The 53,898-nt window shown below is 70.2% G+C and carries 34 protein-coding genes, 1 tRNA gene and 1 pseudogene; 29 read left to right on the forward strand and 7 right to left on the reverse strand.

Translation table 11 applies throughout. From position 1 onward, the window contains the following. Positions 1 to 104 precede the first annotated feature (104 nt). The 3 genes and pseudogenes from ACIGJO_RS25745 to ACIGJO_RS25755 form a co-directional block, all read left to right on the forward strand. Positions 105 to 371, forward strand: coding sequence for a DUF4244 domain-containing protein (locus ACIGJO_RS25745; protein ID WP_399961829.1), 267 nt, complete (start codon positions 105 to 107; stop codon positions 369 to 371). Then, complete coding sequence (locus ACIGJO_RS25750; RefSeq protein ID WP_399961831.1) at positions 358 to 762, forward strand: TadE family type IV pilus minor pilin; 405 nt, start codon at positions 358 to 360, stop codon at positions 760 to 762. Before ACIGJO_RS25745 ends, ACIGJO_RS25750 begins: the two co-directional genes overlap by 14 nt. A 110-nt stretch (positions 763 to 872) precedes the next feature. Then, a pseudogene (locus ACIGJO_RS25755) lies at positions 873 to 1,154 on the forward strand (Rv3654c family TadE-like protein); the annotation flags it as partial. 496 nt (positions 1,155 to 1,650) lie between these two features. Here ACIGJO_RS25755 and ACIGJO_RS25760 read toward each other — a convergent pair. Continuing rightward, positions 1,651 to 4,152: a DEAD/DEAH box helicase gene (locus tag ACIGJO_RS25760; protein ID WP_399961833.1), complete on the reverse strand. Its 2,502-nt coding sequence runs from the start codon at positions 4,150 to 4,152 to the stop codon at positions 1,651 to 1,653. Positions 4,153 to 4,230: 78 nt separating this feature from the next. On the opposite strand from ACIGJO_RS25760, the gene ACIGJO_RS25765 reads away from it, so the two are divergent. From ACIGJO_RS25765 to ACIGJO_RS25815, 11 genes are all read left to right on the forward strand, one after another. Beyond that, entirely contained in the window at positions 4,231 to 4,584 is a 354-nt protein-coding gene (locus ACIGJO_RS25765) for an STAS domain-containing protein (protein WP_003967428.1), read from the forward strand. A 197-nt stretch (positions 4,585 to 4,781) separates the two neighbouring features. Continuing rightward, positions 4,782 to 5,240: an ATP-binding protein gene (locus tag ACIGJO_RS25770; RefSeq protein ID WP_399961835.1), complete on the forward strand. Its 459-nt coding sequence runs from the start codon at positions 4,782 to 4,784 to the stop codon at positions 5,238 to 5,240. A gap of 554 nt (positions 5,241 to 5,794) precedes the next feature. Beyond that, positions 5,795 to 8,227, forward strand: coding sequence for a sodium-translocating pyrophosphatase (locus ACIGJO_RS25775; RefSeq protein WP_399961838.1), 2,433 nt, complete (start codon positions 5,795 to 5,797; stop codon positions 8,225 to 8,227). Between the two features lie 525 nt (positions 8,228 to 8,752). After that, positions 8,753 to 9,373, forward strand: a complete 621-nt coding sequence (locus ACIGJO_RS25780; protein ID WP_399961840.1) for a small secreted protein — start codon at positions 8,753 to 8,755, stop codon at positions 9,371 to 9,373. Between the two features lie 85 nt (positions 9,374 to 9,458). Further along, positions 9,459 to 10,985: a methyltransferase gene (locus ACIGJO_RS25785; protein ID WP_399961842.1), complete on the forward strand. Its 1,527-nt coding sequence runs from the start codon at positions 9,459 to 9,461 to the stop codon at positions 10,983 to 10,985. Between the two features lie 540 nt (positions 10,986 to 11,525). Beyond that, positions 11,526 to 11,723 carry a hypothetical protein gene (locus ACIGJO_RS25790; RefSeq protein ID WP_399961844.1) on the forward strand — a complete coding sequence of 66 codons (198 nt, stop codon included), beginning with the start codon at positions 11,526 to 11,528 and terminating at the stop codon, positions 11,721 to 11,723. A gap of 280 nt (positions 11,724 to 12,003) precedes the next feature. Beyond that, the gene (gene topA / locus ACIGJO_RS25795; RefSeq protein ID WP_399961846.1) at positions 12,004 to 14,913 is read left to right on the forward strand and encodes a type I DNA topoisomerase; all 2,910 of its coding nucleotides are present in this window, start codon (positions 12,004 to 12,006) and stop codon (positions 14,911 to 14,913) included. A gap of 230 nt (positions 14,914 to 15,143) precedes the next feature. Then, complete coding sequence (gene tmk / locus ACIGJO_RS25800; protein WP_399961848.1) at positions 15,144 to 18,413, forward strand: dTMP kinase; 3,270 nt, start codon at positions 15,144 to 15,146, stop codon at positions 18,411 to 18,413. A 133-nt stretch (positions 18,414 to 18,546) separates the two neighbouring features. Then, a complete protein-coding gene (locus ACIGJO_RS25805; protein ID WP_399961850.1) occupies positions 18,547 to 19,752 on the forward strand; it encodes a DNA polymerase III subunit delta' in 1,206 nt (401 codons plus the stop codon). Between the two features lie 161 nt (positions 19,753 to 19,913). Then, complete coding sequence (locus ACIGJO_RS25810; RefSeq protein WP_399961852.1) at positions 19,914 to 21,443, forward strand: alpha/beta hydrolase; 1,530 nt, start codon at positions 19,914 to 19,916, stop codon at positions 21,441 to 21,443. Between the two features lie 118 nt (positions 21,444 to 21,561). Further along, a tRNA-Thr gene (locus ACIGJO_RS25815) sits at positions 21,562 to 21,635 on the forward strand. Between the two features lie 553 nt (positions 21,636 to 22,188). Here ACIGJO_RS25815 and ACIGJO_RS25820 read toward each other — a convergent pair. Together ACIGJO_RS25820 and ACIGJO_RS25825 are read right to left on the reverse strand one after the other, a co-directional pair. After that, on the reverse strand, positions 22,189 to 22,602 hold the full coding sequence (locus ACIGJO_RS25820; protein ID WP_399961854.1) for an NUDIX hydrolase: 414 nt from the start codon (positions 22,600 to 22,602) through the stop codon (positions 22,189 to 22,191). Beyond that, positions 22,599 to 23,258, reverse strand: a complete 660-nt coding sequence (locus ACIGJO_RS25825; protein WP_399961856.1) for an NUDIX hydrolase — start codon at positions 23,256 to 23,258, stop codon at positions 22,599 to 22,601. The genes ACIGJO_RS25820 and ACIGJO_RS25825 overlap by 4 nt, the downstream gene beginning before the upstream one ends. A 408-nt stretch (positions 23,259 to 23,666) precedes the next feature. On the opposite strand from ACIGJO_RS25825, the gene ACIGJO_RS25830 reads away from it, so the two are divergent. From ACIGJO_RS25830 to ACIGJO_RS25860, 7 genes are all read left to right on the forward strand, one after another. After that, positions 23,667 to 24,176 carry a nucleoside-diphosphate kinase gene (locus ACIGJO_RS25830; RefSeq protein WP_361446398.1) on the forward strand — a complete coding sequence of 170 codons (510 nt, stop codon included), beginning with the start codon at positions 23,667 to 23,669 and terminating at the stop codon, positions 24,174 to 24,176. 80 nt (positions 24,177 to 24,256) lie between these two features. Beyond that, positions 24,257 to 24,556 carry a hypothetical protein gene (locus ACIGJO_RS25835; protein ID WP_399961858.1) on the forward strand — a complete coding sequence of 100 codons (300 nt, stop codon included), beginning with the start codon at positions 24,257 to 24,259 and terminating at the stop codon, positions 24,554 to 24,556. A gap of 152 nt (positions 24,557 to 24,708) precedes the next feature. Further along, positions 24,709 to 25,293, forward strand: coding sequence for a hypothetical protein (locus ACIGJO_RS25840; RefSeq protein ID WP_399961860.1), 585 nt, complete (start codon positions 24,709 to 24,711; stop codon positions 25,291 to 25,293). 39 nt (positions 25,294 to 25,332) lie between these two features. Further along, positions 25,333 to 26,097, forward strand: a complete 765-nt coding sequence (locus tag ACIGJO_RS25845) for a hypothetical protein (protein ID WP_399961862.1) — start codon at positions 25,333 to 25,335, stop codon at positions 26,095 to 26,097. A 2-nt stretch (positions 26,098 to 26,099) separates the two neighbouring features. Continuing rightward, on the forward strand, positions 26,100 to 27,494 hold the full coding sequence (locus ACIGJO_RS25850) for a hypothetical protein (RefSeq protein WP_399961864.1): 1,395 nt from the start codon (positions 26,100 to 26,102) through the stop codon (positions 27,492 to 27,494). 61 nt (positions 27,495 to 27,555) lie between these two features. Beyond that, complete coding sequence (locus tag ACIGJO_RS25855; protein WP_399961866.1) at positions 27,556 to 28,293, forward strand: class I SAM-dependent methyltransferase; 738 nt, start codon at positions 27,556 to 27,558, stop codon at positions 28,291 to 28,293. A 118-nt stretch (positions 28,294 to 28,411) separates the two neighbouring features. Next, a complete protein-coding gene (locus ACIGJO_RS25860) occupies positions 28,412 to 28,942 on the forward strand; it encodes an ATP-binding protein (protein ID WP_399961868.1) in 531 nt (176 codons plus the stop codon). A gap of 39 nt (positions 28,943 to 28,981) precedes the next feature. Here ACIGJO_RS25860 and ACIGJO_RS25865 read toward each other — a convergent pair whose 3' ends face one another. Continuing rightward, positions 28,982 to 30,403 (reverse strand): hypothetical protein, encoded by a 1,422-nt coding sequence (locus tag ACIGJO_RS25865; protein WP_399961870.1) that lies wholly within the window; start codon positions 30,401 to 30,403, stop codon positions 28,982 to 28,984. 284 nt (positions 30,404 to 30,687) lie between these two features. On the opposite strand from ACIGJO_RS25865, the gene ACIGJO_RS25870 reads away from it, so the two are divergent. Continuing rightward, entirely contained in the window at positions 30,688 to 31,902 is a 1,215-nt protein-coding gene (locus ACIGJO_RS25870) for an IS110 family transposase (RefSeq protein ID WP_399961872.1), read from the forward strand. A 296-nt stretch (positions 31,903 to 32,198) separates the two neighbouring features. On the opposite strand, the gene ACIGJO_RS25875 is transcribed toward ACIGJO_RS25870, so the two are convergent. Next, on the reverse strand, positions 32,199 to 32,486 hold the full coding sequence (locus ACIGJO_RS25875) for a helix-turn-helix domain-containing protein (protein ID WP_399961874.1): 288 nt from the start codon (positions 32,484 to 32,486) through the stop codon (positions 32,199 to 32,201). Between the two features lie 462 nt (positions 32,487 to 32,948). On the opposite strand from ACIGJO_RS25875, the gene ACIGJO_RS25880 reads away from it, so the two are divergent. Both ACIGJO_RS25880 and ACIGJO_RS25885 read left to right on the forward strand, forming a co-directional pair. Then, positions 32,949 to 33,716, forward strand: coding sequence for a hypothetical protein (locus ACIGJO_RS25880; RefSeq protein WP_399961876.1), 768 nt, complete (start codon positions 32,949 to 32,951; stop codon positions 33,714 to 33,716). A gap of 519 nt (positions 33,717 to 34,235) precedes the next feature. Then, complete coding sequence (locus ACIGJO_RS25885) at positions 34,236 to 34,451, forward strand: hypothetical protein (RefSeq protein ID WP_266360401.1); 216 nt, start codon at positions 34,236 to 34,238, stop codon at positions 34,449 to 34,451. Between the two features lie 7 nt (positions 34,452 to 34,458). Here ACIGJO_RS25885 and ACIGJO_RS25890 read toward each other — a convergent pair whose 3' ends face one another. Beyond that, positions 34,459 to 35,628: a hypothetical protein gene (locus ACIGJO_RS25890; protein ID WP_399961878.1), complete on the reverse strand. Its 1,170-nt coding sequence runs from the start codon at positions 35,626 to 35,628 to the stop codon at positions 34,459 to 34,461. Positions 35,629 to 36,062: 434 nt separating this feature from the next. Then, positions 36,063 to 38,942, reverse strand: a complete 2,880-nt coding sequence (locus ACIGJO_RS25895; protein ID WP_399961880.1) for an AfsR/SARP family transcriptional regulator — start codon at positions 38,940 to 38,942, stop codon at positions 36,063 to 36,065. A 421-nt stretch (positions 38,943 to 39,363) separates the two neighbouring features. Between ACIGJO_RS25895 and ACIGJO_RS25900 the strand changes: the two genes are divergently transcribed. From ACIGJO_RS25900 to ACIGJO_RS25920, 5 genes are all read left to right on the forward strand, one after another. Then, positions 39,364 to 40,254 carry a hypothetical protein gene (locus ACIGJO_RS25900; RefSeq protein WP_399961882.1) on the forward strand — a complete coding sequence of 297 codons (891 nt, stop codon included), beginning with the start codon at positions 39,364 to 39,366 and terminating at the stop codon, positions 40,252 to 40,254. 56 nt (positions 40,255 to 40,310) lie between these two features. After that, on the forward strand, positions 40,311 to 42,554 hold the full coding sequence (locus ACIGJO_RS25905; protein ID WP_399961884.1) for a PQQ-binding-like beta-propeller repeat protein: 2,244 nt from the start codon (positions 40,311 to 40,313) through the stop codon (positions 42,552 to 42,554). A gap of 2 nt (positions 42,555 to 42,556) precedes the next feature. Continuing rightward, entirely contained in the window at positions 42,557 to 44,722 is a 2,166-nt protein-coding gene (locus ACIGJO_RS25910; RefSeq protein ID WP_399962089.1) for a PQQ-binding-like beta-propeller repeat protein, read from the forward strand. 1,125 nt (positions 44,723 to 45,847) lie between these two features. Beyond that, a complete protein-coding gene (locus ACIGJO_RS25915) occupies positions 45,848 to 46,039 on the forward strand; it encodes a hypothetical protein (RefSeq protein WP_399961886.1) in 192 nt (63 codons plus the stop codon). Positions 46,040 to 47,475: 1,436 nt separating this feature from the next. After that, a partial coding sequence (locus tag ACIGJO_RS25920) for an Ig-like domain repeat protein (RefSeq protein WP_399961888.1) occupies positions 47,476 to 53,898 on the forward strand: 6,423 nt, incomplete at its 3' end.

A 53,898-nucleotide genomic window follows, 5' to 3' on the forward strand; every position in this document is an offset into this window, starting at 1 on the left:
CTCCTTCCCGTGATCAGGAAGGAGCGGAAAGCGTGAACTTTTCCTCTCTTCGCGGGTGTTGCGTTCGGGCGCCCGCTCCACAGCGATATCGACCGGGGGTCGAAATGGGCAATAAAGTCAAGGAATGGGCCTGGACCGCACTGTGCCGCACGCGTTCGGCGAAGTGGCCACCGGAGTGGCCCGCGGGGTGGTCGGCAAGGTGGTCGGACAGGCTCGGCCGGTCCGACCGGGGGATGACGACGTCCGAGTACGCGGTGGGGACCATCGCGGCCTGTGCCTTCGCGGCGGTGCTTTACAAGGTGGTCAACAGTGGGCCGGTGCTGTCGGCGATGCAGTCGTTGATCAAGGACGCGCTCGATGCGAAGTTCTGAGGCCGGGCCGGCCGGACAGTGCGGCGGGCGGGGACGTCCGCCGCACCGGGACCGGGGTGCGGTGACAGCGGAGGCGGCCGTGGCCATTCCGGTGCTGGTGGCGTTCGCCATGGCGCTGGTCTGGGCGTTGGCGGCGTCGTCCGCGCAGATCCGGTGCGTGGACGCGGCGCGGGCGGGGGCGCGGGCCGCGGCCCGTTCGGAGCCGGAGGCGGCGGTGCTGGCGGCCGCCCGTGACACGGCGCCCGACGGGGCCCGGGTCGGGGTGGAGAGGGCCGGGGAGTTGTGGCGGGTACGGGTGGAGGCGCCGACTCCCGGGCCGGGTGCGCTGGCCCTGACCCTGACCGCCGAGGCGGCGGCGCTGGCCGAGGACACGGTGGGGGGCGCGCCGTGACGGGGCCGGGGGAGTGGCGCGCCGGTCGGAGGGAGGGGCGAAGGCGGAGATGCCGAAAGGGGGAGGGATACGGGGACCGGGGGGTTGCGACGGTGTGGGTGGCGGTCTGCATGGTCACCCTGTGCTCGGTGTTCGCGGTGGTGCTCGCCCTGGGGCAGGCCGTCGCCGCTCGGCACAGGGCGGGGGGAGCGGCGGACCTGGCGGCTCTCGCGGCGGCCGATCACGCACTCCGGGGGACCGCTGCGGCGTGCGGAACCGCGCGCCGGGTGGCCGGGGCGCAAGACACGGAGGTGGTCCGGTGCGCGGTGCGGGGGGAGATCGCGGATGTGACGGTGCGGGCGGGGTTCGGCCCGTACCGACCCGCGGTCAGGTCCCGCGCGGGCCCTGCTGGGCCGATGGGAGAGTCTGCGGGGACCGGGGGCGCTCCTGTGGGGCCTGTGGGGCTCACTCCGGGGCCGGTGGGAGCCCTTGTGGGGTTTATGGGGCTGGGAGGGCTCCACGCGCGCCGGGGCGGCGGTCAGGGAGCCGCCTGTCGCCCCTCAGGCGCCTCCGTAGCTGCCGGTCCGACCCAGTGGCCCCCTATGGGTCGGAAACGGCTGAGAGGGCGTCCTGTGGCTTCCAGCGGACTCCGTGGCTTCTGTGCAGGCTGTGCCGACCGGCCGGGCCGGCTGGTTGCGTCAGCGGGCTGGGCCACTCGGCGGTGGCGGCGGGCTCGTCCGGGGACGCGTGGACATGGTCCTGAAGCGCGCCCGCATCTCCGCCCCCATCTCCGCCCCCCATCTCCGCCCCCACCTCCGCCCTCCATCTCCGAGCCCACCTCCGCCCTCCATCTCCGAGCCCGATCTCCGTGCCCGCCCCGCTGCTCAGCCCGCCCGCGCCTGCCTGCTCCTACGCCTGGTCCCGGTCCGTCGGTTCGCCGGTGTCCTTCGACGTTTCCGGGGCGGGTGGTGCGCATCTGAGGAGCTCGGTGAGGAGACGTACGGCGCCACGCTTGTGGAGCGGTTCGTTGCCGTTGCCGCACTTGGGGGACTGGATGCAGGAAGGGCAGCCGGCCTCGCACTCGCAGGACGCGATGGCCTGGCGGGTCGCGGTCAGCCACGTACGGGCAGTGTGAAAGGCCCGCTCGGCGAATCCGGCGCCGCCGGGGTGCCCGTCGTACACGAAGACCGTCGGCAGCAGGGTGTCCGGGTGGAGCGGGACGGAGACACCGCCGATGTCCCAGCGGTCGCAGGTGGCGAAGAGCGGCAGCATGCCGATGGACGCGTGTTCGGCGGCATGCAGGGCACCCCCGAGGATCTCCGGATTGATCCGGGCGGCGTCGAGCTGGTCCTCGGTGACCGTCCACCAGACGGCGCGGGTGCGCAGGGTGCGCGGTGGCAGGTCGAGCTTGGTCTCGCCCAGGACCTCCCCGGTGATCAGTTTGCGGCGCAGGAAGGAGACGACCTGGTTGGTGACCTCCACGGAGCCGAAGCAGAGCCGCCCGTCCCCCCAGGGAATCTCGGTGTCGGTCTCCAGAACGGCGATGGCGGTGGTGTCGCGGGCGGTGGTGGAGTACGGCGGACCGGCTTCTTCGACGAGTGCGACGGAGTCCTCCAGGTCCAGTTTCCGGACCAGGTAGGTGCGGCCCTGGTGGAGGTGGACGGCGCCTTCGTGGACGGCGGTGTGCGCGGCCGACGCGTCGACGGTGCCCAGGAGACGGCCGGTGCCCTCCTCGACGATCTGGACGGGCCGGCCGCCCTCGCCCCGGATGTCGGTGAGGTCGGCGGCCCGCTCGCGGCGGGTCCAGTGCCAGCCCGATGTCCGTCTGCGGAGCAGCTTCGCGGCCTCCAGCTGCGGCAGCAGATCGGGAACGGCGGGCCCGAAGAGCGCGATGTCGGGTTCGGTGAGGGGGAGCTCGGCCGCCGCGGCACACAGGTGGGGGGCGAGGACGTACGGGTTGTCGGGGTCCAGGACGGTCGACTCCACGGGCTGCTGGAACAGGGCTTCGGGGTGGTGGACCAGGAAGGTGTCCAGCGGGTCGTCCCGGGCGACCAGGACGGCCAGGGCGCCCTGGCCGGAGCGTCCGGCGCGGCCCGCCTGCTGCCAGAGGGAGGCCCGGGTGCCCGGGTATCCGGCGATGACGACGGCGTCGAGGCCGGAGACGTCGATACCGAGTTCGAGGGCGGTGGTGGCGGCCAGGCCGAGCAGTTCGCCGGAGTGCAGGGCGCGCTCCAGGGCACGGCGTTCCTCGGGGAGGTAGCCGCCCCGGTAGGCGGCGACCCGTTTCGGCAGGGAGCTGTCCACCTCGGCCAGGCGTTCCTTGGCGATCACCGAGATGAGCTCGGCGCCGCGCCGGGAGCGTACGAAGGCGACCGAGCGGACGCCCTGAAGGGTCAGGTCGGTGAGGAGGTCGGCCGTCTCGGCGGTGGCGGTGCGGCGCACGGGAGCGCCCTTCTCGCCGTGCAGATCGGTCAGTGGAGGTTCCCAGAGGGCGAAGACCAGTTCGCCGCGCGGCGAGGCGTCGTCGGAGACCTCCTTGACCGGCAGGCCGGTGAGCCGTCCGGCGGCGACCGAGGGCTCCGCCGCGGTGGCGGAGGCGAGGAGGAAGACCGGGTCCGCGCCGTAGCGGGCGCACAGGCGCCGCAGGCGGCGCAGGACCTGGGCGACATGGGAGCCGAAGACTCCGCGGTAGGTGTGGCACTCGTCGATGACGACGAAGCGCAGGGCGCGCAGGAAGGAGGACCAGCGCGGGTGGGACGGGAGGATTCCGCGGTGCAGCATGTCCGGGTTGGTCAGGACGTAGTTGGCGTACTGGCGTACCCACTCGCGTTCCTCGACGGGGGTGTCCCCGTCGTAGACAGCGGGCCTGATCGCGTTGCCGAGCGGCGCCGCGAGTGCCTTCACCGAGCGGCGCTGGTCGGCGGCGAGGGCCTTGGTGGGGGCGAGGTAGAGGCCGGTCGCGCCCCGGCCGTTCGGCGCCTCGGAGCCGTCGAGCAGGGTGCTCAGGACCGGAGCCAGGTAGGCGAGCGACTTGCCGGAGGCCGTGCCGGTGGCGATCACGACGGATTCGCCGTCCAGGGCGTGCTCGGCGGCGGCGGCCTGATGTGCCCACGGATGGTCGATTCCGGCTTTCTGAATCGCCGCGATCACTTCTGGCCGGATGCGATCCGGCCAGATGGCATGGGTTCCCGTACGCGGGGGCAAGTGCTCCGTATGAGTGATGCGCGCGGCCCGGCCCGCCCCTGCGGCGAGCCGGTCGAGGATCATGGCGGGAGGGGGGCGGTGGTCCCCGCTCTCGGGTGGTTGACTGGGGCGGTGATTCCTGGCCATCGGCACCGAGTGTGTCACTGGCGTGACGGACAATGGTCCCAAGGCGTCGTGCATGGCTGCTGGTAAGTGATTGAATGCCATCGCGGCTGGCGATCCGTCCCCTGGCTCCGTCGGGGAGACCGAGGGGCGACCGCTCGATAGCAAGGTGCTGGAGGATCCGTGGACCTGTCCCTGTCGACTCGCAATGTGTCCGGGCCTGGTGGCGACCGTACGGTCGTCGAGGTCGGTGGCGAGATTGATGTGTATACCGCGCCCAAGCTGCGCGAGCAGTTGGTCGAGTTGGTGAATGACGGCAGCTACCACCTGGTTGTCGACATGGAAGGTGTCGACTTCCTCGACTCCACCGGCCTCGGCGTGCTCGTGGGTGGCTTGAAGCGTGTCCGGGCCCATGAGGGCTCGCTGCGCCTGGTCTGCAACCAGGAGCGCATTCTCAAGATCTTCCGGATCACAGGTCTGACCAAGGTGTTCCCGATTCACACCACGGTCGACGAGGCTGTCGCGGCCACCGACTGACGTCGGCGCAGGCCGGCCCTTGGCCGGCAGGCAGGCAGTGGACAGACCGGCAGCGGCAGCAGGCAGGCCGTGGCGGGGCAGGCGGTCGGCCTTTGGCCGGCTGTCGGCTTTGTCGGCTTCCGGAGGAGGAGAGCAGGGGTACCGGGCGGCACGCCCGGACCCCTGAGACGCACGCCCGAACGTTCGAGGGGGATCACATGGCCACCGTTGAACTCCGCTTCAGCGCTCAGCCTGAACATGTCAGGACGGCTCGCCTTGTGGCAGCTGCCGTGGCGCGCCGGGCCGGAGTGGACGAGGCGGTGCTCGACGAGGTCAGACTCGCCGTCGGCGAGGCGTGCAGCCGCGCCGTCGGGCTGCATCGCAGCCATGGCATCACCGCTCCGGTCAGCGTCGTGCTGACGGACGAGGACAAGACGTTCTCGATCGAGGTCGGTGACGAGGTTCCCGGTCCGGGGAGCGCCGCCGCCGGGGCGGGAGGACGTGGTGCCGCCCGCGAGGTGGGCCTCGACGACCCCGAAACCGAGGGTGAGGGCGAGGACGAAATGGGACTCGCGGTCATCAGCGGGCTGGTCGACGACGTGGAAGTCCGGTCGGGTGCGGACGGCGGAGTGATCCGGATGAGCTGGCCGACCGCCCACGCGACGGCGCTTTCCTGAGCTTCCGACTTCCCGAGCTTCCGACTTCCCGAGCTTCCGAATTTTCTGAGCTTCCGGGCTTCCTGGACTTCCCGAGCTTCCGGGACGCGGCCTGGGGCCAACCTGGGCGTGGCCTGGCGCGTACATGTCCTAGGGTCGTAGGCGTACCGTGCCGTGGGCGCTGACCGATGCCGCGTACCGATGCCCCGTACCGGTGTCCGGCTGGTCCGGATGTCCGGATGCCCGGATGTCCGGCTCCCCCGGTGTCCGGCCGGTTCAGCGCCCGGTCTTTTCCGGCACCCTGCTGTTCGCCCGGGGTGCCTCTCCGTGGTCGTACGCGTTCTCGATGTTTCGATTTTCGGGGCCCTGCTGAGCAGGGCCCTTTTCCTTTGTGTGCGAACACTGATCTCCGGGCAATGCGCCTGCCCCATTACTGCATTCGGGAAGATGTGATGGCCTGATCTTTTGGCGTTGGGGGGGAGAGAAGTCAATTCCGTTCCCCGCCCACTGTTTTGATCAGGTTTCGCTCCCTACAATCCGTCCACGTCTTGAGCGCTGAGCGTCAAGGAGGACGTATGGCGGAGTTCTTCACCACACCAATGGCAGCACCGACGCAAGAATCCGCACTTTCCGACCGTCCGGCCGCACTCGCGGCGGCGGTACTCACCGACGAGAACCGGCTGATCGTCATCGTCACCGCGGTCGTCGCCGTCGCCGCACTGGTCGTCGCCCGGCTGCTGGTACGCCAGGTGCTGGCGGCCGGTGAGGGCACCGAGCGGATGAAGGAGATCGCGGCGGCCGTACAGGAAGGCGCCAACGCCTATCTGGCCAGGCAACTGCGTACGGTCGGCATCTTTGCCGTCGTTGTGTTCTTCCTGCTTCTGTTGCTGCCCGCCGACAACTGGTCGCAACGCGCCGGGCGCTCGCTGTTCTTCCTCGTGGGTGCGCTTTTCTCGGCGGCCACCGGATACATCGGGATGCGACTCGCGGTGCGCAGTAATGTGCGCGTGGCCGCTGCTGCGCGTGAGGCGACTCCGGCAGAAGGCGAACCGGAGAAAGATCTCACCACGGTTTCGCACAAAGCGATGAAGATCGCTTTTCGTACCGGTGGTGTGGTCGGAATGATCACGGTGGGTCTCGGGCTGCTCGGTGCCTCCTGCGTGGTCCTCGTCTATGCCGCCGACGCGCCCAAGGTGCTGGAGGGATTCGGCCTCGGGGCCGCGCTCATCGCCATGTTCATGAGGGTCGGCGGCGGCATCTTCACGAAAGCCGCCGATGTGGGCGCCGACCTCGTCGGCAAGGTGGAGCAGGGCATCCCGGAGGACGACCCGCGCAACGCCGCCACCATCGCCGACAACGTGGGCGACAACGTCGGTGACTGCGCCGGCATGGCCGCCGACCTCTTCGAGTCGTACGCCGTGACGCTGGTGGCCGCGCTCATCCTCGGCAAGGCCGCCTTCGGGGACTCCGGGCTGGCCTTTCCGCTGATCGTTCCGGCGATCGGCGTGGTCACCGCGATGATCGGGATCTTCGCGGTCGCTCCGCGGCGCACCGACCGCAGCGGGATGACCGCGATCAACCGGGGCTTCTTCATCTCCGCGCTGATCTCCCTCGTCCTGGTGGCGGTCGCGGTGTTCGTGTACCTCCCGTCCTCGTACGCCGGACTGGACGGCGTCACCGATGCCGCCATCACCTCGCACGGCGGCGATCCGCGGATCTTCGCCCTGGTCGCCGTCGCCATCGGTATCGTCCTGGCCGCGCTGATCCAGCAGCTCACCGGCTACTTCACCGAAACCAACCGCCGCCCCGTCCAGGACATCGGGAAGTCCTCGCTGACGGGCCCGGCGACGGTGGTGCTCGCGGGCATCTCCATCGGCCTGGAGTCGGCCGTGTACACCGCGCTGCTGATCGGCCTCGGCGTCTACGGGGCGTTCCTGCTCGGCGGGACGTCGATCATGCTGGCGCTCTTCGCGGTGGCCCTCGCGGGGACCGGGCTGCTGACCACCGTGGGGGTGATCGTGGCCATGGACACCTTCGGCCCGGTCTCCGACAACGCGCAGGGCATCGCGGAGATGTCCGGCGATGTCACCGGCGCCGGTGCCCAGGTCCTGACCGATCTGGACGCCGTCGGCAACACCACCAAGGCCATCACCAAGGGCATCGCCATCGCCACCGCCGTACTGGCGGCGGCGGCGCTCTTCGGCTCGTACCGCGACGCCATCGCCACGGCGGTCGACGACGTGGGGGCCGGGGCCGGGGAGCTGGGGCTGAGCCTCGACATCTCGCAGCCCAACAACCTCGTCGGCCTCATCCTCGGTGCGGCCGTCGTGTTCCTCTTCTCCGGGCTCGCCATCAACGCGGTCTCCCGGTCCGCCGGGGCCGTGGTCTACGAGGTGCGGCGGCAGTTCCGCGAGCATCCCGGGATCATGGACTACACGGAGAAGCCGGAGTACGGGCGCGTCGTCGACATCTGCACCAAGGACGCCCTGCGTGAGCTGGCCACTCCCGGGCTGCTCGCCGTCCTGGCACCGATCGCGGTCGGCTTCACCCTCGGAGTCGGCGCGCTCGGCTCCTATCTCGCCGGTGCCATCGCCACGGGCACCCTGATGGCGGTCTTCCTGGCCAACTCCGGTGGAGCGTGGGACAACGCCAAGAAGCTCGTCGAGGACGGGCATCACGGCGGCAAGGGCAGTGACGCCCACGCGGCCACGGTCATCGGCGACACGGTCGGCGATCCGTTCAAGGACACGGCAGGCCCGGCGATCAACCCGCTGCTCAAGGTGATGAACCTCGTGGCGCTGCTCATCGCCCCCGCGGTGGTGCAGTTCAGCTATGGGCAGGACGCGAGTGCCGGGGTACGGGCCGTGGTCGCGGCCTTCGCCGTCCTGGTCATCGTCGGCGCCGTCTACGTCTCCAAACGGCGCGGGATCGCCGTGGGTGACGACGACGGATCCGGGGGAGAGGGCGACCGGCCGGACAAGTCGCCGGAACCCACGGTGGCTTCGTGAACGGGCGGGACGGGCCCCGGGAGGAGCCTGACCCGGTCCTTGCCTGATCGAGAGGCGGGCGGACGGCACATCGCGATGTGCGGTCCGCCCTGCTGCGGTGCCGGGCGGTCCGCCTGCCGCGCCGCGGTGTTCGGGTCCCGCTGCGGCGCCTGACGCTCCGTCCCCGCCCTGGCGTCTGACGCTCCGTCCGGCCGCGTTGCCCGATGCTCAGGCCGCGTTACCCGACGCTCCGGCCACGTTGCCCGACGCCCCAACCGCCTTGCCCGGCGCCCCTGCCGCGTCACCGGCATCCGTCCGCACACCGGGTCTGATGTTCCGTCCGGAGGGTGATCGACCGGGACGGACAGGGTCGCCCGATCGGATGGGGATGCGCACGAGTGCCCGAGCACGTAGGTGAGTTGTATCTCCCTCATTTCCCTTGGTGCAAATGGCTTCAAATGCACGTACATCGGATGCCCGGCACCCGGATGTCGCCCACTTGGCGTGTAAGTTCCGGGGCCGAGAGCCTTGGAAGGGACCAATCCGGTGAACAAGAAGCTTGCTGCCGCACTGTCCGGCGGTGCGGTACTCGTACTGACGCTGTCGGGCTGCAGCGACGACAGCGATGACAAGGTGAACGACTGGGCCAAGACGGTCTGCGACCAGGTGCAGCCCCAGTTGCAGAAGATCGCGAACGCCAACGCGGCCATCCAGCAGCAGACCGCGGACAACAGCAAGCCCGCGGACGTCCAGAAGACCGACTCGGCCGCCTTCCAGCAGATCTCGCAGGCGTACAAGGCGCTGGGCGCGGCAGTGGAATCGGCGGGCCCGCCGCCGGTCGACGGGGGCGAGACCACGCAGAAGGAGGCCGTGAAGGAGCTCAACGCCTCCTCCGTGGCCTACGCCGGTCTGAAGACGCAGGTCGACGCCCTGGACACGAAGGACCAGGCGAAGTTCGCCGACGGCCTCAAGGGCATCGCCGACGAGCTCAACAAGATCAGCACCAGTGGCGACCAGGCGCTGAAGAAGCTCCAGTCCGGCGAGGTCGGCACCGCGATGTCGAAGCAGAAGGGCTGCCAGAAGCCGACGGCGTCGGCCCCGCCGGCCGCCGCGCCCTCGGCGTCCGCACCCGCGTCGCCCTCCGCCTCGGCGGACGACAAGTCGTAGCCGCGGCACGCGCGGCGAGGCCCGGACACCCCGTGCGGGTGGCCGGGCCGCTGCCGTTGTCAGCGGGAGCGGACACAATGGGCGGGTGAGTACGACCAGCCTTCCCTCGTCCGACCGTATCCCCAGCCTCCGCGAGGCCCTGCTCGCGGCCGCCTTCACCGCCGACGGGCTCCTCGAACTGCTCGGTGCGCCCGCCTACGCCGCGCTGGCCCGCAGCGAGACGGTTCCCGCTCTGCGGGCCACCCGGGGCGAAACGCCGCTCGACACGCTGGTGCGGCTCTTCCTTCTTCAGCACCCCGTTCCGTACGAGCGGGCCCGCGCCGCGCTCCCTGTGGAGCAGTGCGTCGAGGACGGCTGGGTGAGTCACCGGGACGGACTGGTGACGGCGCATGTCGACATCCGGCCGTACAGCGGTCCCGAGGGCCAGGACTGGTTCATCGTCTCCGATCTCGGCTGCGCGGTCGGCGGTGCGGGCGGCATCGGCTCGCGCGAGGAGGGGGTCGTCCTCGGTGTCGGAGGAGCGTCCACCACGCTCGCCGGGATCACCGTCCGCAAGCCCGTCACCTCCGCCCTCGACCTCGGCACGGGCTCCGGCATCCAGGCGCTGCACGCCGCCCAGCACGCCACGCGGGTCACCGCCACCGACCTCAATCCGCGGGCCCTGGACTTCACCCGGCTCACCCTCGCGCTGTCCGGCAGCGCCCCCGCGGATCTGCGCGAGGGCTCGCTGTTCGAGCCGGTCGGCGCCGAGACGTTCGACCTGATCGTCTCCAACCCCCCGTTCGTCATCTCGCCCGGAGCCCGTCTCACCTACCGCGACGGGGGCATGGGCGGCGACGACCTGTGCCGGACCCTGGTGCAGCAGTCCGGTGACCGGCTCAACGAGGGGGGGTACGCCCAGTTCCTGGCCAACTGGCAGCACGTGGAGGGCCAGGAGTGGCAGGACCGGCTGCGTTCCTGGGTGCCGCGCGGCTGTGACGCCTGGATCGTGCAGCGCGAGGTGCAGGACATCACGCAGTACGCGGAGCTGTGGCTGCGCGACAGCGGCGACCACCGCACGGACCCCGCCGAGTACGCCGCCCGTTACGAGGCCTGGCTGGACGAGTTCGAGGCCCTCGGGACGAAGGCCGTCGGCTTCGGCTGGATCACCCTGCGCAAGTCCGCCGAGGCGGCGTCCGGGAATCCGTCGGTCGTGGTCGAGGAATGGCCGCACGCGGTCGAGCAGCCGCTCGGACCGGTGATCGCGGACCACTTCGCCCGCCAGGACTACCTCCGGGAGCAGGACGACGCGGCCCTCCTGGCCGGGCACTTCACGCTGTCCGCCGAGGTCGTGCAGGAGCAGGTCGGGCTGCCCGGCGCGGAGGACCCCGAGCACGTGGTGCTGCGCCAGCACCGGGGGATGATGCGGGCCACGAAGGTCGACGCGGTCGCTGCGGGGTTCGCGGGCGTGTGCGACGGTTCGCTGCCTGCCGGCCGGATCCTGGACGCCATCGCCCAGCTGATGTCCGAGGACCCGGTGCTGCTGCGCGACCGCACCCCACAGGCGATCCGGCTGCTGGTCGAGGAGGGCTTCCTGGAGCCGGTGACCGCAGCCGGACGGGAGAACGGATAGCCCGGACGCCGGACGCCGGACGCCGGACGCCGGACGCCGGACGGCGTCCGGTCGGCCCGGTCCGGCGGGATCGGGCGGCCCCGGACGGCGGCCCGGGATGGCAGGCCCGGACGGGAGGCCCGGACGGGAGCGTCGGACGCGAGGGCCGGACGGGAGCGTCGGACGCGAGGGCCGGACGGCAGCGTCGGACGGGAGGCCCGGACAGCCGGCACAGGAGTGCCCCTCCCCCTCCCGCACCACCCTGCCGCCCTGTCGGCCCCGCGCCGCCCCCCCCCGCGCTCCGTTCCGGATCGGCCGGGCCCTGAACCGCGTACTCAACGACCCTTCTCATCAGCGCCTTCGTCCGCGCCGTTGACCCGCTCCGACTCGTTCCGGGGATTCCGGTCCCGCGGGCTGCGGCCTTCCGCGGCGCCGCCGGGGGAGTGCTGTTCACCCGGGGTTCGTGTCGGGGATATCCGGGCGTGGCAGCCTCCCCCTGCCGGGCGGCGACGAGCCGCGCGTGCGCGGGTCGAGGGTTCACGACGGGTCGAGGGGTACGACATGGAGAGCGTCTCAGCAGTCTTCGCCGGTGCGGCCTTCGCGCTCTTCGGCACCGCCCTCCTGGTCTGGACGGGGGCGCGTGCCATGCACCGCGCGCCGGTGGCCCATGGTGTGAGTCCGGTCGCTTCCACCACGCTTGCCACACTCTTCGGCGTGGTTTTCCTGGCCCTCGGTGTCTGGTGCTTCACCCTCGTCTGATCCTCGCTCCCGGCCGGGCCGCGCACCGGGCGGCCCCGCTCTCCACCGGCGTCGCCACCGCTCCCCGGATCCGCGGGCGACGGGCCGGGACAGCACGGGCCGGGCAGTCCGGGCGGCAGGAATGGCGGAAGTCGGGTTACCGTTCGAGTGGCCGTTGCGGGCTTTTGCCGTTTGACACGGGGGCGGGTTGTACCGTCACACTCCGCAGCGACAGCACCGCGGGCAGCGTCACGGCGCTGCCCGGATGCCCACCGAGTGTCGACCGGAGAGAAGAGCGAAGTTGTCCCCGACCAGCGAGACCGCACAGGGCGGCCGCCGACTCGTCATCGTCGAGTCGCCTGCCAAGGCGAAGACGATCAAGGGCTATCTCGGCCCCGGATACGTCGTCGAGGCGAGCGTCGGGCACATCCGCGACCTGCCGAACGGCGCCGCCGAGGTGCCGGACGAGTACACCGGTGAGGTGCGTCGTCTCGGCGTGGACGTCGAGAACGACTTCCAGCCCGTCTATGTCGTCAACGCGGACAAGAAGGCCCAGGTCAGGAAGCTCAAGCAGCTTCTGGCCGAGTCCGACGAACTCTTCCTCGCCACCGATGAGGACCGCGAGGGCGAAGCCATCGCGTGGCACCTGCAGGAAGTTCTCAAGCCCAAGGTCCCCGTCCACCGGATGGTCTTCCACGAGATCACCAAGGACGCGATCCGGGCCGCCGTCGCCAACCCGCGCGAGCTGAACCAGCGCATGGTCGACGCCCAGGAGACCCGCCGTATCCTCGACCGCCTCTACGGCTACGAGGTCTCGCCGGTCCTGTGGAAGAAGGTCATGCCGAGGCTCTCGGCGGGCCGCGTCCAGTCCGTCGCCACCCGCCTCGTCGTCGAGCGGGAGCGCGAGCGCATCGCCTTCCGCTCCGCCGAGTACTGGGACCTCACGGGCACCTTCGCCACCGGCCGGGCCGGTGACGCCTCCGATCCGTCGACCCTCACCGCCCGCCTCAGCGCGGTGGACGGCCGCCGGATCGCCCAGGGCCGCGACTTCGGTCCGGACGGGCAGCTCAAGGCCTCCTCCGGCCAGACACTGCACCTGGACGAGACGAACGCCCGCGCCCTGGCCGCCGCGCTCGCCGACTCCTCGTTCTCGGTCCGGTCCGTCGAGTCGAAGCCGTACCGCCGCTCCCCGTACGCCCCGTTCCGTACGACGACCCTCCAGCAGGAGGCGAGCCGCAAGCTGGGCTTCGGGGCCAAGGCCACCATGCAGGTCGCGCAGAAGCTGTACGAGAACGGCTTCATCACCTACATGCGTACCGACTCCACGACCCTCTCGGACACGGCGGTCTCCGCCGCCCGCGCGCAGGTCACGCAGCTGTACGGGGCGAGCTATCTGCCCGACAAGCCGCGTACGTACGCCGGCAAGGTCAAGAACGCCCAGGAGGCGCACGAGGCGATCCGCCCCTCCGGCGACCGCTTCCGTACGCCTGCCGAGACCGGGCTCAGCGGCGACCAGTTCCGGCTCTACGAGCTGATCTGGAAGCGGACCGTCGCCTCCCAGATGAAGGACGCGGTCGGCAACTCCGTCACCGTCAAGATCGGCGGCCGGGCGAGCGACGGCCGGGACGCCGAGTTCTCCGCGTCCGGCAAGACGATCACCTTCCACGGCTTCATGAAGGCGTACGTGGAAGGCGCCGACGACCCGAACGCCGAGCTCGACGACCGCGAGCGGCGCCTGCCGCAGGTCGCGGAGGGCGACGCGCTGTCCGCCGGGGAGATCTCGGTCGACGGCCACGCCACCAAGCCCCCGGCCCGCTACACCGAGGCCTCCCTGGTCAAGGAGCTCGAAGAGCGCGAGATCGGCCGCCCGTCGACGTACGCCTCGATCATCGGGACGATCCTCGACCGCGGCTACGTCTTCAAGAAGGGCACGGCACTCGTCCCGTCCTTCCTCTCCTTCGCCGTGGTCAACCTGCTGGAGAAGCACTTCGGCCGGCTCGTCGACTACGACTTCACCGCCCGTATGGAGGACGACCTCGACCGCATCGCGCGGGGCGAGGCGCAGTCCGTGCCGTGGCTCAAGCGCTTCTACTTCGGCGCGGGCTCCGGTGACGACACGGCCGGTGCCGGCGCGGCCTCCGACGCGGGCAACGGCGACGGCGACCACCTCGGCGGCCTGAAGGAACTGGTCACCGACCTCGGCGCCATCGACGCCCGGGAGATCTCCTCGTTCCCCGTCGGCAACGACATCAAGCTCCGTGTCGGCCGGTACGGCCCGTACATCGAGCGCGGCGAGAAGGACTCCGAGGGCCACCAGCGCGCCGACGTGCCCGAGGACCTGGCGCCCGACGAGCTGACCGTGGACCTCGCGGAGGAACTGCTGGCCAAGCCCAGCGGTGACTTCGAGCTCGGCGCGGATCCGGTCAGCGGGAACCAGATCATCGCCAAGGACGGGCGCTACGGCCCGTACGTCACCGAGGTGCTGCCCGAGGGCACGCCGAAGACCGGGAAGAACGCGGTGAAGCCGCGGACCGCCTCGCTCTTCAAGTCCATGTCCCTGGACACGGTGACGCTGGCCGACGCGCTCAAGCTGATGTCGCTGCCGCGCGTCGTCGGTGAGGACGCCGACGGCGTCGAGATCACCGCGCAGAACGGCCGCTACGGCCCGTATCTGAAGAAGGGCACGGACTCGCGGTCGCTGACCTCGGAGGACCAGCTCTTCGACATCACGCTCGACGAGGCCCTCGCGATCTACGCCCAGCCCAAGCAGCGCGGCCGGGCCGCGGCCAAGCCGCCGCTCAAGGAGCTGGGCACGGACCCGGTGAGCGGGGCTCCGGTCGTCGTGAAGGACGGCCGTTTCGGCGCGTATGTCACCGACGGCGAGACCAACGCGACGCTGCGGACCGACGACAGCGTCGAGGCCATCACGCCGGAGCGCGGCTACGAGCTGCTCGCCGAGAAGCGTGCCAAGGGACCCGCCAAGAAGAAGACGGCGAAGAAGGCCCCGGCGAAGAAGGCGACGGCCAAGAAGACGGCCGCCAAGACCACGGCGGCCAAGACCGCCGTGAAGAAGACCGCCGCCAAGAAGACGACGACGGCGAAGAAGGCCACCACGGCGAAGAAGACGACGGCCAAGAAGACGGCCGCCAAGAAGACCGCCTCCGCCTCCTCGTCCGCATCCTCCTCGTCCGCCTCGGCCTCGGAGGACTGAGACCCGGCGCTCCTCGCGCCGCGTACAGCGTTCCGGCACCGCCCGGCGCCTCTGAAGGTGCCGGGCGGTGCCGTGTCCGCCGAAGGCCGTCCTCCGCCGGTGTCGCGGGTCCGGGGCGGGCCGGGCCCGGGGGACGGTCCCGGCTCCGGGGGCCGGTCGCCGCCCGGTGCCGGCGGCCATATGTTCGGACGGGCCGACAGCGACCGCGCCGCTGCCGATAGGCTGGGCGGATGACGCGAGCCGAGCAGCCAACGGTCGTGAGCCCCACCTCCGACACACTTGCCGCAGACTCACGCGAGCGCGCCGTACGAGCCCTGTTGCGTATTCCCCCGCTGAAGCGGTTGTGGAGCGCCCAGCTCGTCGGCAGTATCGGCGATGCACTCGCCCTACTCGTGCTTGTGATGTTGTCGCTGCAAGCGGCGGTACTGGAGGGCTCATTCGGAGCCGGATACCGAGGGGCGGCGTTTGCCGTCGCGGCGGTGTTCGGTGCCCGGATTATTTCCACCCTGCTCTTCGGAGCCGTACTCCTGGGGCCGTTGACGACGCTCACGGCACCCGGCGGGCCGGTGGACCGGCGCTGGCTGATGATCGGGGCGGACGGGCTGCGGCTCGCGCTGCTGGTCGTCGCCCCGCTGTGGATCGACTGGACGCCCGACAAGGCGCTCATGATGATCCTGATCACCGTCTTCGTGACCGGAGTCGCCGAGCGCCTGTGGACGGTGGCCAAGGAGAGCGCCGCCCCCGCGCTGCTGCCCGCCCCGCCCCTCGAAGGCGCCGCCGTGCGTCCGCTGCCCGACCGCCTCGACGCCCTGCGCAGGCTCTCCCTGCGGACCGACTTCCTGGCCGTGCCCGCCGCCGCGGTGGTCCTGCTGGTCGCCACGCTCATCGGCAACCTGCTCGGCTCGGGCCTCGACTGGTTCTCCTTCCACCAGGCGGCCCTCGCCTCGTACGTCGCGGCCGGGCTCTTCTCGGCCTCCATCTCCACCCTGTACTTCCTCACCCTGCCCGCCACTCCCACGCCCCGCCCGCGCTCCCCGCTGGAGGGCTTGCGCCGGCCCACCACCGGCAGCGGCCCCGACAAGGGCCGCACCGGGACCGCCCCGCTGATCGTCGGTGCCTGCGCCGCCGTCGCCGGGGCGATCGCCGCCGCAGCCGCCGTCTCCGTGCTGCACGCCGCCGACCTGGGCGGTGGCCCCGCCACGTTCGCGCTGCTGATCCTCGCGCTGACCGGAGGCACCGGCCTCGGCATCCGCACCGCGCAGAAGGTGCTGCCCGCCCTGTCGCGGCGCAGGCTGCTCGCGCTGGCCACCGCCGCCACCGGCATCGCGCTCCTCGCGCTCGGCCTGGTGCCCGACACGGCGACCGGGCTGATGATCGCGCTGCTCGCCGGTTACACGGCCGGAGTCGCCGCGCGCACCGGGCACGCGCTCCTGGACCAGGAGACCGAGGAGTTCCGGCAGGCCAGGACCACCGAGCACCTCCAGGCCGTCGTCCGGGTGCTCGTCGCCCTCGGCGCCGCCGGGGGACCGCTGCTCGCCGCCGCCATCGGCCGGCACCGCCTGGTCTCCGGCGACTTCGTCTTCGCCCACGGCGGAGCGGCCTTCGTCCTGATGCTGACCGGCGCGCTGCTGCTGCCCGTCGCCGCGATCGTCCTCGCCAGGACGGACGACCGGTCCGGTGTGCCGCTGCGCCGTGATCTGCGGGAGGCGCTGCGCGGCGGTGACCCGGCGGTCGCCCCCTCGGCCACCGGTTTCTTCCTCGCCCTGGAGGGCGGCGACGGGGCCGGCAAGTCCACCCAGGTCGAGGCGCTCGCCGAGTGGATCCGGGCCAAGGGCCACGAGGTCGTCGTGACGCGTGAGCCGGGGGCCACCCCGGTCGGCAAGCGGCTGCGGTCGATCCTGCTCGACGTGTCCTCCGCCGGGCTCTCCAACCGGGCCGAGGCCCTGTTGTACGCGGCCGACCGCGCCGAGCACGTCGACTCCGTCGTCCGTCCGGCTCTGGAGCGCGGCGCGATCGTCCTGTCCGACCGCTACATCGACTCGTCCGTCGCCTATCAGGGAGCGGGCCGCGACCTGGCTCCGACCGAGATCGCCCGGATCTCGCGGTGGGCGACGGGTGGCCTCGTACCGCATCTGACGGTGCTGCTGGACGTCGACCCGGAGACCGCGCGGGAGCGTTTCACCGAGGCCCCGGACCGGCTGGAGTCCGAGCCGCCGGAGTTCCACGCCCGGGTGCGTTCCGGCTTCCTCACCCTCGCGGCGGCCGACCCGACCCGCTATCTGGTGGTGGATGCCGGCCAGGAGCCGGAAGCGATCACCACCGTCGTACGCCACCGGCTCGACCAGCTCCTTCCGCTCTCCGAGGCCGAGATCGAGGCGCAGGCCAAGGCGCGCCGCGAGGCCGAGGAAGAGGCCCGGCGCAAGGCCGAGGAGGAAGCGGCCCGCAAGGCGGAGGAGGAGCGGCTGGAGCGCGAGCGCCAGGAACAGCTCGCCAAGCTCCGTGCCGAGGAGGAGGAGCGCAAGCGCCGCGAACTGGAGGAGGCCAGGCAGCGCGAGGCCGAGCGCCAGGCGGAGGAGGCCAGGCAGCGTGCCGAGGAGGCCCGCCGCCGCGCCGAGGAGGAGCGCCTCCGGCTCGAAGCCGAGGAGAAGGCCCGCGAGGCCGAGCAGGAACGCCTGCGCAAGCAGGCCGAGGAAGAGGCCCGGCTGCGCAAGGAGGCGGAGGAGCGGCGCCTGGAGAAGCAGCGCAAGGCGGAGGAGGCGCTGCTGCGTGCCGAGGAGGCGCGACGCCTGGCGGAGGCCGCCGCGGCGGCCCGTACGGAGGCCGCGCGTGCGGAGGCCGAGCGGCTGGAGACGGAGCGCGCGGAGGCCGCGCGTGCCGAGGCCGCTTCCCGCGCGGAGGCGGCGCGTGCCGAGGCCGCTTCGCGCGGGGAGTCCGCTTCGCGGGGTGACTCGGCTGCCGCTCGGTCCGTGCCGGACAACGAGCTCACGGTGCCGACGCCGATCGTGAACCCGAACGAGGTGACGCAGCCGGTTCCGAAGGCGGAGCCGACGGACCGCACGCCTTCCGACCGCGCCTCGTCCGACCGCTCGTCCTCGGACAGCGACGAGACGGCGATGCTGCCCCGGTTCACCGACCCGGGCGCGGGCCGCTCCGGTCACCGGCCGGTGTACGACGCGGAGGAGACCGCAGTCCTTCCGCCCGTACGCGGGGAGGGCCCCGCCGACCGGGTGCCGCCGGGCATCTTCCGGGACGAGCGTCCGGCACCGTCCGCGGCGGAGAGCGAGAACGAGCGCACCCGCGAACTGCCGCAGTTCAGCGAGGACCAGCAGGACCCCCGGGCCGCCCACGACCAGCCGGGACAGGCGCGGCGCAGCCGTCCCCGCCCGGACTGGGCCGAGGAGACCCCGCTGGACGATCTGCCCACGCTCGCCGACGAACTGCTCGGCGGGCACGACGAGGACCCGGGCGATCCGCGCCGGGGCCGCAGGCCGCGCGGCTGACGCGGGCGGGCCGGACTGTCGGACCGTTCCCCCACAATGGGAACGGACGGGACACCCGGCCCGCCGCACGATGCCGCCGCACGGCACCACCGCACGACACCACCGCACGACACCACCGGAAGGGCGGTGACCCATGACCGTATGGGACGACCTGGTCGGACAGGACCGAGTGCAGGAACAGCTCGGTGCCGCCGCCAGGGACGCCGATGCGCTGGTCACCGCCCACTCCGCCGGTGAGCCCGTGCCCACGGGCTCGAAGATGACGCACGCCTGGCTGTTCACCGGACCGCCGGGCTCCGGGCGGTCCACCGCCGCCCGCGCCTTCGCCGCCGCCCTCCAGTGCACCAGCCCGGACCGGTCCATGGGCGCGGCACCGGGCTGCGGCTTCTGCGACGGCTGCCACACCAGCCTGATCGGTACGCACGCCGACGTCGAGATCATCCGTACGGACCTGCTCTCCATCGGTGTGAAGGAGACCCGGGACCTGGTCCGCCGCGCCCAGCTCTCCCCGGCCGTGGGCCGTTGGCAGGTGATCGTCCTGGAGGACGCCGACCGCCTCACCGAGGGGGCCGGCAACGTCCTGCTGAAGGCGGTCGAGGAGCCCGCGCCCCGCACGGTCTGGATGCTCTGCGCACCCTCCCTGGAGGACGTACTGCCCACGATCCGGTCCCGCTGCCGCCACCTCACGCTGCGGACGCCGCCGGTCGAGGCCGTCGCCGACGTACTGATCCGGCGGGACGGCATCGACCCGGAGCGGGCCCATGCCGCGGCCCGCGCCACCCAGGGCCACATCGGCCGGGCGCGCCGCCTGGCCACGGACGAGCGGGCCCGCGCGCGGCGCGCCGCCGTGCTCAAGGTGCCGCTGCGGGTGGCCGATGTCGGCGGCTGTCTCAAGGCGGCCCAGGAGCTGATCGACACGGCCACCGACGACGCCAAGCAGATGGCGGAGGAGGTCGACGGCAAGGAGACCGAGGACATGAAGCAGGCGCTCGGCGCGGTCGCCGGGGGCCGGATGCCGCGCGGCACCGCGGGGGCGATGAAGGAGCTGGAGGACAAGCAGAAGCGCCGCAGGACGCGTACGCAGCGCGACAGCCTCGACCTGGCGCTCACCGAGCTCACCGGCTTCTACCGCGATGTGCTGGCGCTCCAGCTCGGCTCGCAGATCGCCATCGCCAATGTCGACGTACGGGACAGCCTCGACCGGATCGCGGAGTCGTCGGCCCCGGCGCAGACGCTGCGCCGGATCGAGGCGGTGATCGCCTGCCGCAGGGCGTTGGACCGCAATGTGGCGCCGCTGCTGGCGGTGGAGGCCATGACGATGTCGCTGCGGGCGGGCTGAGGTCCGCTCCGGCACCCGGCGCTGTGCCGCTCCGGCAGGGGGCGCTGTACGGGCGCGGAGGACGGGGGCACGCCGGGCGGACAGCGGCGGGGACTTCGCCGCCGTTCACCCGTTTGCGCAGGGAATCGGACGAGTCGTCACCCGGCGACTACGCTCCCAGGATGAACACCAGGCGCCTGCTCCGCACCCTCGCCACCGGTCTCGGCACTGCCGGCCTGCTCGTCTCGGGCTGCAGCAGCGGCAGTTCGACCTCCAGCGCGTCGGCCACCGGCACCGAGGTCCCCAAGGGCCTTGCGTCGTACTACGCACAACAGCTGAGCTGGCGCGACTGCGGTGTCGAGGGCTTCGAGTGCACGACGATGAAGGCGCCGCTGGACTACGACAGTCCGGACGACGGGGACATCAAGCTGGCGGTCTCGCGCAAGAAGGCCACCGGTCCGGGCAAGCGGATCGGTTCCCTCCTGGTGAACCCCGGCGGCCCCGGAGGTTCGGCGATCGGCTATCTCCAGGGGTACGCGGGGATCGGCTATCCCGCCCCGGTGCGCGCCCGGTACGACATGGTGGCCATCGACCCGCGCGGAGTGGCCCGCAGCGAGCCCGTCGAATGCCTCACCGGCAAGGAGATGGACGCCTTCACCCAGGTCGACCAGACGCCCGACGACGACGGTGAGATCACCGAGCTCAGCGGCGCCTTCAAGAAGTTCGCGGACGGCTGCGAGAAGCGCTCGGGCACGATCCTTCCGCATGTCTCCACGGTCGGGACGGCGCGGGACATGGACGTGCTGCGCGCCCTGCTCGGCGACGAGAAGCTGCACTATGTCGGAGCCTCGTACGGCACCTTCCTGGGCGCGACCTACGCGGACCTCTTCCCCGGCCGCACGGGGCGTCTGGTCCTGGACGGGGCGATGGACCCGTCCCTCAGGGCCATCGACATGAACCGGGACCAGACGGCCGGTTTCGAGGGGGCCTTCCAGTCCTTCGCGGCCGACTGCGTCAAGACGACGGACTGCCCGCTGGGCACCACGTCCACCGCGGACGCCGCCACCGCACTGAAGAAGCTCTTCACGGACCTGGACGCCGAGCCGGTCCCCACCGGGGAGACCCGCGAACTGGGCGAGTCCCTGGCCACCACCGGAGTGATCGCCGCGATGTACGACGAGGCGGCCTGGCCCCAGCTCCGCGAGGCCCTCGCGGGTGCCCAGCGCGGTGAGGGCGCCGGGCTTCTCGCCCTCGCCGACAGCTATTACGAGCGCGAGCCGAACGGCACGTACGCCAACCTGATGTACGCCAACGCCGCCGTGAACTGCCTCGACCTGCCGCCCGCCTTCGACGGCCCCGACGCGGTGGAGAAGGCGCTCCCCGACTTCGAGAAGGCCTCCCCGGTCTTCGGCCGCGGCTTCGCCTGGGCCTCCCTGAACTGCGCCTACTGGCCTGCCGAGGCCACGGGAACCCCTCACCGCACCGAGGCGAAGGGCGCGGCCCCGATCGTGGTGGTCGGCACCACCCGCGACCCGGCCACCCCCTACGCATGGGCGGAGTCACTCGCGGACCAGCTCTCCTCCGGCACCCTCCTCACCTACCGGGGCGACGGGCACACGGCGTACGGCCGGGGCAGCGACTGCATCGACACGGCGATCAACACGTACCTCCTGGAGGGCACCCCGCCCACCGACGGCAAGAAGTGCGCCTGACCCACCCACTCACGGCCTGACCTGCACTGATGCCCCCGGGGGTGCCCGGTACGGAGCACCCCCGGAAACTGTGTAGACTTGGCGTCGCTGCTGATCGCACCATAGTGCGACAGGGCGTGCCGCCTTAGCTCAGTTGGCCAGAGCAACGCACTCGTAATGCGTAGGTCTCGGGTTCGAATCCCGAAGGCGGCTCGGATGAACCCCAGGTCACATTGTCCGTGACCTGGGGTTTTCTGTTGCTCGGGGCATGGCGCGTCACACGGCCGGGTTGCCGTGACGTTGCCTGCGTGAGCGATGCGTGAGCGGAGCCGCTCGGGACCCACTTCTTGGGCTTCCGGCGTTTGGCCTTCACGGCCTCCTTGGCATGGGCTTTCGGCTTGTTACTCGGCTTGCCGTTCTTTGCCTTGCCGGCCGTCTCCTTCTTCACAGCCTTGCGTGCGGCTCGTACGGCGATCCCGTCTCCGCAGGTGCGAACAGTAAACGGTGCCCTGAATGCGGCAGAGACGGCCTGACGATCGTCGCCTATGAACCTCTCGGACTGCGCGCCGAGCCGCCCGCACCTGCCGGCCCGCCGCCGCCCGTGCCGCCGAAGGAGCCGACAAGGGCAGAACTTGAGCGACGTGTCAGGGCGCTGGAGGAGGAGAACGCGCGCCTTCGATCACGGACGTCTTCGCCCAAGTCAAGACCCAGGTAGACACAGGGACTTGCTGTCCTTCGGTGACGCCAAGCCGGGAGCCAGAGTGGCCTACGCGGGCAAGACCCCGTCGAGGTAGTCCTGCACCGGCTCGAACAGTCCGTACGGCACGTACTCCGGGATGTCGCGGTGGGCGACCCAGGCAAGCTCGTCCAGCTCCTCGGTATCGGCGACGTGAGCGGTGCCGCCCAGAATCTGGCAGGCAGTGTAGGACATGAGGCGGCCCGTCTTGGGGTGTACGCGCTCGCCGAGCAGCTTGATCGCCGCCACGGTCAGCCCTGTCTCCTCCTGGGTCTCCCGTACGGAGGCGGCCTCACGCTCCTCGCCGGGCTCGACCTCACCGGCAGGAAACTGCCAGGACAGCTGCCCTTCGCTCACTCGGCGGCGGACCATGAGCACACGGCCTTCGTGAACGACGATGGCGGCGGCGATGCCCGGCCGTTCGTCCGTGGTCTGCTGCGTCACGTCTGCTCCTCCAGGGCAGCCAGGATGGGTGGGAAGATCGTATCGACGGGGATGAAGCGGGGCACCGCGTTTCTGGGCACCCACATCACGTCGATGTTCTCCGCGGTATCGCTGTTGGTGGCTTCGCCAGCCAGGTACTCGCAGAGGAAGTACTCACACAGGACGCCGGTCGCGGGGTGAAGGCGGTTCCCGAGATGCTTGCGTACAGCGCAGTGGACTCCTGTCTCGTCCAACGTCTCGCGCACCGTGGTGGTCTCTGACTTACCGCCGGGCTTGATGACACCAGCCGGGAACTGCCAGGTGATCCCCGCGGCGTCGCTGTCCCGTCGGCAGACCAGGAGGACGTCGCTGTCGCGGACGACCACAGCGATGGCCACACGCAGTGCCTGCGCGCCGGGTGGAACCGAGTCTGACGGGGCCTGCTCCTTCGCCAGCAGAAGCGCGAAGCGCTGACGCGCGGCGGGCGGGGCCTGCTCGTGGGCCGTGTCGAGCAGCTGCTGCATCTCCCGGCGAGGCGTGACAGGCGCGTCGGCATGCCAGGTCGCTACCGTCCTGACGGCAATGCCCAGGTGAGCGGCGAACTGTTCGTTCCCGAGCCGCAGAGCGGACTGCAGCAGGCACGCATACCGGCCACTCCAGCGCTCGACCACGTCCACAAGGACTGCTCCTTCATTGCTGTCTCAGTGCAGGAACCTCGTCCGCCCGGACTGCACTCCCACTGCACCGGCACTGCATGGCCTCGCGCGAGGAGCCCCGGAAGAATCGAAGTCACCGGGAGCCGAGGAGCCACTGCCCGTAGCTCGGCTCCTGGGAGGCGTACAAGAGGCGCGAGAGCGCCGGACGACCACAAGGAGATTCTAGGTGCGCATGCTCAGCGGATAACAGATAAGGGCAAGTTGGCCAGATCGGGATGCTGGCGAACCGGTCGCCGCTTCCTCACGGATGTTCGCCCTTCCGGGGCCGTGCCCGGACGTCTGAACCACCTGTTCGGCGCCGGTAACCTCAACGGACGACGGCTGATAGCACGTCATGTTCGTTATCTGGCAAGGCGAAAGGGAAAGTCAATGGCCGAGGTTCAGGCACACACTGTCGAGCGCACGCTCGTCCTGCTCAAGCCCGATGCGCTGGCGCGTGGCCTGGCAGGAAGGGTCATCTCGCGGTTCGAGGACGCGGCACTGAAGATCGTCGGTACGAAGATGAAGTGGATGGACGAGGAGTTCACCCGCAAGCACTACTTCGACCTGGAGGAGCGGCTGGGGGCCGAGGTCTACAACGTCACCTCGACGTTCATGCAGCAGGGGCCGGTCATCGCCCTGGTACTGGAAGGCTTCGACGCGATCGCGACGGTCCGCAAGATCGTCGGTAGCACGTACCCGAACCAGGCTCCGGCTGGCACGGTGCGGGGGGATCTCTCCCACTACAGCTCGGCGGCCAGCATCGCCTCCGGCAAGGCGGTCGCGAACCTCGTGCACGCCTCCGGAAACGCGGAGGAGGCCAAGCAGGAAGTGGAGCTGTGGTTCGAGAAGGACGAACTGCAGGACTACAAGACGCTGGCCGAGATCTACACCTACTAGCAGCGGGTCACGGCGTCACCGCAGGGACGCCTGGGCGTTGATCACCACTGGGGCACGACCGTTTGAACCGAGAGGGCACCATGACCAACCAGACCCGCCTTGCCTCCACCGACGAGCTGGAGTCGATCTTCCAGCGCGAGCTGGCGACCGACCGCTGGGCGGCCACCGAGACCGCGTACGCCTTGGCCGTACGCCATCGCGACCTGGGTGACTGGCCCGCGTCGCGTGAGTGGGTGCAGCAGTGCCTGCGTCTGCTGGAGGGTTTCCCCAGTGAGATGGAGGAGCAGGTCGCCACCAGCCGCACGTCGGTAGGAGGAGTCTCGCTGCCGACCTACCTGCACTCGGGAATCGTCGAGGCACGCTTCGGCGACCTCGGCTGAGACCTACTGATTGACCTGGGTGATGCGGCTGGCACCCGCATCGGCCGCATCACCCAGCTTGACCACCAACCTCATAGCGGCGCCCGACAGAACCGCCCCCGCACGACGAGGTCCGGCTGGCCTCGCCATGCCCGAAACAAGGAGACAGGCCCGTGGCCGTCGAGATCGAGATGCGTGCCCGCTTCACCAAGGAGACTCACGACCAGCTCGTCACCCGTTTGAAGACGGACGGTGAGGACCTGGGCACCGACGACAAGCACATCTACTTCTACGTGCTGCCCGACCAACTCCTGAAGGTCACGGACAACACGGCCGCAGGCACCGCCAAGATCACCCTCAAGGGGAGCAAGATCGGGCAGGGAGCGGCCTTCGCGGAGACCGAGTTCGCCATTGCCCCCGCCGATGTTCCCGCCGCGGTGCAGGTATTCAACGCCCTCGGGTTCGAGACGTCCATGCACGAGGCGTTCAACTTCCGTCACAACTTCCGCTTCGGCGACGTCGAAATCGCGGTCAAGTGGAGTGAGGCGTGGGGCTACCACGCCGAGTTCGAGGTCCTGCTGGAAGACGGGGCCTCTGACGCCGTCCGCGCCGAGGCCGAGGCCATGATCACGGACGTCGCTACGGCGCTCGGCGTGACCCTGATGACGGAGCAGGAGCTGGCCGACTTCACCGCCGCCTTCGAGGCGGCCGAGAAGGAACGCAAGGAGCGCGAACAGCAGGCCGCGCCGATCCGGTAGGGAACATCACCGCGGAGACCACCAAGGGGGTGGGCACGAGTGAGCACGACCCCGCTGACCGCAAGTCTGATCGACCTGGCTGCCCGAGGGCAGCTCCCGCTCCACCAGCACATGGACCACGCCACCGTCGCATGGATCAGCGACCACAGGCCTAACCTCCCGCCGACGCCGGCACCGGTCCTGCGCCCACAGTCGAAGAAGCTGCTCGTGCACGGCGGAATGCCGACACGGTGGTGGGCAGACCCCCGGCTGTACACGTCGCTCCACGGCGTGCGGCACGCCATGAGGACGGCGGCGCTCGCCGCCGTCCTCGCCGAGGCGAACGGCCTCGACGACGCCGACGCCACTACGGCGATCCTTGCCGCCGCCGTACATGACTGCCAGCGGCGCAACGACCAGGAGGACCGCAGGCATGGCGCCCGCGCGGCCGTCTGGCTCGCGGCGAACGCCGACACCGTCTGGGGACACTTCGGCCTCGCCGCCGCACCACGGCGGATCGTGCAGGCGGCCACGGCCGTACGGCTCCACGACCTCCCGTACGAGGAGTTCGCGGCCGACGACAAGGCCGACCACGCCCTCGCCGAGCGCATCACCGACGTGGTCAAGGCCGCCGACGCCCTGGACCGCTACCGCTTGCCCAAGCTCAAGTGGTGGCCCGACTCCGAGTACGTCCGCGAACCCGCCTTCGACCAACTGCGGGGGCTCGCCTTCGATCTGGTCCTGGTCTCGGAGCGGGCATACCTCGCCGGGGCCAGCGGTCCCGCAGCCGTCCGTCACGCGCTCGCCGAGAAGGGCCTGGTCTGACCATGGACTTCCTCGACGCCTACCACCTGTGGGCCGATGCCCACGCCTTCTTCGACTCTGCTCTCACACCGAGCCTCACCGACCATGCCGCGCCACTCGACGCCAAGACCGCGGCGTGGGACAGACGCCTTGCCGAGGGCACCCCGAACGGGCACCTGCTGCGGCAGAACGCTCTCTTCGAGGCCCTCAGCGGGAACGGCAAGCTGCACCTGCTGCACGTCACCCACGCCCTGGAGGAGATCAGCCGGCAGGGCGTCCTCTACCCGTCGGGCGGCTGCCTTGTCGGAAGCATCTACTGCGCGCCGCTCACCGCGACCGAGCAGGGCTTCCGCATGCACAACCTTGGCGCCTACGTCCTGACCAAGGAGGCGCCGACCTTCCTGACCAAGCTCGGCGTCACCGATCGGGTCCCCACCCCGCTGATCTTCGAGATCGACACCCCGCCGCAGGCGTATCGCGGTCTCGCCGGCGTGGACTACCTGCGCCTCGGCCTCATCCACTTGCAGATCTACAGCCACCTCGAATACCTGCTGAGCAAGAACGAACGGCACCAGCTACGGGAGACTGTCGTCAGCCGAGTCAAGAACTCGGCCGCGTTCCTTGCCACCGCTTCCGGCGTCGCCTACCAGGGCACTCGGGTCGACGCCGAGCCGTTCCTCAAGCAGCTCGACGAGACCATCCCCCGCCTGCCGATCCTGGGCTACCTGTACTTCGAAGCGGTCGCCGAGTACCTGATGCTCCACTCGACCTCCCGCCACACCCGGCGCCTGGCCGAGCTCGGCGAGCTGAACAACTGGCTGTACAAGGAGATGCTGTTCGCCTCCTTCCCCGCCATGGCCGGCAAGTTCGACCTTGCGAGGTTCCGTCCCCGCCCGAAGCAGCTGGCCGCGCTCATTCACCGAGTCGACCCGACCATCGACACCAGCCACGCGAGCGCGTACCTGGTCGAACGGATCAGCTACCTCGTCGCCGCCCGCCTCTTCGCAGCCGGCGAGATCCCCGAAGCCTGGCACCACACGCGTTGGGAGTTCGACTCGCTGGCCACCCAGCTCGGACCGCTCCTCGGCCACCTCATCCACCGGGAACTGCGCACCTTCGGCCGCTACCCCGACTTCTACTTCTACTTCGACCAGCACAAGGCGCTGCAAGCCTGGAACTACTGGAACCACATGGACATCGTCGCCCCGTTCAACGGCACGATGCCCAAGGGCGAGATCGGCATCAACCCGGCCTACCCCAACCTCGACTACCGCGTCTGGCGCGCCGAGCAGGACGACGCCGGCCACCTTCACCCGGCCGAAGAGCTCGCGCTGACTATCGCCCCGCGGCTGGTCGACATCAAGTACACCCTCATGCGCAACAACCAGTGGGCCGCCCCCGCGCCCAGCGCTGCCTGATCAACGCCGCCCGATCGCGGCACACCCCACCCCGAGCAACCTCACACGCAGGAGATCCGTGATGAGTCTTTCCAGCATGCCCTCCGTCGACCTCCTCGGCGAGCAGATCGCTTCCGTCCTCGCCGACCCCGCCACCACCCACGGCCTCGCCCGCACCCTCCGGACCGCCGCCAAGGAGATCGAACTTCACCGCTACCACCACTCCAGCCGCCGCGCCTGGCCCAACGGCCGCATCGACGACAAGCCCGACAGGGTCCAGATCGGCGGGGGAGGCCACCGCATCGACGGCTTCTTCAACATCGACCTCGTCCCGCCGGCGGATCTCCTGTGGGACATCCGCGAAGGAATCCCCCTCCAGGACGACAGCACCGCCGAGATCTTCTCCGAGCACTTCCTGGAGCACATCGACTACCCGCGCTCGGCCAAGCACTATGTCTGCGAGGCCCGCCGCGTCCTCATGCCGGGCGGCCGGATCATCACCGGCGTCCCCGACGCCGCCTTCGCCCTCAACCAGTACCCCGCCCCCCTGGACGCCACCGACGAGACGATCGAGCGCTGGTACGCCAAGCGCGACTGCCGCCGTGACATCAACACGCGGCTTGACCTCGTGAATCTCGTCTTCCGCGACCAGGACGACGACCCCACGTACACCCCGCACCTGTGGGCCTATGACCACGAAAAGCTCGTCCAGCTCTTCACCGAGGTCGGCCTCACCACCGTCGAACCCTGGCCCTTCGACCCCACCATGGCCAACCCGAAGCGCCGCTGGGGCAGCATCTACGTCGTCGCCACGAAGTAAGCCCCTTGAACAGCCCGCGAGGCCGAGACCCCCCGTCCCTAGCCGTCCCGGCCTCGCGGGCACCCACCCATGCCACAGCACCGCACCCGCCCGGCCAGCCGCCGAGGGAGCCACCCGCATGCACCAGGTCCCCCCGTCCATCAGCGAACTGACCCTCGCCGCCACCCCCAACGCCGTCCCCTGGGCCCGCCGCCACACCATCGACATCCTCCAGCGCTGGCGCTTCCCTGATGAGGGCATCGAAGTCGCCCGGCTACTCGTCTCGGAGCTGGTCACCAACGCGATTCAGCACGCACGCCCCACGAAGCCGTCTGAAACGTCCGGCGCCGAATCCGTTGGTGTCGGAACGATCGTTCTCAGGCTTTGGCCCACCGACGGCGCCATCATCCTCGCGGTCAGCGACCCCGACTCGCGACCGCCGGCACCGCGCGCCCATGACGCCAGTGCCACCGGGGGCCGCGGACTCGCCCTCGTCCAGGCCATGGCCAACCGTTGGGGCTACTCCCCAACACAACCCCACCCAGGAAAGATCGTCTGGGCTGAGGTTCCCGCTTGTCCCAACAGCACCCTGGGTGAGTCAGGCTCCGGCGGTCGTCACGCAGCTCCGATGCTCATCGGGCGAGTCCTGACTGGCCTACGCGAGGTGTAGTCGAGCCAACCGCGACACCCCGACACCCCGCAGCAGTGGCTAGGCGTGGGACTCACCCCATCCGCGGTGCGCTTCGGGGCCGTGTGGGCTCCAGCCGTTCAGGTAGGGCGCGAGCTCTTCGGGCTTCGGTTCGCGGGCGGTGGGCTTGGCGGGTAGATGGGTCAGTGGGTCGAGGCTCTGAACGTAACGGCGTGCCCAGGCTAGCCACCCTCGTGCCGAGGCCACCGCCGCCTCGTCTTCTCCGGCCATCTCTTCCAGCCGGCGCTCCAGGGCGTTGCAGTACGCGCTCAGGTTTGCCGCTTCCTGCCACTGGCCCGCTTGCGCGCGGAGTACCCCGGCATATTGCTCCTGAGTGGCCAGCTCCTTTGCCTTCTCCATGGCCGCCCGCCAGCGGACCTCGCGCTCGGCCTTCGCTCGCTCCTCGTCCGCCTTCCGTTGGGAGTCCTCTACGGAGCGGGTCTCGATCTCCCGGAGTACGGCTCCCAGGATGTCCTCAAGCACCCAGCGCTTACGATCGGCCCAGCGGGACTGCCGGCTGGATCGGCTGTAGCCGAGTTCGATCACGAGGCTCTTGGAGCGCTCTGGTTCGGTGGACTGGGGAAACTCCCGCTGGATCGTGACGGTGTAGGTGAAGTCGTTCACGACCAGGTCCAGTTCGCCCTCGCGGAGAGAGTAGCTGGAGGGGTAGTGCCGGCCGTTGTACGTGTAGGCATGGCTGCGCCGGCGGGAGGGGACCTCGTGCTCCTTCACCTTGTGCCCGCGACGTACTGCCTCGGCCGCGAGGCCCTGCAGGAGCAGCAACGACCGGCGGCGCAGCGGGGCGGGCATGACGAGTCGGCCGTCGTCGTCTCTCAGCGCGGCCACGGCCGGATGCGGAGAGCGCAACTGAGTGGGTACCTGGACGGGCGGCGCCTCATTCGGCCTCTGCATCAGTGAGTTGGGGTGTGGCCCCTCGACCAGAGAAATCTGCAGGTCGCGATTCCACATGCGGAGACTCTCGATGCGTTTGCCCTCAGGGACGAGGCTGTGGCGTTTCGCGTAGTCGATCACGCGTCGCCACTCCGTCACTGTGGCGTTGTCGGGCTTGGTGAAGGTGACCCGCTTGTCCGTAACGAGTCGGTCGATGAGCTCCTTCGCCTTGGTCCGCCGGGCGAGTGCCACTGGCCTGTCGGCGTAGGACGCGGAGCGGATACCACCTGCCGCCTTCTCCCTGGCGGCCTTCTCCTCCCCGGCGTGCGCGGGGTCGTCTGGGTGGTGGCCGTGCTGGATGTAGAAGGTGCCTGCCTCGGTGACCTGCGCATCCACCGCGCCCCCGCTACGCTTGATCGTCACCAGCCCTCGGTCGCGCAGCGCGTAGGCCGTGCGGAACTCACCGGGCTCCCAAGCCTCGGACTCCTTGCCGCTTGCGAGCTGGCCGAGCAGGGCGAGCTGTCGTTCGTTCAGGGGAGACCAACGATGCATGGCGACAGCTCCCCCCCGTTACCTTTTTCGTGCCCCGCAATGGGGCGCCTGGCCCCCGGGTCCGGTATGGCTGTGTGCCCCCTGTCGAAGTCGATGACCTGGGGGGTGTTGCCGCCGGGCTTCGGGGCACCGCTTGACCGCTGATGAGGGGCCTGACGACCGCCTGGTCCGGTGCAATGCCGGACCGCTTTGCGGGTGGGATGTCTGCGTAACGTGGTTGCCGGCGTGTGGTGCCGCAGGGACGGCCGGGAGTTGAGGAGACGAGAGGCGAGGGGCACGCGCACATGGTCGACACGACCGCGATAGATCTCTTCCTCGGTCTGGATCCGGGCAAGGAGTTCCACCATGCCCACGGCCGGACCAGGGACGGCAGAACCGTGCACGACAAGCGGCTGCCCAACACCGAACCGAAACTGCTGGAGCTGTTCACCAGGCTGGTGGCGAAGTTCGGCACCGTATTGGTGGTCGTGGACCAGGTCGCCAACATCGGCGCACTGCCTCTGACGGTGGCTCGCGCGGCGGGCTGCCGGGTTGCTTACCTGCCCGGCCTGTCGATGCGGCGGGCCGCCGACCTGCACCCGGGTGAGGCCAAGACCGATGCCCGCGACGCGTTCGTGATCGCCGAGACCGCCCGGTCCATGCCGCACACTCTGCGCGCGGTGGACCGCGACGACGAGGTGCTGGCCGAGCTGACGATGCTCACCGGCTACGACAATGACCTGGCCGGCGAGGTGAACCGCACCACCAACCGGCTGCGCGGCCTGCTCTCCCAGATCCACCCTTCCCTGGAACGGGTCCTGGGGCCACGCCTGGCTTACCCCTACGTCCAGGCCCTCCTGCAACGGCACGGCTCGCCCGCCCGGCTCAAGAGACTGGGCCGGACCCGATGTGAGGCCCTGCTCAAGGCACACGGCTCGCGCAAGGCCCACCACCTGAGCGGGGAGATCTTCGACGCGCTCGCCGAGCAGACCCTCGTCGTTCCCGGCACCGAAGCATCCGCGCTGATCGTGCCTGGCCTGGCCGCCCAGCTCGCCGCCGCCCACGCCCAGCGCCAGGCCACCGAGCAGGAGATCGCCGCCCTGCTGGAGGCCCTCCCTCTTTTCCACCTCCTGACGTCCCTGCCCGGCCTGGGCGTCAGGACCACAGCCGCGGTGATCGTCGCGATCGGTGACGGCACCGGCTTCCCCACTGCCGGACACCTGGCCTCCTACGCCGGACTTGCCCCGGCCACGAAGTCCTCGGGCACCTCGATCCGCGGCGAACACGCGCCCCACCGCGGCAATCGGCTCCTCAAACGCGCACTGTTCCAGGCCGCATTCGCCGCGATCGGCTCCAAAGCCGACCCGTCCTCCCGGATCTACTACGACCGTCAGCGGGCCCGCGGCAAGACCCACACCCAGGCCATCCTCCGTCTCGCCCGGCAACGCGTGAACGTCATCCACGCAATGATCCGCACCGGCACCCTCTACGAGCCCCGCACCCTCGACCTCGCCGCCTGACCACCCCACCCGCCCCATCCTCCTCCGGCACACCACGCTCGTCACCAGCACGGCCGCCCTCGCCGAGCCGGCCACCACCCCGCCCTCACCGCACCCGATCTGCCGGGAACATCCCGCTTCGCGGGACGTTCCCGGAAACCAGCGCGAACCCCTATGAATCAGACCCGTCAGGGTTGACGAAACAGATAGGGGCACCCCCCCCGGGGATTTGGCTAGGTGCAATGACTCGTACGGGTGATCGCTCCTGGAAGGCGAAGCAGGCACGGAGTCGTGGACGATCGGCATCGAAGGCGCAACTATGGCTTGCGTCTTCGGGGCCCGCTGGGATTGATGGCAGCCAGCGGGTTGGTGCCGTACGCGCTGGTAGGGGTAACGGGCGCGACAGGGTGGTGGAACATGGTGTCGATCGCGTCCAGATCGGCCTCAGAGAAGGTCACAGTGACGCCCTTCCTTGAGTGAGGCAGGCGCCTGATGTTGTCGCGGAGCCACCGTTCCCTGACGCGGAGGACCTCGGCAGCCTCGGGATAGGTGTAGCGCCGCTTCGGGCCGCCTTCCGGCACGTCCGTTTCCGTTTCACTTCCCATTGGTCGCCTTCCTGGCGCGCCTGGCCTGTGCGGACAGGAGGGCGAGCCTCGCGTAGTGCGCCTTGCGTAGTGACTGGGCGGCGTCTTCGATGTGCTTTGACGTACCCGTGGGGTGGAGTTTCCGAGCCTCGCTCAGAAAGCGGGACTCGCTCGCTTTGCGCGCCGCTTCGGTACGGGCGGGACGGTCCGTCGTGTTTGCCCAGCTGATGTGGGCAGCGAGGCGACTGCGAAGCGAACGTTCCATGGGGTCCACCGTTGGGCCTCCTTCACCGATGTTCTCTGGTGGATGGTTCTCTGTGAGGTGGCAGCCCGGGCCCGATGGGCAGTCAGGTCACGCTTTAGGGTGAAGGGTCAACCGTTGCGTCCCGGGTTGAGCCTTCGATCCTGTAACTTCCCCGTCGGCCGCGCAGGCGCACTAGCTTTGTAGGCCCCCGTACGCGTCAGGTCCTCCGAGGGGAATCGATGGCCAAGCTCACTGAAGAGCAGAAGGCGAAGCGTGCAGCTGCGCGAGCGCGCCGCGAGGCTCTTGCCGCCGAGGAGGAGGATCGCCGGGACACGGAGCGGCGTGAAGCATGGGCGCGTGAAGGTACACGGCTCACCTGGGACGAGTACAAGGCCGGGGTGCCATGTCGGGGATGTGGCGAACCCATGTATGACGGCTTGGGGAGCTGGCCGGGGCTCATGTACCTCACCGAAGAGGAGAAGCGCGACTACGAGGTCATGGAAGAGCGGTTCCGGGAGCTGCACCCAGACTGCAAGAGCGGCCGCTGGGGCACAGGCGGGTCGCGCGTGACGCACTGCTGTCTGTGCTGTCCGCCACCACCGGTGGGGCCGGCGCAGATCGAGAAGCTCACTCGACTCTTTCAGACCTTCCCCTCTGCCGAGGAACGCAAGAAGGACCTGGACGCCTGGGAGCTGATCCTCACCTGCGATCATGTGAGCACCTTCATCCAGCACCGGGAGAACACCTACGTCCGGCGGGTGGTCGACTGCCCTGAGTGCCAGACGCGGCGCGGGGTTGTCGAGAGCAAGCGGCTAGGACCCGCATATACCGACGATGGTGTGGAGGCGGCCCGGAGCGAAGTGGAGCAGGCAAGTGTCATTGCCGAGCTGACCAAGGCGAAGGAGCAGCTCCGCCGCCAGCAGCAGCGTGCTGCTGCTACGAGCAGCCGGATCGAGGAGCTCCAGAAGCAGCTCAGCCCGACTGACCGGGGCGACGGAATTGCGTGAGCGGACTGGGCGACACGGGGTGGATTGGGCGGCACGTGGGTTGCGGGACACAGGTCTCTGACCTGGAGAAACGGGATTCTGCGACATCGTCCGGCACCGCCCGTCACGATCGTGCAGGCCCTCGTAATGCGTAGGTCTCGGGTTCGAATCCCGAAGGCGGCTCGGATGAACCCCAGGACTCACTCAACCGTGGCCTGGGGTTTTTCGTTTTGATGACCTTGGAATTCAGGCCAAACGGACCCGTGCGGTCTGCGCATCGCAATGCGTAGGTCGAAGGTATGGCCTCTGTAGTGAAAGGCTTTCCAGCCTTCTGGTGCATCGGTGCCCGCCTGCGCTGCGAGGCGCTGGTTGCGTGTCGGCGTATTGATCGTCGGCCAGGCCGCTGAAGTGCTGGGCGCAGTCGGGATGCTCCCGCAGGACGCCACCAGCACAGCAGCTCCGCCGGTCAGGCTGCGCGGCAGGGTCTGATCTTGTCCTGCGGACGCCATTGGTCCCGGACGCACAGGGCACGAGCGGCCGGTGCTTGCTGCGGGCTTCACGCACGGCGACGGCACCGCGATGGAGGGGAAGGACACCGAGCGGCTGCTGTGGAGGTTCTGGCGCGCCGGCCGCGAACTCGGCTACCTGGAGCCGGAACGGTCCATCGACGCCCCGATCTCCCTGTCCGCCACCAGCCGCCCGGCCGCTCTCGCCACCCTCCGCCTCCTGGTCGAGGGCCCACGCGACCACATCTGAGCGCGCCTCAGCGGGTTGTCAGGTCGGCGTCGGTGAAGCGTCGCATCAGCGAGGACTTGGCACGGTGCTGCTCGCGCAGGTCGTGCAGGCGTCGGGCGAACTCCTCGGGGGTGTCCGCCCGGTCGTGGACCTCGCGGAGATCCTTCAGGAGGGTGACGGCGGTGTCGTAGGGGCCGGGCTGTTTCTGCCCGATCAGGTTGGCGATGTCCTGCCAGGCTTGCTCGGCGTTCTCGGCCAGGTGGTCCAGGTGGCGCTCGCGGGTCAGCTGTTCGGCCCGGCGGGCCTGGGCGTGGGCCTGTTCCCGCTGCCGGGTGTGCTCGCTGCGCACCTCGTGGGCGGCGTCGAGGAGTTCTGCGGCTGAGCGGCGCCGGGTGGCGGTGGACGGTTCGGCTTGGCCGTGGGACGCGGCGCGGTGGCGGGCCAGCAGTGCGGGGCCCGGTTGTGGGGCGGCGCCCAGGGCGGCGTCCAGCAGCAGGGCATCCTTCTCATGTTGCGGCAGGGCGCGGATCCAGGCGGCGAGTGCGTCCTTGTCGATTGCCTGGGAAGGGGCGGCACCGCCGGCGTGGGCAGCAGCGGTGAGCAGGTGCGGGTCGATGTGCAGGAAGTCCGCCAAGGCCTGCTGCGGACCGGTGAGTTGGGCAAGGCCTGCGGGTACGGGCGGCTCGATGGTGGAGGTGTACTCGTCCTCGTCGACGTCCTCCTCCAACTCCCAGCGGGTGAGCGCGGAAAGCCAGGCCAGATAGAGGGGGCGCAGGTCGCCCGCGGCGAGTTCGGTACGCAGGGTGGTGAACGAGGCGAGGGTGAAGGGTGTCTCGAAGTCCCATTCGCCGCCGTCCTCGGCCGAGCAGGCGAAGTCGAGCAGCAGGTGCCCGTTCCTGGTCCAGCAGGTCAAGGCGTCTTCCACACAGTACGGTTCGGCGCTGCGGGCGGGCAGCAGCGTGGTGGGCAGGCGCAGCATCAGGCGCCGCGAGCCCCAGTTGGCGAAGTACAGGTGAGCGTCGTACAACTGCTCCACCAGTTTGCGCTCATCGCCGCGGAAGTTGCCGTAGTGGTACTCGTTGACGAAGTGCGTCGCGCTGATCCTGGCCCGGCTCGACAGGGCCCGCACCTGCTCGAGCTCATCCTTGGTCAACGGCCGGTCGATGGCCTGGAACTCGTAGTACTGATACTCGCTCACGGCCGTGCAGCCTACCGCCGTGCGCTGCGGCTCATGTGACGGCGACGTGGGTTTGATCCCCCTGTGCAACGGGGACCTGGCGGAGAACTCGGACACATACGGGTACCTGGTGCGGGAGGTCGACCGGGGAACGCTCCGGCGTCCTTCACCGAGCTGTTCGGCCTCCCCGTACCGGTCGGACTGCCCGCGCAGGCGCTGGTGCCGCGGAGCGAGCGCATACCGCCGCGGGCCGGCCTGTGAACAGACTCTGTCCGACCGGACGTCGACCGCAGTCGACCTCGCTCCGCTCTCGGACCCTGAGCGTGCGGCACTGGGTGCGAGGGTAGTCCAGGAGTACTGCGCCGTCGGAAGGTGCGCGAGCCGGAACCGGCGAGATCAGGCATCCGAGTCCCGCCGGGTTGCTCGGGTTTCGTGCAGATCCGCTTCTCGTGCCGTCACGGATGGTGCGCCACCGGGGAGGGCGGCCGTCCCAGCTCCTCCGCCCCGGCCAAGGACAGGGCGATGTGGAACTGCTGCTCGGCCTCGGCCTGGTGGCCCGCTGCCGAGTAGGTGTGTCCGAGCCGGCGGCGGACCTCCATCTCCAGGGGCCTGCTGGTGTGCTCGGTGAGCGTGGCCAGGGCCTCTTGCTGGAGGGTGATGGCCAACGGCAGTTCTCCGTCGCCGTGTTCCGCGACGCCGAGCAGGGACAGGCTCGTCGCGCGCAGTTGCAGGTCGCCGACCTCCTGGGCCAGGTCCGCTGCGCGTCTCGCCACGTCTTTGACCTTCGTGTGCCGGCCGAGTGCCAGGTGGGCCTCGGCGATGAAGCACAGGGTCTTGCTGATCATTCTGGGGTGGCCGATCTTCTCGGCGAAGGCGAGGGAGGCGGCGTAGTACGTGAGTGCTTCCTTGTGCCGTCCCTGCTGGTCATGGAGGGCGCCGAGGTTGCAGCTCGACATCCCGGCCAGCCAGTCGTCGTCGAGCCGGGCCGCCAGCTCCATGGCCTCGCTCAGGTGGGCGACCGCCTCCGGGATGCGGCCCAGAGCACGCTCCGCAGCGCCCAACCCGGCGGTTGCCCGGGCCTGTTCGCGCAGGTCGCCCTGGTGGCGGGCGAGGCGCAGCGCGTCGGTGCACCAGGCGTGGGCCTGCTGGAAGCGCCCCTGGTAGAGGTCCGCGATGGCCATGCAATTGCGCAGGGCGGAGGGCATCCGCCGGTCGTCGGCCACGTCCGCGCTGGGCAGTGCGAGCTCCAGGGCCGAGCGGCACTCGTGGTAGCGGCCCTGACGGACCAGCGGGTCGACCAGGGATTCGGCGATCCAGCAGACGTGGTCGTGCTGCCCGGTGGCGGCCGCGTAGGCGATCACGTCGAGCAGTTGGCCGCCCGCGGCGTCCAGCCATGCGTCGGCGTCCTGCCAGTTCGAGAAGGGGGAGTGGGAGACGTCCGGTCCGGTCGGGAAGCCCTCGGGGCCCCAGTCGCTGGCGATGCGGCCGGCGGCTGTGTAGAGGTGCAGCACGGCGGCGCGGTCCGCGGCGGACTCCTCGGGAACGGCGGAGGCCAGGCGGCGCGTGTGGTCGCGTACGAGATCGTGCAGCCGGTAGCGGCTGAGCCGCGGCTGCTGCAGCAGGCTCGCGTCGACCAGGCGCTCCAGGAGGTCCTCGGTGTCCTGGAGCGAGCGGCCCAGCATGACGGCGGGGGTGAGCCCGTCGAACTCGGCGGTGGGGGACTGGCCCAACGCCCGGAAGACGCGCTGCAGTTCGGGGGTGAGCTGGTCGTAGGACATCCGGAAGGCGGCTTCCACGCTGCGGTCCTCGGCCCGGAGCTCGCCCAGGCGGCGTTCGTCGTCCGACATCCGGCCGACCAGGTGGGCCAGTGTCCAGGACGGACGGTTCTGCAACCGGGCCCCGGTGATCCGCAGCGCCAGCGGCAGACCGCCGCAGCGGCGTGCGAGTTCCCGCGCGGCCTCCGGTTCCTGTTCGGCGCGCGCCTCGCCCAGCAGATGCGTGAGCAGCGTGACAGCCTCGCCCGTGCCCAGCGGCTCCACGGTGAGCCGCCGGTCGGCGTCGAGGCCGGGCAGCCGCTGGCGGCCGGCCACCAGCACTCGGCTGCCCGGGCCCGCGGGCAGCAGCGGGCGCACCTGTTCCGCGCTGCGGGCGTCGTCCACGACCAGCAGCAGCCTCAGGGAGCTGGTGGCCGCGCGCCAGGCGGTGACCAACTCGTCCAGTTCGTCCGCCCGTTCGCCGTCGGCGCCGTGGACGGCACGGAGTAGCCGGTGCAGTGCGCGCTGCGGGCGCAGGCTCTCGTGGGGGACGCCGTGCGCGTGCAGGTCCACGAACAGGCAGCCGTCCGGGTACTGGGCGTGCAGCGTCCAGGCGGCGCGGACCACCAGCGCGGTCTTGCCGACGCCCGCCGTGCCGTCGACGGCGGCCACGGAGACGGAGTCGGGGGGCACGGGTGCGGTGAGCAGGGCGAGTTCTGTCTCCCGGCCGACGAGCCAGGCAGTGTCGCCGGGGAGTTCGTTGCGGCGAGGTCGTGGCGGGGGCAGGGGACGCTCGGGTACCGATGCCCGTGTGGGTGCGGATGGCGGTGAAGGGGCCGGTGCTTGTGCTGCGTCGGATCCTGCGGTGCGGGGCAGCGGTGCCCGGCCGAGCAGCATCAGGTCGTCCCGGCGCAGTACGCCTTGGTGTACCCGGCGCAGTTCCTCGCCGGGCTCCACCCCCAGCTCGCCGCGGAGCCGGTCCCGGGTCTCCTGGTAGGCGGCGAGTGCCTCGGTCTGCCGGCCGCTGCCGTACAGCGCGCGTATGCGCAGGGCGGCGAGCGGCTCGTCGTGCGGCTGCGTCGTGGGCGCGGCCAGGAGCTTGTCCAGAGCCTCCGTGTACCGGCCCATGAGGACCAGGCACTCCGCCCGCTCCTGATGGAGGGTGCGCCGCTGCAGGGCAAGTCGCTGCCGCTCGGCGTCGGCGAACGGCCCGGGCAGGCCGGCCAACGGCTCCCCGCGGAACAGGTTCAGTGCCCGCGTACAGCCGTCGAGGGCGGTGGTGAGGTCGCCCGCGGCCTTCGCCCTGCGGGCCGCGGCGGCCTGTCCGGCCAACTCGCCGATGTCCGTGCGGGCGTGGCCGGGTGCGAAGCGGTAGCCGCCGCGCTCGCCGCGGATCGCGGATGCGGCGGGGCCGGTGCCGGGCGCGTCCAGTGCCTTGCGTAGGGGGTAGACGTAGCTGGGCAGGACCCGGCGGCCCGTTCCCGGGGGCTCGAGTCCCCATACGTCGTCCAGCAGTTGCTGGTGGGTGACGAGCGTCTCCGCGCGCAGGATCAGCGCGGCCAGCACCGCCTGACGTCGCACGGGCCCCAGGTGGAGGGGCGCCTCGCCGCGGTGGGCTCCGACCGGGCCGAGCAGGTCGAGACGCAGCCGATCCGCCGCATTCTCCGCACCCGTCGTACCTGCTGTGTCTGTCGCGGCCGTCGTGCCGGTCGCATCTGCCGGATCCCACGCGCCCGCGCCTGAGCCGACTGTGTCCGCTGTGTTCGTGCCCACGCCGCAGTCCCCCATGGTCCCCGTAGTTCCCCGTTGCTCTGCTGCAGCCGAGTCTTCTGCCGCCGCCGAGTCCTCTGTTTCATCGGAATTTCATCGGAATTGCAGTGTCTCGCGAGAGGGTTCGGGACGTTGTGCCGGGTCCCGGTCCCGACCGTCGCTCCGGCCTGGCCCCATGGGACGGGTTCCTGCCGGTCCCGATGGCATAAACCGTACGAAAGCGAGCTGTTCCGTGAGTGAGACCCCGCAGGTGGACCCCCGGCAGGGCTTCGGCGAGAGCCGTCCCACCCAGCCGCTCGGGCAGGGCACGCCGGCCTGGGGACCCGCGGCGCAGGGACCCAGCCAGGCGCCGCCCCCGATGCCGGGTCAGGCGCCGCCGCCCGTCCCGCCGCAGGCGCCGGGTGGGCCCTCGGCCTGGTCGCAGCCGGTTCCGGCGGGCGGTCCGGGCAACCCAGGCCCGCGCGGCGGCCGTTCGCGCATCTGGCTGATCGGTGGCGTTGCGGCGCTCGCCGTGGCCGTGATCGTCGGCGTGGTCATCGCCACGTCAGGGGGCGGCGACAAGGGCACCGCGTCGGGCAAGCCCTCCGGCTCCCCGGGAAACGCCGCCAAGCCGGAGGCGCCGTCGAGCAAGGCGTTCACCAAGGTGCCCAAGGGGTGCGAGCTGATCAAGGCGTCCACCATCGAGAAGATCGCGCCCGGAGGCGAGTGCACGCCCGGCTTGATGGACGACAAGGATCTGGCCTCGATGATCACCAGGATGCCGAGGTGGGAGCACCCCGGCTACGGCGGCGCCTATCAGAGCCTGGATGTGAACCTCATGGTCGGCACGACGGCCAAGAGCACGTACGACATGAACAAGAAGACCGCTCTCAAGGACCTCGGGGGCATGCGCAAGGTGCAGGAATCCCGGTCGGTCAGCGGGCTCGGCGAGGAGGCCTTCGTCGTCGACACCGTCGACACCATGGACGGGTCGCTGGCACAGGCTGAGGTGATCGTCCGTGAGGGCAACGCCTCGCTGACCATAAACTTCACCTACAGCCGGGATACCTCCGACATCACCCAGAAGCGGGCCGAGGACGCCGCCGTCACCGCCGCCCGTGATGTGCTGGGCTCGCTGAGCTGACCGCCCGCGGCAACGACGTGCACACACCCCCGTACGGAGGCAGCGACCCCACGGCCGTGCAGCCTGCGCACACCACAGTGCCGCAGCCGCCGGCCGCGGCGACCCGGCCGGTCACCGCCGTCCCGCGGCCGCCCGGCCAGGTCTCTCAGCAGCAGAGCCCTGCCCGGATCGGCCCCTACGAGGTCTTCCAACTCCTCGGCGAGGGCGGCATGGGCAGGGTGTTCCTGGCCAGGTCACCGGGATCGCGCCTGGTCGCCCTGAAGGTCATCCGGCCCGAGTACGCCGAGGCGCCGAGCTTCCGCGGGCGTTTCCGGCGCGAGGCCGAATCCGCCCGCCGGGTGAGCGGGTTCTTCACCCCGCCGGTGCTCGACGCGGACGCCGATGCCCCACAGCCCTGGCTGGCCACGGCCTACGTCCCCGCGCCGTCGCTGCACGATGTCGTACGCACCTTCGGTGTGCTGCCCGAGCCTGCCCTGCGGGCCCTGGGCGCCGGCCTCGCGGAGGCGCTGCTGGCCATCCATGACACCGGCATCGTCCACCGCGACCTCAAGCCCGGCAACGTACTCGTCGCCGAAGACGGGCCCCGCGTCATCGACTTCGGCATCAGCAGGGCGGTGGACGGCACTCAGTTGACCCGGACGGGCGCCGTGATGGGGACGCCCGGGTTCATGGCGCCCGAGCAGATCGTGTCGAGCCGCGAGGCCGGACCGGCGGCCGACGTCTTCTCCCTGGGCTGCGTCCTGGTCTTCGCGGCCACCGGGCGGGGCCCCTTCGGCGCCGGAGGGACGGCCGAGATCCTTTACCGGGCCGTCCACCAGCAGCCCCAACTGGCCGGCGTTCCAAAGGCGTTGAACCCACTGATCGCTTCCTGTCTGGAAAAGGATCCCGCCCGCAGGCCGCCCGCCGCGTCGGTGCTGGCCGCGCTGGGGGCAGCCGACCCTGCCGCGCTGCTCACCGAGGGTCTGCGGGAGGATCTGGCGCGGCGGAAGGCGCACGCCGCCGTTCTGGTGGCCGCACCGCCCATGCCCATGACGTCCCTCGCGCCGCCCGTCGACCCGCTCGCCACCGCCGTCCCGAGTCGCCGCAGGTTCCTGTGGATCGCCGCGGCCGGTACCACCGTCGCAGCGGGCGCAGGCGCCGCGACGCTGGCCGGGTGGCGGTCGAAGCCTGGCAGGACCCCGGACCGGGCCGGCGGCAGTGCGGGCACCACCGGCCTGCCCGAGCCCAAGGTTCCGGCCGGCCCGAAGCCGCAGTGGTCGGCTCCGCTGAAGAAGCTGGAGAGCGGACAACTGCGGCTCCTCGGCGACACGTTGGTGCACTGGGACCAGGGCAGCGCGTACGCCTATGACGCCGCGACCGGGGAGGAACGCTGGACGGGTTCGCTGCGCGCACCCTCCGACGTCTCGGGGGATCCGAAGTGGCTGGGCGTGCACGGATCGATGCTGTACGCCGAGGCCTGGGGCGGCGAGCGCGGCTATCTCTTCGGCATCGACGCCACAGGCAAGCAGAAGTTCACCCACGCGGTCACCCAGCAGGGCGCCGGCACCCGGTCCGCCGACTCCGTCGAGAGCGTTCTGTCCGTCGCCGGTTCGGTCGCCGTCGTCGGCACCAGTGGCGACGACGGTTATGGCGTGCTCGCGGTCGATATCGACTCGGGCGAGGTGCTGTGGTCGCGCACGGTCAAAGGCAGCGACTTCCAGGCCTACGCCGACGGAAGCCTCTGCTTCCTGCAGGACAACGGCACGCTCCGCGGACTCGGCATGCGCTCGGGCACCGAGCGGTGGCAGGTCCGGGACGTCATCGAGCCCGGCGCCTATCCGCACCTGTCCACCGACGGCAAGACCCTGCTCGTCACCAGTACCAAGGTGCAGGCCTTCCGCGCCGCCGATGGCGAGAGACTGTGGACCGCCGTCAACGAGACGACCACCATCAGCCCGGCCAGGGTCCGCGGTGAGCGGGCCTATGTCTACGACGGTCCGGGCACCGTGTTCGCCCTGGACATGCAGAGCGGTGAGCAGGTGTGGCACACCGCGAGCCCGGTGGACCTGACGACCACCGGCGGTGCATACGACCAGGGGCCCACCGTCTCCGCGTCCGTGGTGGCCATCGCCACGTTCGCCACCGGCGACGTCCCGGGGTTCGTCGTTCTGCGCGCCATTGACGGCAAGCCGCTCTGGGCGCACCAGCCCTCCGGGAGCAGAGCCGGGGGCAAGAGCGACTGGCTGCTGCAGGCCTCCGGCAGCACCCTCTTCGCCGCATCCGAGACCACCCTCTACGCCTTCCGGAGCGACACCCCGTGACCATGCCGCCGTCCCCGCCGATGCCGTCCGCGCGCCCCCCGCAAGCCGCCTCACCCGCCTCGTACATCGGCCCCTACCGGGTGATCCGGGAACTCGGCGCGGGCGGCATGGGCCTCGTCCACCTCGCCGCATCGCGCAGTGGCCGTGCGGTGGCCGTCAAGGTCGTACGTCCCGAACTGGCCGCCGACCCCGATTTCCGCCGCCGCTTCAAGGCCGAGGTGGACGCCGCCCGCGCGGTCTCCGGCGCCTTCACCGCGCCGGTCGTCGACGCCGACCCCGAGGGGCCCCAGCCCTGGCTGGCCACCGCGTACATCCCCGGCCCCTCCCTCGCCGACGCCCTGGACGCCCACGGGCCCATGCCCGAGTCCACCCTGCGCGTGCTCGGCGGCGGCCTGGCCGAGGCGCTGGCCGCGATCCATCGCGCCGGGCTCATCCACCGCGACCTCAAGCCGTCCAACATCCTGCTCACCCTCGACGGCCCCAGAGTCATCGACTTCGGCATCAGCCGGGCCGTAGACGGAACCGTGCTCACCGCCGAGGGCCAGGTCGCCGGCTCGCCCGGCTTCATGTCGCCCGAGCAGTCGAGAGGGGGTGAACTCACGTCCGCCAGCGATGTGTTCGCCTTCGGCGCCGTGCTCGCCTTCGCCGCCACCGGCATCCCGCCCTTCGGCACCGGTGCGGCCCACGCCCTGCTCTACCGGGCCGCCTACGAGGAGCCGCAGCTGAACGGCGTCCCGCACGGCCTGCTCGGCATCGTCGCCGCCTGCCTCGACAAGGACCCCGCCCGGCGCCCCACCGTCGAGCACCTGCAGGCCCGGCTGCGCCCGGAGACCACCGTCGGCTGGCTCGGCGCGGTCGAACTGCAGGTGACCGAGGACGAGCGCACCCTGCGGGACGTGGTACGCGCCCCGCTGCTCAGCCGCCGCCGGTTGTTGACCGGCGGCGCGGTGCTCGCCGTTACCGCGGCGGCCGGGGGCACCGCCTGGTTCCTGCACTCACGGGGCGAGGACAGCAAGGACACGGTCGCCACCCCCGAACTGGACTGGACCAATGAGCTTCCGCAGCGCACCATGTCCCTGCGCGCGGTTACCCGGTCCACGCTGCTGTGCACCCGACTGGCCTCCGGCGCCTGCTTCGACCGGGACACCGGCAAGCTCCTGTGGAAGGACCTCGGCGGCCAGAACACCGACGCCCTCACCGACGACAAGCGCGTCTACACGGTACGTACCGACGGCAAGGTGCACGCGTTCGACGGCCGGTCCGGCGAGGAGGTGTGGGACGCGTCCCCGGCCGGGGACAGCGCGCCCGAGCTGGACTTCTCGGACGGCGAGTTGGTGGTGACCATGAGCGACGGGCGCATCCAGGCCCTGGAGGCGTCGAGCGGCGAGGTGCGGTGGACCTCGACCGACGTGGAAGACGTAAGCATGGTCCTCGGCGCCACCCCGGCGGGCGCGCTGCTCGCCTGGGGCAGCGCATCGAAGACGAACCCGGCCGCGACGCTCAACGGATACATGGCCCTCGCCCCGGACACGGGTCAACGCGTATGGGCGAAGGATCTCGTCACCCTGTACCCACCGGACAAGAGCAAGGTGCTCTACGGCATCGACGCCGACATGAAGCTGCTCGCCCTCGACCCCGACGACGGCGAGACGCTCTGGAGCAAACCCACCGAACTCCCGCCGACGAACAGCGAGATCCTCGGCTTCACAGGGTCCATGAGCCTGATCGAGGGAACCCTGTTCTGCTACCCGGGCACCAACTTCAACGGCTCGACCCGCGGCTTGCTCGTCGCCTTCGACCCGGCGTCGGGCAAGACCCTGTGGACAGTGCAGACCGCCGCCGACGGCAACCGCGGCTACGCACGCGCCGGCGCGACCGTCTGCTACCTGGACAAGAAGATCCTGCACGGGATCGACGCCAAGACCGGCGCGAGACGCTGGACGGCAGGGTCAGGCCTGGCTGACCTCGAGTTCCTGGGCGCCCTGCGCGGACTCTTCCTCGCCGCGGGCAAGAAGGGCCTGTACGCCTTCGACGCCGACACCGGCAAGCAGGTCTGGCACTATCAGGCCACCGGCGGCTCCGGCTCCTGGTCGGCGCACGCCGTCGGTGACCACCTGTACGCCACATGGTCCGGCAAGCTCTTCCGCTTCTCGGTGCCCAAGGCATAGGCGAACCCGCCTCAGGGAATGCTTGAATCGCCCTCCCTTGAGCGATTCCATCAGCGCACAGGTTCCCTCACTCCTGTGGAGCGCGACGAGCCAACCCGGGAGGTTCGGTACCGACTGCGCTCCGAATCCGTGGCCGGCGAGGCCGCGCTGCGATCACGCGGGGACGCCAGCGACTCTATCGCTGCCCGTCTCCCTGGTACTGGCGTCCACCTGGGCATGTCCTGACGGCTCTTCGCCGCGTGCGCCGCTCTGCACAAGGCGCAGTCCGAGATGCCCGTGAATGAGTCCCTGTTCCTGCCCGACCTTGTCAGGCTGCGTCACAGCGTCGACGACGAGGAGCGCGAGGAGTACACGAGCCACCCGCCGTGCCTACTACGAGCAGGGAGAAGAGCGAGGCCCACGCCTGCGCGCAGATATCCGCCACGGATTCGCGCAGGCTGATGCACGGTTCTGGAGCGATCTTCTGTCGGGGCGCCAGGTTGAGGTGTCCCTGGAGGACTCGGAGGAGAGCGGGCTCCTGGAGGGAACGACTGCCGAAACCTACCTCGCGATCGAACACACCGAGCCTGTGCTGGCCAATGCCCGCGAACGTCGGTAGGCGCAAACGCCTACTGCGTCGCGGGCGCGCGATCGCGGAGAAGGCCCGTTCCGATAGCTTCTCGCGCGGGCGGTGGCTGCTCTTTAGGGCAGTGACAATGCTGCTCAGGTCGCCTGATACACCTATAGGTGCGGCCAGAGTGCGGCCGGACGCCTTTGGACGAGATAGCACAGGGTGTAGTGGCGGGATCGCCCGCACGTCTTCTGATCAGGCAAAACAGCACCCGGTGACACGAGCCGGAACCAGCTGTCACGAACCCCCGTGGTCTCGTAATGCGTAGGTCTCGGGTTCGAATCCCGAAGGCGGCTCCGTGGTGAACCCCAGGTCAGGCTTCTGACCTGGGGTTTCTTGTTTTCGTTGACCTTGGGATCTCGGTAGATCGGGCACTGTCCGTCTGTGCATCGCAATGCGTAGGTCCGAGGTACCGTTTCCGTGACGGGATCCAGGCGCTGAGCCCCCTGAACCGGGGTTTTGCGTGTTCTGACTCCTGGTGCCAGCTCACCTGAAGGGTCTCCGGCGGACAAGCGGTGGACAGCCGTGCAGCGGCGGTGCAGGAAGCAGTCAACTACCTCGCGATGGGAGCTGTCTCTCTGGTCTGGCGACAACTGGGCCTGCTGTCCGCCAGCGTAGGTGGCTTCGGACAAATCAAGGTGCCGGGCTTCGGCTACATCAGCTTTCAGAGTTGTCCACCGCACCCGGAGCGGTTCATGGCCGGGTAGGCCTACGCAGTCCTGCTCGCGCTGATGGCGCGGCCGTCGGGACAGTCGGCGTTGCGAATGGAACCTGCCCGTCACTACTCCCGACTGCCCGTTCAGGCAAGCTGTTCAGCCGTTTGAGTGACGTCACGTCAAAGTTCTTGTTCATCCGGTCGCTCCAATGGCTCACTGAAGTATCCGAACCGGCGGGCCGCCCATCCCTCTTCGGGGAGTGCGGCCCTTGGCTGTTCGCTGACTTCGATTCAGGTGGGGCAGCGTTCGGGCCTTTTGTGTCGCGACGGGTATCCCCGTAGAGGATTTGCAGCCGCCAGCTGTTGCCGTGGTCTGGCCCCAGCTGGTGCGACAGCTCCGCTGCCTCGACGTGTAGGGGGGCGTCATGAAATTCATCAGCACACACCACAGATGCCTTTGGCGCCCCGTCTCCGAGGGGATCTCACCCTGCCCCTCTCCGGACCTGGTCGACCACCGGATCCGGACTCTGTCCGACCGATCCGGATGGTCAGTATGCCGCCGTCCGGACGGACAGGGCTTCCTTATCCACCGGGGCCGACGCATGACCGGTCAGCCGCGGGCCACCCACATCTACCAAGAGGAGACTGGCCTTGGTTCCACTGGTCAGCTCCGTGGCACTTAACTCGGGTCCGATGACCGGCGGTTTCACGGTGACCCTGGCAGACATCGGGTTCATCGGTGCCACGGTGATGCTGTTCGGCGGTATGGCCGCGAGTTCGTTCACGGTGGTGTCGGCCGTCCGGATCGCCGCGGTGCCGACGCGGGAGCCGGCACCCTCCAGGTCACCCCTACCTCGCCGGACGGCATTGGTTCGCCGTCCGTGACGTTCACTTACGTCACGGTGTCCGTGCCCACCCTCACGTTTGTCACTCCTGGCCGGGGCCCGATTCGGTTGGCAGTACTGCGACGCTGACCGGCATCGCTTTCAGTGCGATGGTCCCGTCAGGGGCCGTCGGGACCGTCATGACCCAGGGGCAGGCAACGGTCTGGCTTACGTCCGTGGACCTCCGCTGAACGTGTAGTGGCTTCATCGGCGGGCCTCCCGCGGCACCTCACGCTCCGCGGCCAGTGGCCCGCGGACCGGGCTCCGCACCCGAGCTGGTGCCGATCAGTCAGCCACCCCTGCTGGGGCCTGATCCGATCCGACGTCATCAGCCACCCAGCAGGCCAACTGATCGTCATCATTGGAGGAGCGACATGCACACTGCCCGTGGCCTGTACCTCTACCGTGCCGGGAGGCATGCGGCGGCACCGGTGACCGCGTGCGCCGACGTGCCGTACCCCCGGTCCGAGGGGCGGCGCATCACCGGACCGGTGCCTCGGGGCTGCTGCGGTCCCACTGCCCGGTGGGCGTGGTACGGCAAGGCCGGGACTCTTTCCCCGGGCGGGCAGCCGTCCTCGCTTCACGGGGCGGGTGAGTGGGCGTCATGAGCGGTGTCTTCCCCGAACAGGGGTCCTCCGCCGGCGGGACCCAGGTGACCATCTTCGGCCGCCACCTCGGCGGCGCGACCGCCGTGCACTTCGGTGCCCGCCCCGCCCTGAGCTTCAGCGTCGTCGACGACCAGACTGTGCGTGCGGTCTCTCCGTCGGGCAGTGGCGCCGTACCGGTGAGCGTCACTACCCCCGGCGGCACCACCACGATCGGTTACTTCTTTTACCTCCTCGTGCCCCGCTTGTCCAGGGTCGCCCCCGGTAGCGGTCCGCTGGTCGGGGGCAACCCCGTCACCCTGACCGGCGCGAATCTGTACACCGCGGAGAGCGTGCACTTCGGGGACGCGACGGTGTTGCCAGCGGCGCTCACCGACCAACGGCTGGTCGTCGTCGCTCCTGCCGCTGCCGTGCCCAGTACGGTTCCGGTCTATGCCGACGCGGTCGGGGGCGTCAGCAACCGGCTGCCCTACACCTATGCCGCAGCTCCGGCGATCTTCAGTCTCAGCCCGGCGAGCGGACCCATCGCCGGCGGGACGACCGTCGTTGTCAGGGGCACCGGGCTGGGTGGCGCCACCCGTGTGGCATTCGGCGGATTCTCCGCGCCCTCCTTCCGCTCCAACTCCGACACCCTGATTGTCGCTGTGACACCGCCGGGCCTCACAGGGCCTGCCACAGTCACCGTCACCACCCCCGGAGGCAGTGCCACCCTTCCGGGCGCCTTCACCTTCAGGGCGGATTCGGAGACCGTGGTGACCTCTGGTCCTGACCCTTCCGTCTCCGGCGAACCAGTGGTGGTCACGGCCACCGTGACGGGGATTCCGATGACGGCGAGCACGCCGACCGGCACCGTCACCTTGGAGTTCGGCGACGGGACGCCGGGGGTGACGGCACCGCTCACAGGCGGTACGGCCACCGTCATGCACGCCTACTCCGGCCCGTCGGTGAGCCCTTATACCGTCACTGCCACGTACGACGGTGACAGCGATTTCTACGCCTCCGCCGGTACGGACACCCACACCGTCGTCCGGGCGGCGACGACCATGACGGTCGCGGGTGTGCCTGATCCTGCGGTGTTCGGTGAGGCGGTCACCCTCAGTGCGATGGTGACAGTTGTCCCGCCGGGTGCCGGTGTGCCTTCGGGGACGGTGACGTTCAGCGTCAGTGGTACGGGCGGGGGTACGTTCACCGGCATCCTCGACGGCACCGGTGCGACCACGGTCGTCGTCAGTACGCTCGGGGCGGGTGAGCACAACGTCAGCGCCACGTACGACGGTGATGCGAGCTTCACCGGTTCGACCGGCACGGGCGCGCAGACGGTCAACCGGAGTGCGACGACCACGACGTACACCACGCCGCCGAACCCGTCGGTCACGGGGGAGACGGCCAGTGCGATTGCCGTGGTCGAGGCTGTCTCCCCGGGTGCCGGCATCCCCACGGGGACGGTGACCTTCGCGGTGAGTGGCGGGGAAAGCGGTGACGTGGCGTTGGACGCCACCGGCACGGCCACCGCGAGTGGCATTCTCCCTGCCGGGCTCTACTACACCACTGCCACGTACAACGGTGACGCCGACTTCACCGGGTCGAGCGAAAGCAACATCCATGCCGTTGAGCAGGCGTCGACTACGACGACGGTGGTGTCTTCTCCCGATCCCTCGACGTTCGGTGAGGCTGTGACCGTCACAGCGACCGTCGCGCCTGTGGCGCCGGGTGCGGGCGTTGCGACCGGTACGGTCACGTATCTCATCGACGGCGATGGCCCGGTCGACGTGCCGTTGGACGGTTCGGGACAGGCTTCGCTTGTCACCAGCGCGCTTGCTCCCGGAGGCCACGACATCACCGCTGTCTACGGCGGCGACACCGAGTTCACGGGCTCGACCGGTACTGGTACCCAGACGGTTGCCCAGGCGGGGACGACCACGACGGTCACGTCCGGGCCCGATCCGTCGGTGTTCGGTCAGGCGGTCACGTTCACGGCGGCTGTCGTGCCGCCTGGGGCGGGCACGCCGACCGGTACGGTCCTCTTCACGATCGACGGCCCCGGCGGCGGCACCTTCACCAGCCCCCTGGACGCTGCCGGCAAGGCCGAGGTAACCACCAACGCCCTGGAAGCGGACGCCCATACGGTGACCGCGGTCTACGGCGGTGATGCGAGTTTCACCACCTCCACCGGCACCTCCACGCGCACGGTCGCCCAGGCGGCGACGAGCACCACGGTGTCGTCCTCGCCCGACCCGTCCGCCTTCGGTGAGACGGTGACGCTGACCGCCGTCGTCAGCCCGGTCGCGCCGGGGGCGGGGACGCCGACCGGGACGGTGGCGTTCACCGTCAGCGGCACCGGCGGCGGCACGCTGACCGGCACGGTGGACGCCAGCGGCGTGGCCACCGCGTCCATCGACAGCCTGGACTTCGGCACCCACACCATCTCGGCGGTCTACGGTGGCGACGGTAATTTCGGCGGTTCGACCGGAGCTGGTTCGCACAGTGTGGTGACGCAGCCGTCTACGACCACGGGGGTGACGTCTTCGCCGAGTCCCTCTCTCTATGGTGAGACCGTCACTTTCACGGCCATCGTCGCTCCGGTGGCGCCGGCCACGGGTATTCCGACGGGCACGGTTACCTTCACCGTCACGGGCTCCGGCGGTGGCACGCTTGCCGGTGCGCTGGACGAGAGCGGCGTGGCGACCGTGAGCACCGACCTTTTGGGTGCCCAGGTTCACAGTGTGACCGCTTCCTACAGCGGTGATGCGACTTTTGACGCGTCCAGTAGCAGTACGACTCATACGGTGGCGCAGGCGGCGACGTCCACGGTGGTTCTCGCCTCGCCGGATCCTTCGGTTTTCGGGCAGCAGCTCGTGGTCACGGCGACGGTCGCTCCCGTCGCGCCGGGCGCGGGGGTTCCCACGGGGGCGGTCACTTTCAGCGTGAGCGGCGGGGAGACGGCGACGGTGTCCCTGGACGCCGTCGGCACCGCCGGCTTCACGACCAGCACGCCGGTGGGAACCGGCGATCACACGATCACCGCGGTCTACAGCGGTGACATCGACTTCACCACCTCCACGGGTACCGCCACCCAGACCGTCGGTCAGGCATCGACCACGACGGCGGTGACGTCCTCGCCCGATCCCTCGACGTTCGGTGAGCAGGTCACCCTCACGGCGACGGTGGCCCCGGTCACCCCGGGCGCGGGTGTCCCGACGGGGACGGTGACCTTCTCCTCCAGCAGCGGCGGCTTCCGGACAGTGGCCCTGAACGGCGCCGGGATCGCGACGTTCACCACCAGCGTGCCCTTCCAGGCGGGCACCGATACCATCACCGCCACCTACAACGGCGACACCGGATTCGTCACCTCCTCCGGCAGTACGGCGCAGACCGTCAACCAGGCGGCCACGACGACGGTCATCTCCGCGCTCGGTCCCTCGGTCTTCGGCGAGTCGGTCCCCCTCACCGCGACAGTGGTCCCGGTTCTGCCTGGTGCGGGCGACCTGTCGGGGACGCTGACCTTCACGATCGACGGCCCCGGGGGCGGCACCTTGACGGCGCCGGTCGACTCGGGCGGCAGCGCCTCGGTGGCCATCAGCACATTGGCGGCCGGCAGCCACACGATCACGGCGGCCTACAGTGGCGACGCCAACTTCACCACGTCCACGGGTACCGGCAGCCAGACGGTCGGTCAGGCGGCCACGACGACGAGGGTGGCGGCCTCGCCCAACCCTTCGGTCTTCGGGCAGCAGTTCACGGTCACCGCGACCGTCGCCGCCCTCCTGCCCGGTGCAGGTGTCCCGACGGGGACGGTGACGTTCACGATCGACGGGGTGGGCCCGTTCGACGTGGCGGTGGACGGTTCGGGCCGGGCCACGTTCATCGACAGCGACCTGGCGGCCGGGAGTCATTCCTTCACCGCCGTCTACAACGGTGACGGGAACTTCACAGGGTCGACCGGTACGGACACCCACACCGTCGTCCGGGCGGCGACGACCATGACGGTCGCGGGTGTGCCTGATCCTGCGGTGTTCGGTGAGGCGGTCACCCTCAGTGCGATGGTGACAGTTGTCCCGCCGGGTGCCGGTGTGCCTTCGGGGACGGTGACGTTCAGCGTCAGTGGTACGGGCGGGGGTACGTTCACCGGCATCCTCGACGGCACCGGTGCGACCACGGTCGTCGTCAGTACGCTCGGGGCGGGTGAGCACAACGTCAGCGCCACGTACGACGGTGATGCGAGCTTCACCGGTTCGACCGGCACGGGCGCGCAGACGGTCAACCGGAGTGCGACGACCACGACATACACCACGCCGCCGAACCCGTCGGTCACGGGGGAGACGGCCAGTGCGATTGCCGTGGTCGAGGCTGTCTCCCCGGGCGCCGGCATCCCCACGGGGACGGTGACCTTCGCGCTGAGTGGCGGGGAAAGCGGTGACGTGGCGTTGGACGCCACCGGCACGGCCACCGCGAGCGGCATCTTTCCCGTCGGCGTCTACCTCAGCACCGCCACATACAACGGCGACACCAACTTCACCGGATCAAGCGACAGCAACACCCACACCGTCGAACAGGCCTCGACCACGACGACGGTGGCGTCCTCGCCCGACCCCTCACGCTTCGGGCAGCCGGTCACCGTTACGGTGACCGTCGCGCCTGTGGCCCCCGGTACGGGGACAGCCACCGGTTCGGTCACCGTCACCATCGACGGTGACGGCGGTGGCATCTTCACCGCGCCCGTCGACGCCACGGGACGGGCCACCGTCACGATCAGCACGTTGGCGGCCGGCAGTCACTCCATCGCGGCGGTCTACAGCGGCGACATCGGCTTCGCGGGGTCCAGCGGCAGCCACTCCCACACCGTCGAACAGGCCTCGACCACGACGACGGTGGCGTCCTCGCCCGACCCCTCACGCTTCGGGCAGCCGGTGACCTTCAGTGCGAGGGTGACCGTCGACCCGCCGGGGGCCGGTGTCCCCACGGGCACGGTGACCTTCACGGTCGGCGGTACCGGCGGTGGCATTCTCACCGCGCCCGTCGACACCACGGGACGGGCCACCGTCACGATCAACACCTTGACCGCGGGCAGCCACTCCGTCACGGCGGCCTACGGTGGTGACGACGACTTCACCGGATCGACCGGCACCTCCACGCGCACGGTCGCCCAGGCGGCGACGAGCACCACGGTGTCGTCCTCGCCCGACCCGTCCGCCTTCGGTGAGACGGTGACGCTGACCGCCGTCGTCAGCCCGGTCGCGCCGGGGGCGGGGACGCCGACCGGGACGGTGGCGTTCACCGTCAGCGGCACCGGCGGCGGCACGCTGACCGGCACGGTGGACGCCAGTGGCGTGGCCACCGTCACCACCGGCACCCTGGGCTTCGGTGCCCACACCGTCACGGCGCTCTACAGCGGAGATGCCAACCTCACGTCATCGACGGGCACCACCACACACAGTGTGGTGACCCAGCCCTCGACCGCCACCACCGTCATCGCCTCCCCGGAACCGTCCGGCTACGGCCAGCCAGTCACCCTCACCGCGACCGTGAGCGCACTGCCGCCGTCCACGGGTACGCCGACGGGCACGGTCACGTTCACCCTCAGCGGCACCGGCGGCGGCAGCGTACCCGGCACCCTGGACGGCAGCGGCGTGGCGACCGTCACCACAGCCATCCTGGGCGCCGGCACACACAGCGTCACGGTCACCTACCACGGCGACCCCACCTTCGCCCCGTCGAACGGCAGTACCACCCACACCGTCAACCAGGCGGCAACCGCGACCACCGTCACCGCCACACCCCAACCCTCCGCCTACGGGCAACAGGTCACCGTCAGCGCCACGGTCGCCCCGCTCACACCGGGCGCCGCCACCCCCACCGGAACGGTCAGCTTCAGCTCCAGCACCGGTCTCAACATCACGGTGCCCCTCAACACCTCCGGTACGGCCACCTACACCACCCAAAGCCCGCTCCAAGCCGGTACCGAGACCATCATCGCCACCTACAACGGCGACACCGACTTCACCACTTCCACCAGCACTCACACCCACACCGTCAACCAGGCAACGACGACCACGACAGTGACGTCGTCTCCTGATCCGTCCGCGTTCGGTCAGCCGGTGACCTTGACCGCGACGGTCGCGGCGGTTCCGCCCGGTGCGGGCGCCCCGACGGGGACGGTGACCTTCACCATCGACGGCCCCGGGGGCGGCACCTTGGCGGCGATGGTCGCCCCGGGCGGAACCGCCACCGTGACCACCAGCACGCTGGCGGCCGGCAGTCATTCCGTGACGGCGGTCTACGGCGGTGACGCGAACTTCGCGTCCTCGACCGGGACCGACACGCAGATGGTCAATCCGTCCGCGACCACCACGACGGTCACCTCTGCGCCCGACCCTTCCGTGGTGGGGCAGACGGTGACCCTCAGCGCGGCGGTCGCGGTGGTT

Origin of the sequence: Streptomyces sp. NPDC079020, from assembly GCF_044542225.1 — a bacterium.
Taxonomy (GTDB): domain Bacteria; phylum Actinomycetota; class Actinomycetes; order Streptomycetales; family Streptomycetaceae; genus Streptomyces.

Coding starts and splice junctions, on each gene's coding strand:
- ACIGJO_RS25810 (WP_399961852.1), top strand. CDS start 19,914: ATGAACACCAGGCGCCTGCTCCGCACCCTCGCCACCGGTCTCGGCACT.
- ACIGJO_RS25875 (WP_399961874.1), bottom strand. CDS start 32,486: ATGGGAAGTGAAACGGAAACGGACGTGCCGGAAGGCGGCCCGAAGCGG.
- ACIGJO_RS25790 (WP_399961844.1), top strand. CDS start 11,526: ATGGAGAGCGTCTCAGCAGTCTTCGCCGGTGCGGCCTTCGCGCTCTTC.
- ACIGJO_RS25760 (WP_399961833.1), bottom strand. CDS start 4,152: ATGGCATTCAATCACTTACCAGCAGCCATGCACGACGCCTTGGGACCA.
- tmk (WP_399961848.1), top strand. CDS start 15,144: ATGACGCGAGCCGAGCAGCCAACGGTCGTGAGCCCCACCTCCGACACA.
- ACIGJO_RS25870 (WP_399961872.1), top strand. CDS start 30,688: ATGGTCGACACGACCGCGATAGATCTCTTCCTCGGTCTGGATCCGGGC.
- ACIGJO_RS25865 (WP_399961870.1), bottom strand. CDS start 30,403: ATGCATCGTTGGTCTCCCCTGAACGAACGACAGCTCGCCCTGCTCGGC.
- ACIGJO_RS25855 (WP_399961866.1), top strand. CDS start 27,556: ATGAGTCTTTCCAGCATGCCCTCCGTCGACCTCCTCGGCGAGCAGATC.
- ACIGJO_RS25750 (WP_399961831.1), top strand. CDS start 358: ATGCGAAGTTCTGAGGCCGGGCCGGCCGGACAGTGCGGCGGGCGGGGA.
- ACIGJO_RS25775 (WP_399961838.1), top strand. CDS start 5,795: ATGGCGGAGTTCTTCACCACACCAATGGCAGCACCGACGCAAGAATCC.
- ACIGJO_RS25860 (WP_399961868.1), top strand. CDS start 28,412: ATGCACCAGGTCCCCCCGTCCATCAGCGAACTGACCCTCGCCGCCACC.
- ACIGJO_RS25745 (WP_399961829.1), top strand. CDS start 105: ATGGGCAATAAAGTCAAGGAATGGGCCTGGACCGCACTGTGCCGCACG.
- ACIGJO_RS25805 (WP_399961850.1), top strand. CDS start 18,547: ATGACCGTATGGGACGACCTGGTCGGACAGGACCGAGTGCAGGAACAG.
- ACIGJO_RS25880 (WP_399961876.1), top strand. CDS start 32,949: ATGGCCAAGCTCACTGAAGAGCAGAAGGCGAAGCGTGCAGCTGCGCGA.
- ACIGJO_RS25770 (WP_399961835.1), top strand. CDS start 4,782: ATGGCCACCGTTGAACTCCGCTTCAGCGCTCAGCCTGAACATGTCAGG.
- ACIGJO_RS25830 (WP_361446398.1), top strand. CDS start 23,667: ATGGCCGAGGTTCAGGCACACACTGTCGAGCGCACGCTCGTCCTGCTC.
- ACIGJO_RS25910 (WP_399962089.1), top strand. CDS start 42,557: ATGCCGCCGTCCCCGCCGATGCCGTCCGCGCGCCCCCCGCAAGCCGCC.
- ACIGJO_RS25835 (WP_399961858.1), top strand. CDS start 24,257: ATGACCAACCAGACCCGCCTTGCCTCCACCGACGAGCTGGAGTCGATC.
- ACIGJO_RS25850 (WP_399961864.1), top strand. CDS start 26,100: ATGGACTTCCTCGACGCCTACCACCTGTGGGCCGATGCCCACGCCTTC.